At 66.1% G+C, this 56,100-nt stretch carries 54 protein-coding genes, 2 tRNA genes and 2 pseudogenes (1 of these 58 only partly in view); 37 read left to right on the forward strand and 21 right to left on the reverse strand.

Annotated elements, in window-relative coordinates; genetic code table 11:
* Window positions 1–243, forward strand: a 243-nt coding sequence (locus tag MKI84_RS19390) for a peptide-methionine (S)-S-oxide reductase (RefSeq protein WP_241621915.1), incomplete at its 5' end; no start/stop codon positions are given.
* 162 nt (window positions 244–405) lie between these two features.
* On the opposite strand, the gene MKI84_RS19395 is transcribed toward MKI84_RS19390, so the two are convergent.
* The 4 genes from MKI84_RS19395 to MKI84_RS19410 form a co-directional block, all read right to left on the reverse strand.
* A complete protein-coding gene (locus tag MKI84_RS19395; protein ID WP_241621916.1) occupies window positions 406–1,167 on the reverse strand; it encodes a ferredoxin reductase in 762 nt (253 codons plus the stop codon).
* Window positions 1,164–1,781, reverse strand: a complete 618-nt coding sequence (locus tag MKI84_RS19400; RefSeq protein WP_241621917.1) for a sulfite oxidase-like oxidoreductase — start codon at window positions 1,779–1,781, stop codon at window positions 1,164–1,166. The genes MKI84_RS19395 and MKI84_RS19400 overlap by 4 nt, the downstream gene beginning before the upstream one ends.
* Before the next feature lie 286 nt (window positions 1,782–2,067).
* A complete protein-coding gene (locus MKI84_RS19405; RefSeq protein ID WP_342593654.1) occupies window positions 2,068–2,580 on the reverse strand; it encodes a YkgB family protein in 513 nt (170 codons plus the stop codon).
* Between the two features lie 705 nt (window positions 2,581–3,285).
* Window positions 3,286–3,873: a cytochrome P460 family protein gene (locus MKI84_RS19410; RefSeq protein WP_241621918.1), complete on the reverse strand. Its 588-nt coding sequence runs from the start codon at window positions 3,871–3,873 to the stop codon at window positions 3,286–3,288.
* Between the two features lie 182 nt (window positions 3,874–4,055).
* Between MKI84_RS19410 and MKI84_RS19415 the strand changes: the two genes are divergently transcribed.
* Both MKI84_RS19415 and MKI84_RS19420 read left to right on the forward strand, forming a co-directional pair.
* Entirely contained in the window at window positions 4,056–4,262 is a 207-nt protein-coding gene (locus MKI84_RS19415) for a hypothetical protein (RefSeq protein ID WP_241621919.1), read from the forward strand.
* 212 nt (window positions 4,263–4,474) lie between these two features.
* Window positions 4,475–4,684: a hypothetical protein gene (locus MKI84_RS19420; RefSeq protein WP_241621920.1), complete on the forward strand. Its 210-nt coding sequence runs from the start codon at window positions 4,475–4,477 to the stop codon at window positions 4,682–4,684.
* Between the two features lie 184 nt (window positions 4,685–4,868).
* Here the strand turns inward: MKI84_RS19420 and MKI84_RS19425 are convergent, their stop codons facing one another.
* Complete coding sequence (locus tag MKI84_RS19425; RefSeq protein WP_241622000.1) at window positions 4,869–6,083, reverse strand: MFS transporter; 1,215 nt, start codon at window positions 6,081–6,083, stop codon at window positions 4,869–4,871.
* Window positions 6,084–6,165: 82 nt separating this feature from the next.
* On the opposite strand from MKI84_RS19425, the gene MKI84_RS19430 reads away from it, so the two are divergent.
* The 9 genes and pseudogenes from MKI84_RS19430 (at window position 6,166) to MKI84_RS19465 (ending at window position 16,379) form a co-directional block, all read left to right on the forward strand.
* A complete protein-coding gene (locus MKI84_RS19430; RefSeq protein WP_241621921.1) occupies window positions 6,166–7,182 on the forward strand; it encodes an AraC family transcriptional regulator in 1,017 nt (338 codons plus the stop codon).
* 415 nt (window positions 7,183–7,597) lie between these two features.
* Window positions 7,598–8,113: an RNA polymerase sigma factor gene (locus MKI84_RS19435; RefSeq protein WP_241621922.1), complete on the forward strand. Its 516-nt coding sequence runs from the start codon at window positions 7,598–7,600 to the stop codon at window positions 8,111–8,113.
* Window positions 8,114–8,301: 188 nt separating this feature from the next.
* Window positions 8,302–9,258 (forward strand): FecR family protein, encoded by a 957-nt coding sequence (locus tag MKI84_RS19440; protein ID WP_241621923.1) that lies wholly within the window; start codon window positions 8,302–8,304, stop codon window positions 9,256–9,258.
* 229 nt (window positions 9,259–9,487) lie between these two features.
* The gene (locus MKI84_RS19445; protein WP_241622001.1) at window positions 9,488–11,869 is read left to right on the forward strand and encodes a TonB-dependent siderophore receptor; all 2,382 of its coding nucleotides are present in this window, start codon (window positions 9,488–9,490) and stop codon (window positions 11,867–11,869) included.
* Window positions 11,870–11,871: 2 nt separating this feature from the next.
* Window positions 11,872–11,964 (forward strand): annotated as a pseudogene (locus MKI84_RS20835) (twin-arginine translocation signal domain-containing protein); the annotation flags it as partial.
* Window positions 11,965–12,783 (forward strand): ABC transporter substrate-binding protein, encoded by an 819-nt coding sequence (locus MKI84_RS19450; protein WP_241621924.1) that lies wholly within the window; start codon window positions 11,965–11,967, stop codon window positions 12,781–12,783. It begins immediately after the preceding pseudogene.
* A gap of 1 nt (window position 12,784) precedes the next feature.
* Window positions 12,785–14,770, forward strand: a complete 1,986-nt coding sequence (gene fhuB, locus MKI84_RS19455) for a Fe(3+)-hydroxamate ABC transporter permease FhuB (RefSeq protein ID WP_241622002.1) — start codon at window positions 12,785–12,787, stop codon at window positions 14,768–14,770.
* A complete protein-coding gene (fhuF, locus tag MKI84_RS19460; RefSeq protein ID WP_241621925.1) occupies window positions 14,767–15,540 on the forward strand; it encodes a siderophore-iron reductase FhuF in 774 nt (257 codons plus the stop codon). Before fhuB ends, fhuF begins: the two co-directional genes overlap by 4 nt.
* Window positions 15,537–16,379, forward strand: coding sequence for an ATP-binding cassette domain-containing protein (locus MKI84_RS19465; protein ID WP_241621926.1), 843 nt, complete (start codon window positions 15,537–15,539; stop codon window positions 16,377–16,379). The genes fhuF and MKI84_RS19465 overlap by 4 nt, the downstream gene beginning before the upstream one ends.
* Before the next feature lie 401 nt (window positions 16,380–16,780).
* Here the strand turns inward: MKI84_RS19465 and MKI84_RS19470 are convergent.
* Window positions 16,781–16,915, reverse strand: a pseudogene (locus tag MKI84_RS19470) (IS110 family transposase); the annotation flags it as partial.
* On the opposite strand from MKI84_RS19470, the gene MKI84_RS19475 reads away from it, so the two are divergent.
* The 3 genes from MKI84_RS19475 (at window position 16,912) to MKI84_RS19485 (ending at window position 18,948) form a co-directional block, all read left to right on the forward strand.
* On the forward strand, window positions 16,912–17,310 hold the full coding sequence (locus MKI84_RS19475) for a hypothetical protein (protein ID WP_241621927.1): 399 nt from the start codon (window positions 16,912–16,914) through the stop codon (window positions 17,308–17,310). The pseudogene MKI84_RS19470 and the gene MKI84_RS19475 overlap by 4 nt on opposite strands.
* 119 nt (window positions 17,311–17,429) lie before the next feature.
* A complete protein-coding gene (locus MKI84_RS19480; RefSeq protein WP_241621928.1) occupies window positions 17,430–17,651 on the forward strand; it encodes a hypothetical protein in 222 nt (73 codons plus the stop codon).
* 76 nt (window positions 17,652–17,727) lie between these two features.
* Window positions 17,728–18,948, forward strand: a complete 1,221-nt coding sequence (locus MKI84_RS19485) for an Arm DNA-binding domain-containing protein (RefSeq protein ID WP_241621929.1) — start codon at window positions 17,728–17,730, stop codon at window positions 18,946–18,948.
* A 783-nt stretch (window positions 18,949–19,731) separates the two neighbouring features.
* On the opposite strand, the gene MKI84_RS19490 is transcribed toward MKI84_RS19485, so the two are convergent.
* Window positions 19,732–19,905: a hypothetical protein gene (locus MKI84_RS19490; protein ID WP_241621930.1), complete on the reverse strand. Its 174-nt coding sequence runs from the start codon at window positions 19,903–19,905 to the stop codon at window positions 19,732–19,734.
* 217 nt (window positions 19,906–20,122) lie between these two features.
* Between MKI84_RS19490 and MKI84_RS19495 the strand changes: the two genes are divergently transcribed.
* Window positions 20,123–20,452: a helix-turn-helix domain-containing protein gene (locus MKI84_RS19495; protein ID WP_241621931.1), complete on the forward strand. Its 330-nt coding sequence runs from the start codon at window positions 20,123–20,125 to the stop codon at window positions 20,450–20,452.
* A gap of 13 nt (window positions 20,453–20,465) precedes the next feature.
* Here MKI84_RS19495 and MKI84_RS19500 read toward each other — a convergent pair whose 3' ends face one another.
* Complete coding sequence (locus MKI84_RS19500) at window positions 20,466–20,888, reverse strand: very short patch repair endonuclease (RefSeq protein WP_281063262.1); 423 nt, start codon at window positions 20,886–20,888, stop codon at window positions 20,466–20,468.
* Between the two features lie 121 nt (window positions 20,889–21,009).
* Here MKI84_RS19500 and MKI84_RS19505 point away from each other — a divergent pair, with 121 nt between their 5' ends.
* A complete protein-coding gene (locus MKI84_RS19505) occupies window positions 21,010–21,381 on the forward strand; it encodes an ATP-binding protein (protein WP_241621932.1) in 372 nt (123 codons plus the stop codon).
* Window positions 21,382–21,637: 256 nt separating this feature from the next.
* Here the strand turns inward: MKI84_RS19505 and MKI84_RS19510 are convergent.
* Window positions 21,638–21,712: transfer RNA gene (locus tag MKI84_RS19510), tRNA-Gly, on the reverse strand.
* A gap of 140 nt (window positions 21,713–21,852) precedes the next feature.
* Complete coding sequence (locus MKI84_RS19515; protein ID WP_241621933.1) at window positions 21,853–22,893, reverse strand: threonine aldolase family protein; 1,041 nt, start codon at window positions 22,891–22,893, stop codon at window positions 21,853–21,855.
* A gap of 196 nt (window positions 22,894–23,089) precedes the next feature.
* Here MKI84_RS19515 and MKI84_RS19520 point away from each other — a divergent pair, with 196 nt between their 5' ends.
* Entirely contained in the window at window positions 23,090–24,649 is a 1,560-nt protein-coding gene (locus MKI84_RS19520; protein WP_241621934.1) for a bifunctional aminoglycoside phosphotransferase/ATP-binding protein, read from the forward strand.
* Here the strand turns inward: MKI84_RS19520 and MKI84_RS19525 are convergent.
* Window positions 24,646–25,305: a DsbA family protein gene (locus MKI84_RS19525; RefSeq protein WP_241621935.1), complete on the reverse strand. Its 660-nt coding sequence runs from the start codon at window positions 25,303–25,305 to the stop codon at window positions 24,646–24,648. The genes MKI84_RS19520 and MKI84_RS19525 overlap by 4 nt on opposite strands.
* The gene (rutR, locus tag MKI84_RS19530) at window positions 25,302–26,021 is read right to left on the reverse strand and encodes an HTH-type transcriptional regulator RutR (RefSeq protein ID WP_425353868.1); all 720 of its coding nucleotides are present in this window, start codon (window positions 26,019–26,021) and stop codon (window positions 25,302–25,304) included. The genes MKI84_RS19525 and rutR overlap by 4 nt, the downstream gene beginning before the upstream one ends.
* A 205-nt stretch (window positions 26,022–26,226) precedes the next feature.
* Between rutR and MKI84_RS19535 the strand changes: the two genes are divergently transcribed.
* Complete coding sequence (locus MKI84_RS19535; protein ID WP_241621936.1) at window positions 26,227–26,712, forward strand: cytochrome b; 486 nt, start codon at window positions 26,227–26,229, stop codon at window positions 26,710–26,712.
* Complete coding sequence (locus MKI84_RS19540; protein WP_241621937.1) at window positions 26,712–27,746, forward strand: esterase-like activity of phytase family protein; 1,035 nt, start codon at window positions 26,712–26,714, stop codon at window positions 27,744–27,746. Before MKI84_RS19535 ends, MKI84_RS19540 begins: the two co-directional genes overlap by 1 nt.
* Window positions 27,747–27,750: 4 nt before the next feature.
* Here MKI84_RS19540 and MKI84_RS19545 read toward each other — a convergent pair whose 3' ends face one another.
* Both MKI84_RS19545 and rpmB read right to left on the reverse strand, forming a co-directional pair.
* Complete coding sequence (locus tag MKI84_RS19545) at window positions 27,751–28,377, reverse strand: queuosine precursor transporter (RefSeq protein WP_241621938.1); 627 nt, start codon at window positions 28,375–28,377, stop codon at window positions 27,751–27,753.
* 3 nt (window positions 28,378–28,380) lie between these two features.
* Entirely contained in the window at window positions 28,381–28,671 is a 291-nt protein-coding gene (gene rpmB, locus MKI84_RS19550; protein ID WP_241621939.1) for a 50S ribosomal protein L28, read from the reverse strand.
* Between the two features lie 300 nt (window positions 28,672–28,971).
* On the opposite strand from rpmB, the gene MKI84_RS19555 reads away from it, so the two are divergent.
* The 6 genes from MKI84_RS19555 to MKI84_RS19580 all read left to right on the forward strand — a co-directional run bounded on the left by MKI84_RS19555 (window position 28,972) and on the right by MKI84_RS19580 (window position 36,180).
* Window positions 28,972–29,817 carry a DUF3108 domain-containing protein gene (locus MKI84_RS19555; protein ID WP_241621940.1) on the forward strand — a complete coding sequence of 282 codons (846 nt, stop codon included), beginning with the start codon at window positions 28,972–28,974 and terminating at the stop codon, window positions 29,815–29,817.
* A gap of 215 nt (window positions 29,818–30,032) precedes the next feature.
* Window positions 30,033–33,308 (forward strand): helicase-related protein, encoded by a 3,276-nt coding sequence (locus MKI84_RS19560; RefSeq protein WP_241621941.1) that lies wholly within the window; start codon window positions 30,033–30,035, stop codon window positions 33,306–33,308.
* Window positions 33,309–33,314: 6 nt separating this feature from the next.
* A complete protein-coding gene (locus tag MKI84_RS19565) occupies window positions 33,315–33,617 on the forward strand; it encodes an RNA-binding S4 domain-containing protein (protein ID WP_241621942.1) in 303 nt (100 codons plus the stop codon).
* Window positions 33,618–33,715: 98 nt separating this feature from the next.
* Window positions 33,716–34,051, forward strand: a complete 336-nt coding sequence (gene fdxA / locus MKI84_RS19570) for a ferredoxin FdxA (protein ID WP_241621943.1) — start codon at window positions 33,716–33,718, stop codon at window positions 34,049–34,051.
* A 375-nt stretch (window positions 34,052–34,426) separates the two neighbouring features.
* Complete coding sequence (locus MKI84_RS19575) at window positions 34,427–35,038, forward strand: CarD family transcriptional regulator (protein ID WP_241621944.1); 612 nt, start codon at window positions 34,427–34,429, stop codon at window positions 35,036–35,038.
* A gap of 254 nt (window positions 35,039–35,292) precedes the next feature.
* Window positions 35,293–36,180 carry an RNA polymerase factor sigma-32 gene (locus MKI84_RS19580; protein ID WP_241621945.1) on the forward strand — a complete coding sequence of 296 codons (888 nt, stop codon included), beginning with the start codon at window positions 35,293–35,295 and terminating at the stop codon, window positions 36,178–36,180.
* A 9-nt stretch (window positions 36,181–36,189) separates the two neighbouring features.
* Here MKI84_RS19580 and MKI84_RS19585 read toward each other — a convergent pair whose 3' ends face one another.
* Both MKI84_RS19585 and MKI84_RS19590 read right to left on the reverse strand, forming a co-directional pair.
* Window positions 36,190–37,707, reverse strand: coding sequence for a M48 family metalloprotease (locus MKI84_RS19585; protein WP_241621946.1), 1,518 nt, complete (start codon window positions 37,705–37,707; stop codon window positions 36,190–36,192).
* Window positions 37,704–38,591 carry a thermonuclease family protein gene (locus MKI84_RS19590; RefSeq protein ID WP_241621947.1) on the reverse strand — a complete coding sequence of 296 codons (888 nt, stop codon included), beginning with the start codon at window positions 38,589–38,591 and terminating at the stop codon, window positions 37,704–37,706. Before MKI84_RS19590 ends, MKI84_RS19585 begins: the two co-directional genes overlap by 4 nt.
* A 184-nt stretch (window positions 38,592–38,775) precedes the next feature.
* On the opposite strand from MKI84_RS19590, the gene MKI84_RS19595 reads away from it, so the two are divergent.
* The 9 genes from MKI84_RS19595 to MKI84_RS19635 all read left to right on the forward strand — a co-directional run bounded on the left by MKI84_RS19595 (window position 38,776) and on the right by MKI84_RS19635 (window position 50,036).
* Window positions 38,776–38,852 (forward strand) — tRNA-Arg (locus tag MKI84_RS19595).
* Window positions 38,853–39,108: 256 nt separating this feature from the next.
* On the forward strand, window positions 39,109–40,266 hold the full coding sequence (locus MKI84_RS19600; RefSeq protein WP_241621948.1) for an ABC transporter substrate-binding protein: 1,158 nt from the start codon (window positions 39,109–39,111) through the stop codon (window positions 40,264–40,266).
* Window positions 40,267–40,325: 59 nt separating this feature from the next.
* Complete coding sequence (locus tag MKI84_RS19605; protein WP_241621949.1) at window positions 40,326–41,513, forward strand: YncE family protein; 1,188 nt, start codon at window positions 40,326–40,328, stop codon at window positions 41,511–41,513.
* A gap of 126 nt (window positions 41,514–41,639) precedes the next feature.
* Window positions 41,640–42,827 (forward strand): isochorismate synthase, encoded by a 1,188-nt coding sequence (locus tag MKI84_RS19610; protein ID WP_241621950.1) that lies wholly within the window; start codon window positions 41,640–41,642, stop codon window positions 42,825–42,827.
* A complete protein-coding gene (locus MKI84_RS19615) occupies window positions 42,824–44,446 on the forward strand; it encodes a (2,3-dihydroxybenzoyl)adenylate synthase (RefSeq protein ID WP_241621951.1) in 1,623 nt (540 codons plus the stop codon). The genes MKI84_RS19610 and MKI84_RS19615 overlap by 4 nt, the downstream gene beginning before the upstream one ends.
* A 2-nt stretch (window positions 44,447–44,448) precedes the next feature.
* The gene (locus MKI84_RS19620; RefSeq protein WP_241621952.1) at window positions 44,449–45,099 is read left to right on the forward strand and encodes an isochorismatase family protein; all 651 of its coding nucleotides are present in this window, start codon (window positions 44,449–44,451) and stop codon (window positions 45,097–45,099) included.
* Window positions 45,096–45,383: a phosphopantetheine-binding protein gene (locus MKI84_RS19625; RefSeq protein ID WP_241621953.1), complete on the forward strand. Its 288-nt coding sequence runs from the start codon at window positions 45,096–45,098 to the stop codon at window positions 45,381–45,383. The genes MKI84_RS19620 and MKI84_RS19625 overlap by 4 nt, the downstream gene beginning before the upstream one ends.
* Window positions 45,384–45,390: 7 nt before the next feature.
* Window positions 45,391–49,335: an amino acid adenylation domain-containing protein gene (locus MKI84_RS19630; protein ID WP_241621954.1), complete on the forward strand. Its 3,945-nt coding sequence runs from the start codon at window positions 45,391–45,393 to the stop codon at window positions 49,333–49,335.
* Window positions 49,275–50,036 carry a 2,3-dihydro-2,3-dihydroxybenzoate dehydrogenase gene (locus MKI84_RS19635; RefSeq protein ID WP_241621955.1) on the forward strand — a complete coding sequence of 254 codons (762 nt, stop codon included), beginning with the start codon at window positions 49,275–49,277 and terminating at the stop codon, window positions 50,034–50,036. Before MKI84_RS19630 ends, MKI84_RS19635 begins: the two co-directional genes overlap by 61 nt.
* A 6-nt stretch (window positions 50,037–50,042) precedes the next feature.
* Here the strand turns inward: MKI84_RS19635 and MKI84_RS19640 are convergent, their stop codons facing one another.
* Complete coding sequence (locus MKI84_RS19640) at window positions 50,043–50,828, reverse strand: ABC transporter ATP-binding protein (protein WP_241621956.1); 786 nt, start codon at window positions 50,826–50,828, stop codon at window positions 50,043–50,045.
* Window positions 50,828–51,883 (reverse strand): FecCD family ABC transporter permease, encoded by a 1,056-nt coding sequence (locus tag MKI84_RS19645; protein WP_241621957.1) that lies wholly within the window; start codon window positions 51,881–51,883, stop codon window positions 50,828–50,830. The genes MKI84_RS19640 and MKI84_RS19645 overlap by 1 nt, the downstream gene beginning before the upstream one ends.
* Before the next feature lie 232 nt (window positions 51,884–52,115).
* Between MKI84_RS19645 and MKI84_RS19650 the strand changes: the two genes are divergently transcribed.
* Both MKI84_RS19650 and MKI84_RS19655 read left to right on the forward strand, forming a co-directional pair.
* Window positions 52,116–52,952, forward strand: coding sequence for an alpha/beta hydrolase (locus MKI84_RS19650; protein ID WP_241621958.1), 837 nt, complete (start codon window positions 52,116–52,118; stop codon window positions 52,950–52,952).
* A gap of 127 nt (window positions 52,953–53,079) precedes the next feature.
* Complete coding sequence (locus MKI84_RS19655; protein ID WP_241621959.1) at window positions 53,080–53,613, forward strand: disulfide bond formation protein B; 534 nt, start codon at window positions 53,080–53,082, stop codon at window positions 53,611–53,613.
* A 7-nt stretch (window positions 53,614–53,620) separates the two neighbouring features.
* Here the strand turns inward: MKI84_RS19655 and MKI84_RS19660 are convergent, their stop codons facing one another.
* From MKI84_RS19660 to MKI84_RS19670, 3 genes are all read right to left on the reverse strand, one after another.
* Window positions 53,621–54,166, reverse strand: coding sequence for an HNH endonuclease (locus MKI84_RS19660; RefSeq protein ID WP_425353869.1), 546 nt, complete (start codon window positions 54,164–54,166; stop codon window positions 53,621–53,623).
* Window positions 54,167–54,332: 166 nt separating this feature from the next.
* Complete coding sequence (locus MKI84_RS19665; protein ID WP_241621960.1) at window positions 54,333–54,995, reverse strand: alpha/beta hydrolase; 663 nt, start codon at window positions 54,993–54,995, stop codon at window positions 54,333–54,335.
* A protein-coding gene (locus MKI84_RS19670; protein ID WP_241621961.1) for a M23 family metallopeptidase crosses the window boundary here: on the reverse strand, window positions 54,995–56,100 show its 3' portion. It continues 838 nt past the right edge of the window; the window shows 1,106 of its 1,944 coding nt (coding positions 839–1,944); its start codon lies beyond the right edge, outside the window — the gene reads right to left on this strand; the stop codon is at window positions 54,995–54,997. Before MKI84_RS19670 ends, MKI84_RS19665 begins: the two co-directional genes overlap by 1 nt.

Consider the following 56,100-nt stretch of genomic DNA (forward strand, 5'->3'; position numbering starts at 1 on the left):
AGCTATCGTTCGGCGATCTTCTACGCCGACGACGCGCAGAAGGCGGTGGCGGAAGAGACGATCGCCGATGTCGAGGCGTCGGGTCTCTGGCCGGGCAAGGTCGTCACCGAGGTCGCGCCCGTGGGGGATTTCTGGGAAGCCGAGCCCGAGCATCAGGATTATCTGGAGCGGATCCCCAACGGCTACACCTGCCACTTCATCCGGCCCGGCTGGAAGCTGCCGCGCCGCGTCGACGCCGCCTGAGGCACGAGACTGCGCCGGATTAGGAATAGGGCAGCGCCGGAGGTCCGCAACGGGGCTTCCGGCGTTTGGCTGCGTTTGTCGGGTACCGTCCGCAGGTCCCCGTCAGCAAATCGGGGCGCGCTGCAGTTCGCAAGCGACGGGGCGACCGACTGACTCCTCTTGTTACGTGCGGATCGCACCCGTGGGGCCGAACCGCTCCGTTCGAACGCGACCTGCCACATGGCCCATCTTGATGAGGTGTTCGACAATCGTTTCAACGAACCTCGTCGGCCCGCATACGTAGACGTCGGGGTTTCCCGCCGGGGTGAATTGCCGGCGGGTCAGCATCACACGGCCGATCCTCCCCCGCTCCCCGGTCCATCCCGAAGGAACATTGCGGGTCAGCGTGTGCGTGAGCGTGAATTGGGCGCCCCGTGCGGCCAGCCGATCGAGTTCGCTGCGATAGATGATCCGGTCGATGGTCCTCGATGAATAGAGCAGGCGGGCAGGCTGCGTCGCGCCGGCCGCGTCGCGCGAGCGCAGCATCGACATCAGCGGCACGATGCCCGAGCCGCCCGCGATCAGCAGCAAGCCGTAATCATACTCCGCGGACCAGGCGAAATAGCTCCCGATCGGTCCGCAGATCTCGATCCGGTCACCGATGCGCAACTCCTCATGGAGGAAGCCGGAGACCTCTCCGTCAGGCACAGCATCGATGGTCAGTTCGATCTGTGGACTCGTACCGGCGCCGGAGGCGATGGAATAGCTGCGCTGCGCGACATAGCCGTCCTCGGCGGTGAGGCGCAGGTCGACATGCTGCCCACCCAGGTGGCCGGGCCAGCCGGGAACATCGAAGCTGATCGTCTTGACTGTCGCCGTCTCGGCGCGGATCGCGGTCACCGTCGCAACGCGCCATTGGGCGGCCGCCGTGGCTGCGTTGATCATCGGTCGCCCTCGTAGCGCTGTTCCCGCCAGGGATCGCCGCGAAGGTGGTAGCCGTGCGATTCCCAGAAACCCGGGGCGTCGTTCTCACGAAAGGCGAGACGCCGCACCCATTTCGCACTCTTCCAGAAATAGAGGTGCGGCACGAGAAGGCGGGCTGGGCCCCCATGGGATGGCAGCAACGGCAGATCGTCAAAATGGGTCGCGATCATCGCACGCGCCTCGATCAGATCGGCGACGAGCAGGTTGGTCGTATATCCCCCATCACAATGCGCCATAAGGAAGCCAGTCGGCGCACTATCCAGTCCGACGGCACGCAAGAGGTCGTCGATGGTGACCCCGCGCCAGCGCGTGTCGAACTTCGACCATTTGGTGACGCAGTGGATGTCGCAGGTGATCTCGGTTTGCGGCAACGCCTCGAACTGATCCCAGCTCCATTTGCCCAGCAACGAGCCCCCATGTTGAAGCGCAAGGCTCCAGCGATCCAGCCGCGTGTGCTGGGTCGGGCCGGCGGTCAGCACGGGAAATTCCGGCGTCAGGAACTGGCCCGGCGGCAATCTCAGGCGATCGGCGTCGCCGTCGCGGCGCTTGCCTTTGAAGCCTCTCGTCACAAGCACGGCGATCCTCCTCCTCGGATGATGTGTAAGGCAGCCGATGGCCTTGCGAGCCGCGTGCCCCTGAATCGGCATCTTGCGTGACCGGTCGCCGACATGGTCAGGGCGTCGCGTCGGCCGGCTTCCCGGTAAAAGAGGCGGATCCCATCGACCGCCTCATAGTGATAGGTCGTGGGTGTTGTCTCCGGTGCTGCGGCAGCCGACGGCCCTGAGAAAAGAGTGGCGAACCCGATCGCCGCAAGCTTCAATTTCATCATGGTCGTTCCCCCGAGCGTCGTGTGTCGTAGCCTTACTTGGGCAATCTCGCCCTTGAGGCGAGCAGGAGAGTGACCGACGCCGCGAGCAGGACGAGGTCCTTCAGAAGAAATTGTCCGGTTCCAGCCGAAATGGCGGGGAAGCCGCCGAGGGATGGCTCGAACACACCCGGCGTGCTGATGAAGAAGGTCAGCGTGATGAGGTAGGTCGCGGTCGACATGGCGGCGCCGAGGGCAGAGAACTGCGGAACGAATGCACCGGCGGCCAGGGCGGCGGCGGTCGACAGTTCCAACACCCCGATTGCCCGGGATGCGCCTTCAATCCCGAACAACGTATGCATCCAGCTCATGACCGGGCTGTTCGCGATCAGCGGCGCGATCCCCTGCGCTTCGTAGCCGGTAAACTTCATGCAGCCAAACCAAACGAATATTACCACCAGCGACCACCGTAACGGGGCCAGGATGGACATGGAGCCGAAATTTCGTTCGGCCACGATGGTGCCCTGTGACCCCTCGGGGGAGGTATCGAGCGTGTGGGCCTGAGACATTTTCACTGTCATCTCCATTGCCTGTGGTGGGTTTGGCGGTTCCCGCCATGTGTTGGGTGATCTGGCGCCCGCTATCGCAGCGTGGTTGTGGGCGATGGAAGTGGCGTGAAGGGCGACGCCGCAGCTTGCCGCCGCCCTGTTCTATTGACCGTGGGTGCACTAGCGGCGATCGAACCGAGGGCGCGCGGCACCCTTGATACGGTTTATTCGCGGGGAGACTCCCCCGCGGGTTGTAGGATGCCTGCCGTTACCCCGGCCGTGTCGATACCTTAGACGCGCACGGCGCGACTCGGGCCGAACCTAATCCAGCCACCGCCGGGCCGGGTGTCGCCGCGTTGAGGCGCTGTCATCGCTCATCACGCGGACCCCGGCCATGGCGGTCGGCGTCTGCGAGATGAGGTGTCCACGGACTGGCGAGCGGGGGCGCAGTGAAGAAGGTTGGCCGGGAGTTCTGTGAGATCGGACAAGATGCGATGTGTTGCGGCTTCGTACACAGACTGTCATCCAGATGCTCCTGAGACCTCGCCGAAAATCTCTTCACTGCATCTGGATATCAACCGGATAACGTCGAAAATACTCCGACACGGCATTTTAACGCCGCGCAGATCTACCGCAGAGCCGTTTCCTGGCGTTCGTCTCTCTCATCGTGTGCCAAATCCATGGTTCTTCCATTGTCCCGGCCGGGTCTGCGCGATGGGCCGGTATCTAATGATCGAGACGCGGGTAGAACTGCGTCCAGACATCATCCTTCTTGGCGCTGGCCATATGGCAATAGGCGCACTCGCCGATGGGACGAGCTTTCGCGGTCGGCGCTTTGGGTTCATGGTGATTAAAATTGAAGTAGCCCCAGCCGCCAGTCTCGGCGAAACGCTTACTGTCTTTGACCGTGACATCCGCACCATTCAGGGCACCCGGAAAGTAGCCCCGACCCGAAGGCTCGGTTCGTGAGCCATCCGGATTCTCCGCCGGCAGCGCGAGCTGCAGCTCCTTGAAGAAGGTCGTGCCCTCGGGGAATACATTCGTCTTCTGATACGTTTCGTATGAAACAGGATCCATGTAGACATTGTGGTATTCGGGAAAATTTGCTTCGCCATCGTTAAGTGCATTTGGTGTGAGCGGCGAGCCAACGAATACCCATTTCTCGAAATTCTTTGGCAAAACCAACTCACCTGATGCGGTGTATTCGGGCTTGTACTGTGTCCTGACATCAGTGTTTGCCGTCTGGGCGATTACGCCGGTCGTTATTGCTGACACTGCCGCAACAATCGCTGCAATCGTCACTGAATATTTCATTTTGGTCCCCCAACGCTGGCAATCGCTGGGACCTTAGGCGAGAGGGCGGTTCAAGGAGTCCGAAAGAAAACGCCGATCGTCCAAATCGTGCTGCCCCCGTGATCGCTGGCGACCGCCTGTTTCCTTGGAAGTTTAGTCCCGGCATCTCGCGAAGCAGGTTGAGTGTCAGGCGGCAGGGCTCAATGGCCGTATCGCTCGCCGATCAACTCGTCAGGCGTGCTATCGTTTCGGTGCTGAAGGAGCACGAGGCGCGGATCAGGACCGCCGAGGTGAGCCGCAAGCGCGGGGTCGTGCGCCTCCCGGAACGGCGCGGGCCTCCCGGCGAAAAGCGGATTCCGCGTGCAGCACTGTTGGCGATGCTGAAGCGCGTGGCCGACGACCACGGCTGATCTGCCGCGCATGGTGAGACCATCCGGGACAGGGGCACCGGGGGCACGTGAGTGCGGGCAGGCGGATTTACACAATGAGCTGAGAGCGCGCGTTGGTAGCTGGCCGCCCCTGCGACTCGCCCGTTTGCGCCGGATGGCCGACGCCACGCGCCACCGTGGCAAAGCGGGTCCGAACTGCGCCGGTAGCTTGCCGGGGACGGCGGAGATCGCAGATGGCTGCCGAGGGCGAGCGCAGCGAGGTCAATGCCGAAAAAGTCGATACGGTCCATCAGTACGCCGATCTCGCCTTTGGCGCGGGCGTCATACTCGCAGCGCCCGAGTGCCGTCCAACGAGAACCGGATCGACCTGGATAGAGCCAGGATGGATCGCACCACCGGTGTTTTGCTCAATCTTGATGCTGGGTAGCCTGCTGGATCAATGATCGAAATATTGGCAGCGTCGAAGAAGGACGCCATCGACGATGGCGCGCTTCGGGAGGACGCTCTGGTCAATGATGACCGACAACGCAGCCCTGATCTCCGAGTTGGGATAAGGCTTGGAAACCAACACTAAAGCGATGCGATGGCTGAGCATCCCTTGCGCCGTTCAGCCATCGCATCGTCCATCTAGTGCAGCGCGGTTGCGCGACCGCTGCCCGGTAGAGTGCGCACGCCCAGCAGGACGATCAGCGCAGCGACCACCAGAAGCAGGCAGGCGGCGGCAAAGGTGCCGGTCACGCCATCGACCGCAAGTATCGCGCCCCCACCAGCCGCTCCTACCGAGATCGCCAACTGAACGGACGCAACGAGCAGGCCGCCGGCGGTCTCGGTCTGATCCGGCACGGCGCGGGTGAGCCAGGTTGACCATGCGACCGGAATGCCGCCAAAGGCAAAGCCCCAGAGGGCGAACAGCAGGGTGTGTACCATTGGATCCGCCGGAAGGGTGACGAGGGCGATCCCCAGCGTGGCCATCAGCAGCGGCATGCCGAGCAGGGCCGCTTTCAGGCTACGCTCGATCAGCGGGCCGGCCGCCAGCGTGCCGACAAAGTTCGCCAGTCCAAAGCCGAGCAGAATGCCGGAGAGCGCGTTGATGCCGATGCCGGTAACCGTCTCGAGGAACGGCCGGATATAGGTGAAGACCGCGAAATGACCAGCGAAAGCCAGCATGGCCGCCGACATGCCTAATGCGACGCCCGGCCGGCGCAGAACGTCGACCAGCGTGCGCAGCCGCGCCGTGCCGATAGGCGCCATACGGGGCAAGGTCACGATCTGGACGATGATCGTTACGACGCCCATGGCCGCAGCCAGCAGGAACACGGCGCGCCAACCAACGAGATGGCCGAGATAGCTTCCGACCGGAGCGGCGAAGATCGTCGCCGCCGAAACGCCGCTGAACAGGATCGACAGCGCACGCGGTATCATCGCCTCAGGTACGAGCCGCATGGTCAGCGCCGCCGACATCGCCCAGAACCCGCCGAGCGCCAGCCCCAGCAGCACGCGGCCGAGGATGAGCAGAGGCAGGTTCGGCGCGAACGCCACGATAAGGTTCGAGATCACCAGCATGATTGAGAAGGCAACCATGAGGTTGCGCCGATCGATGCGCTGGGTCACCGCCGAGACCAGCAGGCTGGCAGCCATCGCCACCAGAGCCGTTGCCGTCACGGCCTGACCTGCAGCGCTTTCGGTAATGCCGAGATCAGCTGCCATCGGGGTTAGCAGGCTGGCGGGAAGAAACTCCGCCGTTACCAGGCCGAAAACCCCCAGCGTCATCGAGCCGACGGCCGCCCATGCCGGGGAAATGGCGGGCGCTTGTGTCGCGTCCACCGCAAGCGTGTCACTCATACGTCTGCCTTTCCAGAGAAGGATGTTGCATTGCAACAGGCTAAGCTGGTTTGGTAAGACGAACTATGCCAGAATATCCGCCATGTTTGATCATTCGTCCGAAGCTGCGGTCTCCGCGGAGCTATCCACCTACCCCGACGTCGTGAGCGAACTGCTCGGTGGGATGCGGTTTGTCGGGCTGAAATATCGCCGCATTCAGATATCCCCGCCCTTCGGCGTGCATTTCGGTAATGAGGCGGGACGTGCGCAGTTTCATTTCATTGCGCGCGGCACGGTTTATCTACGGAGAGCCGAGGGCGACGTCGAAAAGCTGGAGGCCGGATCAGCGGTGTTGCTGCCGCATGGTGGGGCGCACGACCTGCTCTCAGCGCCGGACCTGCCATGCCGCACGGTATCCGCCTTTGCTGAGGCTCCGCTCTGCGGCACCGTCGCCGCGATCAATGCCTGCGATGCCGATCTCTGCCGCAGCACCGATGTCGTGATCTTCAGCGGCTGCATGGAACTGGAACTCGGTGGCATGAAACCATTGGTCGCCTTGATGCCATCGGTGATGTCGGTCGGCACGTTGCTGGATCGCTATCCCGAATTGCTGCCGATGCTGGAGGCTATGGAGCGGGAAACCCGCGGCGACCGTGCAGGCTTCGCCGGCATCCTCGCCCGCCTTGCCGAGGTGGTGTCGGTCTTCATCGTCAGGGCATGGGTCGAATGCGGCTGTGGCACCGCCGCCGGATGGGTGGCCGCGCTGCGCGATCCCCGGCTTGCGCGCGTGATTGTCGCCGTGCACCGCGATCCCGGCCGCGAATGGACGGTGGCTGAACTTGCCTCGGTCATGGGTAGTTCCCGCTCCGTGTTCGCCGCACGTTTTCTCGACGTGACGGGGATGACGCCGCTGCGCTATCTCACCGAACTGCGGATGCGTCTTGCGGCACAATGGATCACACGGGACAAGATTCCCATCGAAACGGCCGCCGACCGGCTCGGCTATGGCTCGCACGCTGCGTTCAGCCGCGCCTTCAAGCGGACGATGGGGTATGCGCCGGGGGCTCTGCGGTCGATGCAGCTTGCTCCTAGAATGGTCGAGCAGCGCGAGGGGAAATAGCATCATGTTCTTGCGAAAAGAGCCGCTCGGAGAACAAAAATACAATCAATTCAAATAGGCTGTCGCCCCCGCCGCCGAAGCTAATCACGCGCCAGAGGCGAACGTTCGCCAGGACGACGACGAATGGCTGGTCTAGGGCCGGAGCGGACCGGCCGCTGTTGGGGACTTCAAAGGAGAAGCGGACATATCGCCGATGAATGTCCGAGGCGGAGACTGACCCAAAGCGAACGTCAGACTTTGTGAGGAGGCGTCTTAGAATCAACTTTTCGCAAGGAGAGCGCCGGAGTCTCACGATCGCAGGACAGGCGGGATTTTTTGACCCTAGAGTAGTTCTAATTCTTTGTAGTTGCGCATGAATTCGCTTCTGCTAGTGAACGTCGAGAGCGTTCAGCGGAAGGCCCGGAGGGGTAGCGAATTGAGTGCGACCGTCGCCGCCATCTTCCTGAACAATCGCAGATCGCTGATCTGGAGCGTGATGCGTATCGTGCGCGATGCGCAGACGGCGGAAGATGTCGCGCAGGAGACCTATGTCCGTGCGGTCCGCGCGGCGGAAACCGCCCCGATCGAGCACGTCGAAGCATTTCTACACCAGACCGCCCGCAATCTCGCGATCAACCACAAGCGGCGCCATGACATGCGCGGCAGGATCGAGCGCAGCGATCTCCCGGATACCGACGTCGAGAACATTGCGTCGTCCGCTCCCTCTCAGGAAGCCGCTCTCATCCAGCGCCAGCGGCTCCGCTGCCTCCACGCCGCAATCGCCAAGCTTCCGGAGCGGGCCCGGACCGTCTGGCTTCTGAGCCGAATCGAGAAATGGCCGTACCCCAGGATTGCCGAACATCTCGGCGTCTCGCCCAATACGGTCTTCAACGATCTCAAGCTCGCCCATGCCCATTGCGTTGAGGCACTGGCGAAGGTCGACCGCTGCTGAGTTTCCCTCGCCGCTCGTGATATCTCGGGAGTGCCCCTCCAAGCAGAGATCTTTGTGAGATTCCAGCTTTCCGATCGTCTTAGGTATAAGGCCGTTCAAGCCACGGCTTGTTAGAGGATTCAGCCCGAGTGCAACGCGACGGGGAACTCAGCGGTCAAGAACCGGGATTCGTGCATCCGGATCCGGCGATGGATGCTGCGCTGAATTGGCTGTTCACGCTCCAGGCCGCGCCGGAAGACCAGCAGATCAGGGCCGAGTTCGAGACGTGGCGACGGGCAGAAGCGGCGCATGCGGAAGCATTCGCCGTGGTAGCCGATGCCTGGGTGCTTCCGGATATGGACACGGTTGCCGGCGAGGTCGCCCAGCGCACGCAATATCCCGCGCGAGCGGCGGGCAACGTCGCCCCGCTTCCGCGCTCGAAGCGCCGCAACTGGGCGAAAGCCGCGATGGCGGCCGCGGCGGCTGTGCTCATCGCGGTGGGTGTGCAGCAATACCCCACGCTCAAACTTCGCTGGCAGGCTGATTACCTGACCGTCGCCGGTGCGCGGCAGGAGGTCATGCTCCCCGACGGGTCGCGGATGATCTTGAACACGGCATCCGCCGTCTCGCTCGATTTCGAGGGAACAAAGCGATCGGTCACGCTGCTTCAGGGCGAAGCCTATTTCGATGTTGTGCCGGACGCTTTGCGGCCCTTCACCGTCGCGGCGGCTTTCTCCGAGGTGACAGTCAAGGGAACGGCCTTCTCGGTTCGATCCGATAGCGAGCAAGACAGCGTCATATTGGAGCGCGGCCTTGTCGACGTAAGTCGGCTTCCAGATCGGGAGCAGACGGCTTCGTTGAAGCCGGGTGAGAGCATCGTCGCCACTGAGATGTCGCTTTCCCCCGTCCAGCAGGCGGACCCGGCTACGTCGCTCGCCTGGCTCCAAGGCCAGCTCATATTCGAGGATAGGCCTTTCGATCAGGTGCTGAACGAGGTCGCACGTTATTACGGCCACTCGATCATCGTCGCCAATGACCGGTTAAAGCAGATCAAAATCAACGGCAATTACCGCCTCAGTGATCCGGAACGGGCCGTGCGCTCCCTTGCGACGGCTGCGGGTGCTTCAGTCACTCGGCTTCCCGGCGGGATTCTGATCCTGCAGTAAGCACGTAAGTTTTTTTGTGAGATTTCCCTCGCCCGATTGTCAGGTCTTTATGGGCCGAGACGCGTGAGTGTGCATCGGCCCCGACTTCAGGCAAAAGGGGCTATCGATGGGGCGGCATGCGCGGGCTGACGCAAGACGGACGACGGGCGGGAAGGACGCGCACCGCAGCAGAAAGCGCTTTGCCTCTCTGCTGATTTGCTCGACCGCTCTGTGCAGCGCGGGCTTGTTCGTGCCCACGGCTGCGCATGCGCAGGCCCGGATTGCCGAGGCTGTGAGCTTCAATATCCCTGCTCAGCCGCTGCGCTCGGCGATTAACGCCTTCACCCGCGCCACCGGCTGGGAAGTCGGCTTCACCTCGCAAGCGGTGGAAGGCAAACGATCGAGCGCCATTGGCGGCATGCTGCCGCCCGGTCAGGCTCTGCAGGCCCTGCTCGCCGATACAGGCCTGCATGCCGCCATCTCAGGACCGTCGACCGCCGCCATCGTAGACCCATCCGCCCAAAGCGATGCCGACGTAGAAACAAATGGCGTGGTGATGCTCGACACGATTTCCGTTGAGGGCGAAGCGATCAACAATTGGGACGCGCCACCCCCCTATGCGGGTGGCCAGGTCGCGACCGGTGCCAAGCTCGGCATGCTCGGCAATATCAGCGTCATGGACGCGCCGTTCAACGTGACGAGCTACACGGCCAAGCTCATCCAGGAGCAGCAGGCGGTCACCGTCGCCGACGTGGTGGCGAATGATCCGTCTGTCCGCGTTTATACAAACGGTCTCGCCTCATCTGCCGGCGTTGGAGACTCGTTCTTCATTCGCGGCTTCTCCGTCGGGAATTACAGCATCCTGCTGGACGGGTATGGCGGCATCGCTTCTAACCGCATCATTCCCGTCGAAACCATGGAAAGCGTCGAGGTGCTCAAAGGCCCCAATGCGCTTCTGAATGGGTATACCCAGTACGGCTCTATCGGAGGATCGATCAACGTCGTCCCGAAGCGGGCAACTGATGACCCCATCACACAGTTCACCGCAAGCTATATATCCGACAGCAACTTCGGCGCGCATATCGACTACGGACGACGCTTTGGGGCAAACAAGGAATGGGGCGTACGGGTCAACGGCGTATTCCGCGACGGTGACACCGCGATAGACGGCCAGTCCGCCCGGCTCGGGGTCGGCACCATCGCGCTGGACTATCGCGGCGAAGATCTCCGCGCCAGCCTGGACGCTGGGTATATCGATCAGAAGACCATCGCGCCGACCGGTTCGGCCGGTTTTGGCTTCGCTTCCGGGATGCCCATTCCGCCGGCTCCCGACCTCAGCAAGCAGATATATCAGGATTGGGAATATGCCGAGGCGAAGAGCGTCTATGCTCTCGGCAAATTTGAATATGACTTGAACTCATCCTGGACCGTCTATGGCGGCGCAGGATTCAACCACTACAATCAGGACATTTTGTCGACGGACATCTATGTCACCGACGTCGCCGGCAACGCTATCGCGACCGCCTATTACAGCCCAATTCAGGGTGATTCCGCATCGGCTCAAGCCGGCATAAGGGGTGAGTTCGAGACTGGTGTCATCGGCCACAAGGTGAACCTCAATACGTCCTATCTCTTCCAGACGATGAACCAGCAGAGCAACTACTACGGATTCTATTCTTTCGATACAAATATCTATGACGCTCCGACAATCCTGCGGCCGTCAACAGCCGGGTTCAGCGACAATCCACCGAAATACTGGGACATCAACGCTCCGGCCGTGACGATCGCGGACACGATGTCGTTCTTCGACGATCGTATCCTGTTTACCGCCGGTGCGCGCTATCAACAGATCAAGGTTGATGTTTTCAATCCAGATGGAAGCATTTCGCAGGGCTATGATGAACAGGCGGTGACGCCAGCCTTCGGCATCGTCGTGAAGCCGATCGAGAACATCTCTGTCTATGCCAATTATATCGAAGGGCTGCAGCAAGGGCCCGTCGCATGGCCCGGCACGGCAAACGCGGGCGAGGTCTTCCCGCCGATGCTTACAGAGCAGATGGAAGTCGGCATCAAATATGATTTCGGCACCTTCACCGTGACCGCCAGCGTCTTCGAGATAACCAAGCCCAACAGCATCATCACAACGAACGCGGCCGGCGAGTCGATCTTCAGTGTCAATGGCGAGCAGCGAAACCGCGGTGTCGAATTCAATATGTTCGGCGAGGTGAGGAAGGGCCTGCGTCTGCTGGGCGGCGTCGCCTATACCCAGGGCACGCTGACGCAGACCGACAATGGTCTCTATGACGGTAACACGGCCGTCGGCGTCCCGGCCTGGCAGGGCAATATCGGCATCGAGTGGGATCCCGCCTTTGTCGAGGGGCTCACATTGTCGGGTCGTGTGATCGCGACCAGTTCGCAATATGTCGACCAGGCCAATACGCAGAAGCTGCCCAGCTGGACGCGGTTCGATCTCGGCGCACAGTACAAAACCCAGGCCCTCGGCAATCCGCTCGTCCTGCGCGCCGCGGTCGAGAACGTCGCCGATACGAATTATTGGGCGGCCGTCAGCGACGGCTGGGTCACCATGGGCACCCCGCGCACCTTCAAGCTCTCGGCCACTATGGACTTCTGAGCATGGAGTTCCTACCGGGAGCCTTGCGGCCGACACGCCGGCAATTCTTGCGATTTGCCGGCGTAGCCGGACTGGTCGCCGCACCCGGATCTCGCATGGGCGCAGCATTCGCGATCACGTCCAACCCACTGATCGCGCTGGACTTCGCTCATGCGCAATCGCTTCTTGCCGTGGGCGTCAAGGATTTCGGCCTGGCCGAACGGTGGCGGTATCAACGCTTGGTGCAGGAACCCCAGCTTCCGGAGTCGGTCTTCGATATCGGCACCTTCACGGAGCCCAACCTTGAACTGCTGGCCGAGATCAAACCTCTAGCCATTCTTCATTCAAAGGAATGGCCGACCGATACGGCTCAGCTAAGGCGGATTGCCCCACTGGTGGAGATGTCGATCTACACCGGCGCCCCCGCGCCACTCGACCGGGCGCGACAGGCGCTTTTGCGTATCGCGGAGATTGCCGGCGAGGGGCGACGCGCATCGGATTATCTTGCGGGCTTCGATGAACGAATGCGGACATTCCGCGACCGCTTGAGGCTCTTCGAGGGCAAGCGGGTCATGGTTCTGTGGGCAGCGACTCCGCGAGATTTCTGGACACTCGGAAGCGCCAGCCTCGTCCATGACGTTCTCGACCGTGTCGGACTGGGCAATGCCATCACCGAGCCCGGCGACATCTGGGGTTGGCTCCCGGTGACGATGCACGAACTGGCCAGACTCGACGATGTGATTGCCTTTCATTTCGGTCCAATCCCCAACGCTTTGGACAGCAATCCTTTCTGGCAAAATCTCGGGCTGGTGCGATGGCGTCGCTTGGTCGTTCTGCCCTCTAGTTGGTTGTTCGGCGGGGTGCCCGAAGCCGAGCGAATGGCCCGTCTGCTGACTCATGCTCTGGAGGGATCGGATCATCTCTCCATCAATTGAAATGCGGCGCGGACGGCCTGCGTCCCTCTGGTCTCTTCTCCTATGCATCCCCGCCGGGATCGCCGCTCTTCTGAGTCTCCATCAGCTTTGGCAGGACATACCGCCGGTCGAATGGTGGCCGGCACTGCTTGCGCCCGCATTCGACAATCCCGGCCAGATGGTGGTGCACTACGTCACCCTGCCGCGCATTGCCGCGAGCATGCTCGCCGGCGCCGCACTCGCTTTGTCGGGCGTGATCTTCCAACAGGTTCTTCGTAACCCTCTGGTTGAGGCCTCCACCTTGGGTGTCTCCGGCGGCGCCGGCCTTGCCCTTAAGGCAGCGGCTCTGCTCTTTCCCTCATTGACGTGGCCACCCGCGATGGTTGCGTCGCTTGGCGCCGCTGTCGCGATGCTGCTGACTCTTGGCCTCGCTTCCCGGGACGTCGCTTCGCCGGTGCGGCTCATTCTGGCAGGCCTCGTCGTCGGCCTGTTTTGCGGCGTCGTGAGTTCCGTCCTGGCGCTCTTCTTCCACGAGCAACTGCGCAGCGTCTTTCTTTGGAACGCAGGCTCGCTGGTCAATCTCGGCTGGGATGCGTCTGCCAACATTGCCCCAACACTCACGGTGTGCGCGCTGTTGTCGGTATGTATGATCCGACCGCTCGAACTGCTCGACCTGGACGATCACGGCGCCCGCAGCCTCGGCGTGTCGGTCGTCCACGTCCGGCTGGCTGGATTGCTGCTTGCCGTCGTGCTGGCTTCCGTGACCATCGCGTCCGTCGGGGTGATCGGCTTTATCGGCATCGCCGCGCCAGCGATCGTTCGACTGGGCGGCATCCGCAGGTTCAGGAGCCGCCTGATTGCCGCGCCTCTGCTTGGTGCGAGCCTGCTCTGGTTTGCGGACCAGATAACGCAGGCAAATCCATTGTTCCCAAACAAGCTACCGACCGGCGTCATTACGGCCATTCTCGGCGGGCCGCTCATGCTGTGGATGCTGCAAGGACTTCGCGGCGCGCGCATGGGCGGCGCTGGCCAACACATCGGGGCGTCAGCCCGATTTGAGCCACCACGTCTTTCCATCGCCGTTTCTGCTTGCGCACTGACCCTCCTGATCTGGACATCTCTGTCCCTGGGAAGAAACCTCGATGGCTGGATCTGGCATGGGGTTTTGGACGTCAATGCCGTGCTCGAATGGCGCTGGCCCCGCGTCATTGCCGCCGGGCTGGCCGGAGCGATGCTGGCCACGGCCGGCGTGATGATCCAGAGGGTCACCGGCAACGCGATAGCTAGTCCAGAAATCCTCGGCATCAGTTCCGGCGCCGCGATGGGCGTTGCCATTCTCTTCCTGTTCGACCCGGCGGCGGCCCATGTGGTTAAGGTCGCTGCCGCGAGCGGCGGGGCGTTCGTCGTCCTGGCCTTCACCTTCGCCCTGATGCGACATGCGTCGGGCTCTCCCGAACGCATGGTGCTGACGGGCGTGGCGCTCGCAACGGTGTTCGGCGCTTTTCTGTCTGCGATCACCGCGCGTTTCGATCCCCGCATCGTTGGCCTGCTGTCCTGGCTTGCCGGCTCGACCTATTCCGTCACTGCAAACGATGTTGTCGTCCTGGCTTTGGTCGCGCTCGGTCTTGCAGCAATCGTTCCGTTCACCATGCGCTGGCTGGAAATCCTGCCGCTCGGCGAGGTGACGGCGCGCGAGCTAGGGGTCGATCTCAGGCGCAGTCGCCTGATGCTTCTGCTGATCTCCGCGCTGCTCACGGGGGCGGCCGTTCTCACCATCGGGCCATTAAGCTTCGTGGGCCTGATGGCACCGCATCTTGCCCGCATGGCTGGGTTCCGATCCCCCTTCGTCCAGCTCACCATGTCGGCCATTCTCGGCGCGTTCATCATGGTGGCGGCCGACTGGCTTGGACGTAATCTGCTGTTTCCGCACCAGATACCGGCGGGCATGCTGGCGGCGCTGGTCGGCACGCCTTACTTCATGTACCTGATGTCGAGGCGGCCGGGATGATCCCTGAGTTGTCGTCCGCCTTTCCAGCCGGCCTCGAACATCACGCGCAGTCGGTCTCACTGATCGACAACGGGCGGCCATCCGTTCCTGGCCGATGCTTTCTCGAACGTGATACGCTATCCACCGCACTTCTGCGGCTTCGGCCCAGATACCCGAGAGCGAGCGTTCCGGTGCTCGCCGTGCTCTGGGCCAAGATGTATGGCTTCCGGATTATCGCTGCGAGCTTGCCGCCAGCGCTTCTGCTGGATTGGCAGCTCCCCGTCGCCCTTGATGAGGCGAGTATGGCGCTCGATCCAGAGGACGGATGCGCGGCTTGCCTGCACATTCCGCACGTTGGGTCTAGGGCAAGCTCCGCGGACCCGTTCGAGCGGCTGCAGGGTTCGATCCGCCACCATCTCGATCCGGTGCTGGAAGCTGTCTCGCTCCATATGAAGGCGCCGATTACAGCGCTACGCGGCGATGCCGCCGTCAACTTCCATCACATCGCGTCTGAGGTCACGCAGGCAGCCGCCCGCGCGGGCCGCCCGTTGGGCTGCGATGTCGGACGACTCTCGACGGCAAAGACCTGGCCAGATGGTAAGGCCAACACTCTGCACGCGCCGTTCCTCCCAAGGGAAAGCTGCAGCGGACACAAAACTCGACGGACCTGCTGTCTCCATTACCGTGCGAGTGAAGACGGAAGCTTTTGTGCCACGTGCCCTGTTGCGGAAAAGCACCTGCGGATGAGCCATCGCATGTCGCATCTCTGCCCTGAAGGTCTAAAGCGATGAACGTCCCTCCCAGGCTTCCTGCCGCATGCCGGTCATATGCCGAATTTGCGTCCGGGGCGGATAGCCATGCAGCACTGTTTCGCCTTGAGGATCTGTCGTTCCGAATAGCGGGGCGAACACTGCTGGAGCCTCTGACGCTCGACCTGCCGGCGGGGCGGATCATTGGCCTCATCGGGCACAATGGCTCGGGTAAGTCGACACTGCTGAAAATCCTGGCACGTCAACAGTCGCCGACGAGCGGCGCGGCGTATTTCGAGGAAAAGCCTCTCGAAAAGTGGGGCCATCTCGAGCTTGCGCGCCGGCTCGCCTATCTGCCGCAGCACGTGCCGCTCGCGTCGGGCCTGCTTGTCAGGGAACTCGTCGCGCTCGGGCGTTATCCATGGCACGGCCCACTGCGGCGCTTTGGCAAAGTCGACCGTGAGAAGGTCGAAGAAGCGATTGAGTTGACAGGCATCGGACCGTTTACCGAACGCTTGGTGGATACGCTTTCCGGCGGTGAGCGCCAGCGCGTCTGGCTGGCCATGCTGGTGGCACAAGACACAAAGTGCCTGCTGCTCGACGAGCCAACCTCGGCCCTCGACATCTCCCATCAGATCGAGGTGCTATCCCTCATCGGCACACTCTCACGCGAAAAAGGCCTCGGGGTCGTGCTGGTTCTGCACGACGTCAACATGGCCGCTCGCTTCTGCGAGGAGATCATCGCGCTGCATACCGGCCGAATGATCGCGCGAGGCTCTCCCGACGCCATCATGACGACATCTACGCTACGGCGCATATACGACATCGACATGCAAATCGTCGTCCATCCAATCAAGGAAACTCCCATCGCATTGCCCTAATGCGCAATGGTCGAACGCCGAATGTTCCCGCAAGCGCATTGAAACCCGGCGTTACACAGCCAATTTCCTACCGCTTTGAGGCTACACCCCAAGGTCCGCTCTGGCGCAAGATGCCGAAGTGCCCAGCTCCGCTAATGACCGTGTGTGGACGCCCCGTTGGATGCGAGAGGTTTTTGAGGGCATGTTGCGCGGGTTCAGGTGCTTCCGTGTGTCCGGCCTGTTGATGCAGCCATCATCACGGCTGCTGGCCTGTATGGAGATCGGGGATCGAGACCAGATCGCTTTTGCGCGCTCGAGGCGCCCGGACATTTCACTGGTTTTCCCGACCCCGTCTGCTGACCGTTGCGCCATACCTCTCTGCTGACCTTACCTTGCGTCCCTGACGCCTCGAGCCGTGGCGATTATGCCGCCGCGGCCGGAGCTCTGTAGGATCCGCCGTGCGCCATCAGCGCCCAGACGATCCTTGCCATCTTGTTGGCCAGTGCGACCGTGACCAGCATACGCGGCTTGCGCGCCAACATGCCGGCCAGCCATGCAGATGGACATCTTCACACGCACGCAGGCCGCCCGCTTCCTCCAGAGCCATGGCCTTCGCACCACGGCCGCGAGTCTTGCCACCATGGCGACACGCGGAGGTGGCCCGAGATTCCTGAAGTTCGGGCGCTATGCGCAGTACCGCAGGTGCGACCTTCTGGAGTGGATGAACCTTCGGTGCTCCGGCCTTCTCGATTCCACCTCGACACCGTCGAATGGCAATACCGGTGGCCTCTTCGCCTACGAACCGGACAATGGCGACTTGGAGGACGAGCGGGATTATCGCAACACCGGGGATCGGTACTTCGACGAGGTCACGCGGCTGGAGGAGGCCGGCGAACTCGACGCTATGATTCAAGCCGCCGGCGAAAGGCATCACCAATTCGAGCTGCGGTGATGCACAAGCTAAATAGTCTATACATAACAAATGCTTAGTTGACACCCGTAATAGGTCTGGTTTGTAATAGAGGGGCGGAGTTTCCGCCCTTTCATCGCAAGCTGAAAGGACTTGAGACCATGCGTGAAGACATCGACTTCAACGACAATTTCATCCTGATCCCGGCAGCCTCCGGCGGCGGCGCGCTGGTGCGTCGTAGCCAGATCGCCGGGGGCCGCGCCAACGGGGCGGACGGCGCGATCGTCTACCTGGCGGCGGGACCGAGCGTCTACACCACCGCCACCATTCCGCAGATCGCCCGCTATCTCGGCGCGGAGGTGGCCGACATCCGCCGCGAGTGATGGCGCTCCCATACTCATTGATGCCGCCGGTGACCCCGGCGGCATTTTCATATCCGCTCACCGATGAGGATCGCGCATGGCCGCCGTCGCCGGACTTCCCTATGAAAATATCGATCCGCCTGCCCTCGTCGCGCACCTGGACGAGGAACACCGCGAGAGACAGCCGAAACGCCGGCGCGGCCAGCGGGACTATGTGCACGTGCGCCTTACTGACGATCTTGTTCGTGCGGTGCAGCCGCCCGCCCGCGAGGAATGGGTTCGCGACGGCGGCTGTCCCTATCTCGCTTTGCGCATCCAGCCCGGCGGCAGCAAGAGCTGGTATTATCTCTACTCCGACCGCGACGAACAGCACTCCGAACGCGAGCATCTGGGCAGCGCATCTGATTATACCGTCGAAGAGGCGCGTCGGAAGGCGGAATGGCGTCATGCCGGTCACCACGGCTTTGACCGGCGAGCGCCGAGGCTTCGCCGCGACCTGCCATTGAAGGAGGTCGTGACGCTCTATTTCTTCGAGCGCAGTCCGACCGATTCCGATTGGTTCAAGGTGATGGAGCGCCTGTTCGCCCGCTATCTCACGCGGAGATTCGGCAGCCAGCCGCTTTCGGCGCTCGACCGCGAACGCTGGCTGTTGCTGGCGGAGAAAGTTGCCGCCGACCGTCCGACACGCGGCGTCAATTTTCTTAAAGGGGCGAAGGCTTTCCTTTCATGGGCGGTGGAGCGCGGCTTGCTGCAAGCGAACCCGTTGGCGAAAGCCAAGCTCGACCTGCCACCGGCTCGCCAAGCCACTTTCCTGTCGGTGGACGACATCCGCGCCATCTTCGAGGCCGCGACGCAGCTCGGCCATCCATGGGCCGCGATGGTGGGCCTCATGATCCTCACCGGCGAGCACATGGAGGATGTGCGCGAGATACGGGGTGAAGCCGTCTTCTGGGACGAGGGCGCCTGGGCGGTGGAATATGACCGCTGGCGCGGCCCGCATATGGATACGTCGCGCCGGATCGACCTTGCGCCGGAGGCGATGACCTTACTCGCCTCTTACCGTAGCACACGGGGCTATCTGTTCGCCTCGCCGCGTGCGCTTCTCACGCCGAAGCCCATCAATTTCTATGCCGAGATCAACGAGAGGTTGCGGCAGGAAAGCGGCGTGCCGACGCCGTGGACTGTACGCGACCTCTGGCTGTCCGTTCAGCGCGAAGCAGAACGCTTAAAGAAGGGGGCGGAGACTTGGACGGCTTGGGCCACGTGGATCGCATCCGGGCGGCATCCGAACGCCGTGGATTTCGAGGTAGAGCTTTGAGCCGGACGCCATCGGCAGGCCAGAACCAAGGGAGAATGCCCATCACGAAACGTGAAACAAGCCTTCCGTGCGAGTGGAAGCCGCGTGGATGGGAAGGGACAACGAGCGGCCCCGCGCACGAGTCCGCGACGTGAGACATGAAATATGCCGCTCGGCCTATCTATTCGGGTATGGCCGGCGCGATCCCCATCGGGAGATGCGACAGGCGAAACGCTTATGCAACATGGCGCGATACGCACTTGAAAGGGCCGAAACGTCTAGCCAAGTCGCATGAAACACGTCGCGTAAAAGGTCACCTACCGGAAAACCGGGCCGAAAATTTCGAAGCGAACACGTAGCTCAGAGAGCTCCTGTGAAGCCCCGCAGGAACAACCCGCACGGCGCGTGGGGCGAGATTGCCGGATGAATGTCACAGCCGCCGTGGAATCGCCTTTCGCATTCCTGCTATCGAGTCTGTCAGCGCGTATCTCGAAAGCCGAAAGCTCTTCGGATCGATCAGCCTTCCTCTTCTCCGGAGTTGTCGCCGGGCTCAGTCATCGGAAAGAGTATAAGTGGATGGCACCGGCACCACCCCCCAATCCCTCCCAGCATCGTTCTCGTAACAATGCTCCAAGGCCAAATGCTAATCAGGACGAGTGAGAAATTCCGGATGCCAAATTTCGAGATCATGTGAAAAGAGAAGTCAGGATATCGAACGGTTTCGGATATCCGCTCCGCAGGATAATGGGACAGCCTTCCGGTGCTCGATGTAACGTTGGAGTATCGGAAGGCCCCTTCCTGCTTTCAGCCTCGCGGCCCCTCCCAGTCCCCCGCCTCATAGCGTCGCCAAAGCTCCCGCCGCACCCGATGCCATTTCCCTCGCTGGAAGGTCTCGGAGTAGCGCCACGCCCGATCCTCCTCGATGAAGGCGATTTCCTCGGCACGGGGGCCATACTTGGCGACCAGATCGTCAGCCACGGCTTTGATATCACCTACTGGGATTAGCCGAGGCCGGATGTTCAGCTCCCATGTGTGCCAGAGCAGCGCCCCCCAAATAGGTGAGAGAACGGCAGCGATACCGGTCCATTTCACTCCACCTGTGAATGCGTCCCAATCCATAACCACATATCGTCGTCGAAAGTAACGCCATATCGTACATCGACATGTGGTGTCTGCCAGGAACATTTTGTTCCTCATGGATATCTTTGCGTCGAACCTGAAAAAGCGCGCTGAGGAACTCGGCATATCGAATGCCGAAGTCGCTCGCCGGGCAGGGCTAAGTGAAAGGCGGTACGGGAATTATGTCAGTGGTCGTCGCGAGCCCGATCTAGCAACGCTGGTAGCGATTGCGAGGGTTCTCGAAACGTCGCCAGACAACTTATTGTCCTACGATTCCCAGACCTCGCCGATAGGTCTCAGTATCCCGAAACAACGGATTCGTTCGGCCTCCAACGCATTGTCCGATGAGGAAGCGGAACTTATCGCTGTGATGGTAGAAGCGGTCTCTGCGAAGCGACGCAATTAAGGCGAGATGGCGCTTATGAATCCAATGGCAGTCGAAGGTCCTCAGCCAACCTCAAAAGGAGGAGTTCACTATCAGCGGTTTCGCATTCCCAGACGACGATTACCCGCCACCCCATATTCTCCAGAGCGGCCTCATTCGCGGCGTCTCGTTCAACATTGCGTCGAAATTTCTGCGCCCAATATTCTGAACGAGATTTCGGGATGTGTGCGACCTTGCATCCCTGGTGTTGGTGCCAAAAACACCCGTGTACAAAAATCGCTATTTTGCGGGAAGGAAACACCAGATCGGGCTTGCCAGGAAGGGAATGCCGATGCAGCCGATACCTATATCCAGCATTGTGGAGCATGCGACGCACCAACCACTCGGGCTTTGTGTTCTTTCCCCGTATCCTCCGCATCCGCTCGCTGCGCTCCTGCGGTGTGAGCGTGTCCGCCATTTCTTATCCCAAATGTGTCGTCCAGAGGTCGTTCGGAAATCAGGCTATCCCCATTTTCGTGGAATGAGTTGGGCCGAATTAAGCAAAATGGTAAGCGGTAGAAACACCGGAAAGAAATTCGATGGCCGCAACTGAACCCGAGCGATTACATTTTGATGTGAGCACCGGTCTGAAGAGCGTGCTCGGCAGCGAACTAATCACCGATGATGAAGTTGCAATATTTGAACTTGTAAAGAACTCGTTCGACGCGGAAGCCACATTGGTTCAGTTATATTTCGGAGATTCAACGATCACCGTCGCCGACGATGGAATAGGTATGTCCTATGACGACATCAAAACCAAGTGGCTCTTCGTTGCCTATTCCGCAAAACGTGAATCCAATCGTGAGGCCGACTTTCGAGACGATATCGCCGAGCGGCGGAACTATGCAGGCAGTATTAGTGATTTCCATATTTCCCTTAGGCGAGCCAGCGTAAAATGTTGGAAATTGTAAGACACTCCTGCCCGCCAAGGAAAGCGCCCGTTCCCTTCCCACCGCCCGCTCTCTACAGCGCTATGTGAGAGCGCGAGAGCGGGCCGTGGAAAGCGAACTACCCTCAGCGCTCTATCTCTCTATCCCTATATCGACAGGGCGACGCATGAGCCCGAGAGCCGTTTGATCCGCGTGGCGACCCGGTGGCGACCCGGAATTCAAACGACAAGGCCGCCTTGCGGCGGCCTGACGTACACACTGATATTAAAAGAAAAAATGGAGCGGGCGATGGGATTCGAACCCACGACCCCAACCTTGGCAAGGTTGTGCTCTACCCCTGAGCTACACCCGCACCGCTCCGTGTCCGGTCAGTGGCGGCCAGCGCCGCGCCCCGAACGAGGCGCTCTATGCCCCAGCCCGACGCGGATTGCAACGCCCTTTCGCATTCTTTCTCACGAGGCTGGGGACAAGTCCGTGCGGAACGCCTCGTCGTCACGCCAGCTTCGCCATCGCCGCCAGCAGGCGGTCGACATCGGCCTCGGTGGTGGCAAAGGAGGTCACCAGCCGCGCGATGCCCTGGCCCCAGCGGTCGGTGTAGAAGCGGAATCCTTCAGCCAGCAGGCCGGCGACCATCGGCGCGGGGAGCTGCACGAACAGGATGTTGGCTTCGACCCGCCCCTGCACCGTCGCGCCGGCCACGCCGTCGAGGCCGCGCGCCAGCCGCTGCGCCATCGCGTTGGCGCGGCGCGCATTGGCGAGCCAGAGGTCGCCGTCGAGATAGGCCTCCATCTGGGCGGAGAGGTAGCGCATCTTGGAAGTGAGATGCCCGCCGCGCTTGCGGCGGAAGGCGAGTTCGGCCGCGCGGGCGGGGTCGAACAGCACCACGGCCTCGACCCCCAGCGCGCCGTTCTTGGTGGCGCCGAAGGACAGGATCTCGACGCCCGCCTTCCAGGTCAGCTCCGCCGGGCTGGCCTCGAGCGCGGCGACGGCATTGGCGAAGCGCGAGCCATCCATGTGCAGCGCCAGCCCCGCCTCGCGGCAGGCATCGCCGATGGCGCGGGTTTCCTCCAGCGAATAGAGCGCGCCGGATTCGGTGGCCTGGGTCATGCTCACGCAGGCCGGCTGCACGCTGTGCACGTCGCCCTTGCCCAGCGTCGCGGCGCGGCGCAGCTGCGTGATGTCGAGCTTGCCGCCCGCGCCCTCGACATGCACCAGCTTGGCGCCGCCGGTGTAGAATTCCGGCGCGCCGCATTCGTCATTCTCGATATGGCTGTCGGGGTGGCACAGCACCGCGCCCCAGGGCGGGGTCAGCACGGAAAGCGCCAGCACATTCGCCGCCGTGCCGGTCGAGACCAGGAACACCGAGACCTCGCGCTCGAACACCTCCGCGAGGCGCTGCGTGACCCGCCCGGAAATCGCGTCGGCGCCATAGGAGGGCAGGGGGCCGTCATTGCAGGCGACCAGCGCGGCGATGATCTCGGGCGAGGCGCCGGCGGCGTTGTCGCTGGCGAAGCTGGGAAGGTGGTCGGTCAAGGCGGGCTCCTCGGTCCGGGCATGGCGGTCGGGGTTGCTTAGACCATTTTCCGCGGCAGGTGAGCGCCGTCGTCACTGGAAAATGGTTCCGGTTCCACCGGGGCCGGACGGGGCATAGGCAAAACCTGTCCTGATCCTTCCCGATGCCGGGTCCGCGCGGTCGCGCTAGTCTCTCCTGGCGAACCAGGGAGCCCGCATGACTGAAGCCACCCATGTCGTCGCCGACCAGTCGGCGGTGTTCGCGCTGCTGGCGGCGCCACAGACCCACGGCATCGCCGGCGAGGTGCGCCGGATCGATACCCATGGCGCCGTGGTGTTCCTCGCCGGGGAGCACGCCTACAAGGTCAAGCGCGCCGTGCGCTTCGACTTCATGGACCTGTCGACGCTGGAGAAGCGCCGCGCCGCCTGCGCCCGCGAGCTTGAGATCAACGCCCCGGGGGCGCCGGAGATCTATCTCGGTCTCGTCGCCATCACGCGCGAGGGCGCGGGCCTCGCGCTTGGCGGGGAGGGCGAGCCGGTGGAGTGGGCGGTGCATATGCGCCGCTTCGATGAGGAGATGACCTTCGACCGCCTCGCCGCGCGGGGTGAACTCAGCCGGGAGCGGCTGACCCGCCTTGCCGCCGCCGTCGCCGCCTCCCACGCCCGCGCCCCGCGCCACCGGGAGATGGCGTCCGCGTCCGAGCTGGCGCGGGTGGCGGCCGATAATCAGGCGGGGCTCGCCGAACGGCCGGAACTGTTCGCGCCGGACGCGGTGGCGGAGCTGGGCGCGGCGTGCCGGCGGGCGCTGGAGCGGCTCGGGCCGCTGCTTGAGGCCCGCGCACGGGCCGGGGAGGTGCGGCGCTGCCATGGCGACCTCCATCTGCGCAACATCGTGGAGGTCGGCGAGCGCGTGGTGTTGTTCGATGCGCTGGAGTTCTCCGAGCGGCTGGCGACCACCGACCGGGTTTACGATCTCGCCTTCCTGCTGATGGATCTCGCCGAACGGGGCCTCATTACCGAGGCCAATCTCGTGTTCAACCGCTATGTCGCCGAATGCCGCGAGGGCGAGCCGCTGGGCGGCCTGCCGGCGCTGCCGCTGTTCCTCGCGCTGCGGGCGGCGATCCGTGCGCAGGTGACGGCGGCGGGCGCCGACCATCTCGATGGCGCCCGCCGCGCGGCCGCGCACAAGGAGGCGCGCGACTATCTTGCCTTCGCGCATGTCGCGCTCCAGCCGGAGCCGGCGGAACTGGTGGCGGTGGGCGGCCTGTCGGGCACCGGCAAGAGCACGCTGGCCGCTGCGCTGGCGCCGGGAATCGGGCCGCTGCCGGGCGCGGTGCATCTGCGCTCGGATGTCGAGCGCAAGCGCCTGTTGGGCGCGCCGGAATTCGAGACGCTGCCGGAGGCCGGCTATGCGCGCGAGGTCACCGCACAGGTCTATGCGCGGCTGCGCGAACAGGCGCGGGCGGTGCTCGCCGCCGGGCATGGCGTGATCGTCGACGCGGTCCACCAGCGCCCGGAGGAGCGCGCGGCGCTGGAGCAGGTCGCGCGGGACTGCGGCGCGTGCTTCCGCGGCCTGTGGCTGGAGGCGCCGCTGGACGCGCTGGCGGCGCGGGTGAGCGCGCGGCGCGGTGATGCCTCGGATGCCGGCGCGGAGGTGGTGCGCCAGCAGGCGGCGCGCGATATCGGCCCGCTCGACTGGGCGCGGGTTGATGCGGGCGGCCGGCCGGACGAGGTTCTGGCGCGGGCGCGCGCGGCGCTCGCTGCCTCGGGAGCTTAATTCTCGCTGGCGCGCTTGCGGGCGTCGGCCACCACGTCCTTGAAGCCCTGATAGTCCAGCGAGGCCGCCACCTTGTAGGGGCCGACCAGATAGACCGGCGTGCCGGGAAGCTGGAGCGCCTCGGCCTGCTGGTTGTTGCGCACCAGTATGGCGCCGATCTCCGCGGCGTTCTTGTCGAGGTCGGCGGAGAGGCGGGCGAGGTCGATGCCGGCCGCCTTCAGCGCGGCGCTCATCTTGGCGTCGGTCATGGAGCGGTTGGGCAGGGCGATCAGCGCCTTGTGGGCGGCCTGATACTTGTTCTGGTAATTGGCCGCCAGCGCCAGATGCGCCGCCGAGACCGAGCTTTTGGCAAGGATCGGCCAGTCCTTGTAGACGAGGCGGATCTTGCCGTCCTCCTTCACCAGCTTCTCCAGCGCCGGCGAGGACTGCTTGCAGTAGCCGCAATTGTAATCGAAGAACGCGACGATGGTGACGTCGCCCTCGGGGTTGCCGCCGGTCGGGGTCTTGGGGTCGAACAGCAGGGCCTCGACGTCGAGCGGGGTCTGGGAGGGCTGGGCGCCGGGCATCTCGCCCTGCGCCGCCCATGTCTGCGGCGCGGCCAGCATGGCGAGCAGCGCGGTCATGACCACGGAGCGCATGAGGGTGCGACGGTTCATGGCGTGCTCCTCGGCCCGTCGTCGGGCAGAATGGGTGTGTCGGGACGGGTACGGATGCCGTCGAGAATGATGCGCTGGACATTGAGCGCGGCCCGGTTCGCGAATTCCTCGTCATCGAGGCCGGTGCCGAGCAGGGCGTCGATCTGCACGGCGAAATCCGCGTAATGCTGGGTGGTCGCCCAGATGGAAAAGATCAGGTGGTGCGGGTCGACCGGGGCCAGCCTGCCCTGCGCGGTCCAGTTGCGGATCATGGCGGTCTTGGTGTCGACCAGTTGCTTGAGCGAGGTGCGCAGTTCAGGCCCGAGCAGCGGCGCGCCCTGGATGATCTCAAGGCAGAACAGCCGCGAGGCTTCCGGATGTGTGCGCGAGAACAGGATCTTGCGCCGGATATATTCGCCGATGCCCAGCACCGGGTCGCTGTCGGGCTCCAGCCCGCGCAGCGGGTCCAGCCACTCGTCCAATAGCCGGCTCAGCACGCCGACATAGATGTCTTCCTTGGACGCGAAATAATAGAACAGGTTGGTCTTGGACACCTTGGCGTCCTCGGCGATCTGCTCGACCGTGGTGCCGTGCAGGCCGAAGCGCGAGAACAGGCCGAGGGCGGCATCGAGGATCGCCGTGCGCTTGGCTTCGATCTGCTTGAGCCGGCGGGGCGTCTTGGTGCCGGAGGCGGGGGGCTTGCTCCTGTCCCGTATCCCGGCTGGCCGGGCGATCAGCCGTGAGCGTTGACCCGTTTTGCCATCCGTCGATGCGGCTCGTGTCAAATGCGGTGCTCCGGACCCCTGTCCATATGGTGACATGCCATGGAAGTGCTTCGCATCGCAATATGCGGTGGCGCATGCGGTCGCATCTTGCCGACGCGGAACCGCCATTTCCGTTACGATGAACGCAGATTCGCAACCAGCCTCGGGCAGGCACGGCATGACGGAACATTACGATCGGGTGGCGCGTACCCTTCACTGGCTGGTGGCCGCGCTGGTGCTGACGCAATTCGCCACCGGTTGGGGCTGGGGTTTCTTCGAGCGCGGCTCGGACCCGCGCTTCTACCTGTTTCGCACGCATCTCTACTCGGGCTATGCGGTGCTTGCCCTTGCGGTGCTTCGGGTCGGGTGGCGGCTCACCCATCGCGCGCCGCCCTTGCCGGCGGGCATGTCCCGCCTTCTGGTGATCGCCTCGCACGCCACCCACGGGCTGCTTTATCTCGCGATCCTGATCCAGCCCGTGCTGGGGCTCGTGACGATTTCCGCCCTGGGCAAGCAACTGGGCTGGCCGGGGCCGACCCATGTCGCTCTCGCCTATGTGATTGCGGGTATCGTCGTCCTTCATGTCAGCGCGGCGCTCTGGCATCACTTCGTGCGTCGCGACGGGCTGATCCGTCGCATGCTGCCGATGCGGGTGGGCGGGTGATGGGTAACGCCAGAGGGATACTCACACGCCTGCGCCGCCGGCTGCTGGCCGCCGGGGCCGGGGCCTGCCTCATGGCTGGCCTTTCGGCCATGAGCCTGCCGGCGATGGCCCAGGTCGGGCCGATCGTGGTCGAGTCGCAGGCGATCGGGCGCTTCGATGCGTCCGGCAATAACCGCCTCGGCGTGCTGGAATTCAAGGGCGGCCTGGTGCTGAGCTCGTCCAGCCAGGATTTCGGCGGCATCTCCGGCCTCAGCATCGCCCCGGACGGCGCTGGCTTCCTCGCCATCACCGATCGCGGCAACTGGCTCTCCGGCACCATCCGGCAATCCGGGGACGCGCCGATCGGCATGACCGGCGTCACGCTCACCCCCATGCTCGGGCCGAACGGGCGCACGCTGGCCTCGCAGGGCAGCGGCGATGCCGAATCGCTGACCCGCAGCCCGGAAGGCTATGTGGTCGGCGTCGAGCGCCGGCACGGCATCTGGCTGTTTCCCGGCGACCAGCCGCTGACCGCGCGCGGCGAGCTGATCGTGCCGGGCGGGGTGTTCAAGGCGCTGGGCGCCAATGAGGGCGTCGAGGCCCTTCTGGTGCCGCCGCCCGGAAGTCCCTATGCGCTGATCGCGGTGGGGGAGGTCGATGCGGGCGATCCGACGAGCCTGCCGGGCTTCCTGTTTTCCCCGCTGCGCGGGGGCGGGCTGGCCGGCACCTTCACCATCCAGCGCACCGACGAGTTCGCAGCCACGGACATGGCGCTGGCCGATGACGGGCGGGTCTATCTGCTGGAGCGGCGCTACGACATGCTGCGCGGGGTGGCGATGCGCATCCGGCGCTTCGCGCTGGCGGACATCGTGCCCGGCGCGCGGCTGGCCGGCGAGGTGCTGATCGAGGCCAACCGGCTGGCGTCGATCGACAATATGGAGGCGATCGCCGTGCATCGCGGCATTGCGGGTGAGGTGATCCTCACCCTGATCTCCGACAATAATTTTTCGCTGCTGCAACGCACCGTGCTGCTGCGCTTCGCCGTCCTGCGATAGGCGCTCAGGCGGCCGGGCGCTGCGGCAGCGCGCTGCCCCAGGGCTTGAGCCAGCCCATCAGCGCGCCATAGGGGATGAGCGCGACCAGCGCGCAGGCCAGCTTCACCAGGAAGTCGAAGAAGGCGAGGCCCATCCACAGCGGCACGGTGATGCCGGTGAGCGCGTAGGTGACCGGGAACGACATGTCCGGGTCGCCGGCAAAGGCGAGGGAGAAGAACAGGATGGTGTCGAGCGCCGAGCCGAACACGCTGCCGGCGAGCGGCGCATGCCACCAGCTCAGGCGGCGCAGGCGGTTGAACACGCCGATGTCGAGCAACTGGCCGAACAGGAAGGCGGTGCCTGAGGCGAGCGCGATGCGCGGCGTCGCCAGTCCGATCGACAGCGCCACGGCGAGCGCGAAGCCGACATAGACCACCTGCCGCGCCACGGCCGGGCCGAAGCGGCGGTTGGTCAGGTCATTGACCAGGAAGGCGAGCGGGTAGGTGAAGGCACCCCAGGTGAGAATTTCGTTGAGGCCGAAATGCTCGACAGGGTACTGCACAAGCACGTTGGAGGCCGCGACCACCACCATCATGCCGATGACGGGTATCGCGAGCCTCGACAACGAGACAGGAGTTCCGGCGATCTTCATCGCTCAGGCGGCGACGACGCTGGCCTTCTCGACCGCGCGCTTCAGCTCGACGGCCTTCTGGGACAGCTCTTCCGAGCGTGCCTTGAGCAGGAACGCATCGAGGCCGCCGCGATGATCGACGGTCCGCAGGGCATTGGCGCTCACGCGCAGCTTCACCGACCGCTTCAGGACATCGCTGGTGAGCGTGACGTTCACCAGGTTCGGCAGGTAGCGCCGACGGGTCTTGCGGTTGGAGTGGCTCACGAGATTGCCGGTAAGAACCGCCTTCCCGGTAAGTTCGCACCGACGCGACATCGTGGAATTCCTTAAGGTTCGTGGGCCGGCCGCGCCGCAGGACTGGGTTCAGTCCGACGATCCGCATCCGGCATCGGTCAAAATTGAGTGCGCTCCTATAAGGAAGGCGCCATACGCCGTCAAGGCCGTTGCCGGCGCCCGGCTGTGCCCGTCCACACGCGCCACAGCCGCCGCACACGCCCTTGTGCGCGGGCGGCCACAGTTGTGCCGCCTTCCAACGTCACCCGATCGATATTACACATTTCAATCGCGGCGTGGCGAATCGGCACGCGGCCGCATGTTGAGGGAATCGGCTCCGCCATGCAGCGTTTCGGCCTCGGAGCAGTTCTGGCGCTGATCGGCGCCGGTGTCGGACTGGGCGCCACGGGCGCCGCGGCCGACGGTCGGCTGGAAGCGCGCTATCGCCTGTCGCTGGGCGGGCTGGAACTCGGCCGCGCCGCCTATCTCCTCGAGGTGGACGACAAGGCTTATGTCGCCTCCGGCAGCGCCCGGCTGACCGGCGTGGTGCAGGCGGTCTCGTCCGGCAAGGGCGCGGCCGGCGCGCGCGGCGCCATCGACCGCGGCACGTTGCAGCCCCGCTCCTTCGCCATGGAGGCCGAATCGGACCGCAAGAACGAGGCGATCCGGCTGGTGATGAGCGGTGCCGCCGTCACCGACATGTCGGTCGAGCCTCCGGTCCTGCCGGCTCTGGACCGCGTGCCGGTGACCGAGAAGGACAAGAGAAACATCTTCGATCCCATGACCGCGACGCTGATCATGGTGCCGGGCACGGACAATCCGCTATCGGCCAAGGCGTGCGGGCGCACGCTCTCGATCTTCGACGGCCGCCAGCGCTACGATATCGAGCTGATCTTCGACCGCATGGACAATGTGAAGGCCGAGAAAGGCTATGCCGGCCCGGCCGTGGTGTGCCGCATCGCCTACCGGCCGGTCGCCGGCCACAAGCCGGATCGCAAGTCGGTCAAGTACATGATGAACAACAAGGATATGTTCGTGTGGCTCGCCCCGGTCGCGGGCACGCGGATGCTGGTGCCGTTCCGCGCCCAGGTCGCCACCCTGCTGGGCGTCGCCGAACTGGAAGCGCAGAGCTTCATCACCGAGCCGACGGTGGGACGCAAGGCGGCGGCCTCGACCACGGGCCAGTGACGGCCGGCTTCCGGCCGCCGGCGCGGCGACAGATCGCCTCTCCCGATTGCACCCGGCGCATGAGGCGCCACATGAGAAGGGCGCCGCCACGTCCGCTCCCGCCGCGCCCCGCCACGATCCGGGACCGCGGTCCGAACCGCCGCATCTCGAGTCGCCGATCGTGAAAACCTTGTGCTAGACAGGTCGGGTCACCGGCCCGACGGACAGATCATCGCATGAATATCGCCGCGCCGCCGGCCAATGTCCTTGCCCCGACCGGAAAGCCTCTGCCGCCGCACATGCGGGCGCGCGGCGTCACCGCCGTGCTCGGGCCGACCAATACCGGCAAGACCAGCCTCGCCATCGAGCGCATGCTCGGCCATTCCTCGGGCCTGATCGGCCTGCCGCTGCGCCTGCTGGCGCGCGAGGTTTATGGCAAGCTGGTCGAGCGCGCCGGCGAGCACAATGTCGCGCTGATCACCGGCGAGGAGCGCATCAAGCCGGACAATCCCCGCTACTGGGTCGCCACCGTCGAGGCGATGCCGCGCGATCTCGACGTCGCCTTCGTGGCGCTCGACGAAATCCAGATCGCCTCCGACCTTGATCGTGGCCATGTCTTCACCGACCGCATGCTGAACCGGCGCGGGCGGGAGGAGACGCTGCTGCTGGGCGCCGCCACCATGCGCCCGTTGGTGGAAAAGCTCCTGCCCGGAGTCAGCATTCTGGTGCGCCCGCGCCTGTCCAATCTCACCTTCGCCGGCGAGAAGAAGATCACCCGCCTGCCGCGCCGCTCGGCCATCGTCGCCTTCTCGGCCGATGAGGTCTATGCCATAGCCGAGCTGATCCGCCGCCAGAGCGGGGGCGCGGCCGTGGTGCTCGGCGCGCTGTCGCCTCGCACCCGCAACGCGCAGGTCGAACTCTACCAGAACGGCGATGTCGATTACCTCGTCGCCACCGACGCCATCGGCATGGGGCTCAATCTCGATGTCGACCATGTGGCGTTCGCGGGGAATGTGAAGTTCGACGGCTGGCAGTACCGCCGGCTCAATCCGGGCGAACTCGCGCAGATCGCCGGCCGCGCCGGGCGGGCGCAGCGCGACGGCACCTTCGGCACCACCGGACGCTGCCCGGCCTTCGATGCCGAACTGGTGGAGCAGCTGGAAGCCCACCATTTCGAGCCGCACCGCGTGCTGCAATGGCGCAACACGGCTCTCGACTACGCCTCCATCGACACGCTGCACCGCTCCTTGAGCATCCCGCCGCGCGAGGAGGGCCTGACCCGCGCGCCCACCGCCGACGATGTTCTGGTGCTGGAAGCCATGGCGCGCGACCCCGAGGTACGCCGCCATGCGAGCACGCCGGCGGGGGTCGAGCGGCTGTGGGAAGCCTGCCAGTTGCCCGACTACCGGAAGGTGTCGCCAGCCTCGCACAGCGACCTCGTGGCGAGGGTCTATGACGACCTTATGCGGTTCGGGAAGCTCTCTACCGACTGGTTCGCTAAACAAGTGGCCTTGGCGGACCGAGCGGAAGGTGACATAGACACGCTGTCGGGGCGCATTGCGCAGGTCCGTACCTGGACCTTCGCGGCGAACCGGCCGGACTGGCTCGAAGACCCGGAACACTGGCAAGGTGTCACGCGGCGTGTGGAAGATAGACTTTCCGACGCGCTTCACGAACGGCTGACCCACCGTTTCGTGGACCGTCGGACCAGCGTCCTGATGAGGCGCCTGCGAGAGAACGCAATGCTGGATACAGAAATTACCAAGACCGGCGATGTCGTCGTCGAAGGCCATGTGATCGGCCATCTGCTCGGCTTCCAGTTCGCGGCCGACGCTTCGGCGGGCGGACCGGAGGCGAAAGCCCTGCGGGCGACCGCGCAGAAGGCGCTGGCCGGCGAGATCGAGTCGCGGGCGGCCAAGCTTGCGGAAGCGGCCGACGATGCCTTCGTGCTCTCGGCCGACGGCACGCTGCGCTGGGTCGGCGACCCGGTCGCCAAGCTCATTCCCGGCGACGATGTGCTGACGCCGCGCCTCAAGATCATCGCCGACGAGCACCTCACCGGCGCCGCCCGCGACGGCGTGCAGGCGCGCATCGATCTCTGGCTCAAGTCCCATATCGAGAAGCTGCTCGGCCCGATCATGGCGCTCGGCCGCGCCGAGGACATTGCCGGCATCGGGCGCGGCATCGCGTTCCAGCTGGTGGAATCGCTCGGCGTGCTGGAACGCCACAAGGTCTCCGAGGAAATGAAGAGCCTCGCCCAGGAGGCGCGCGCGGTGCTGCGCGGCCACGGCGTGCGCTTCGGTGCCCACCATATTTACATTCCCGCGCTCCTGAAGCCGGCGCCGCGCGCGCTGGCCGCCCAGCTCTGGGCGCTCAAGCATGGCGGGCTGCAGCAGAAGGGGCTGGACGAGCTGCCCCATCTGGCGTCCTCCGGCCGCACCTCGATTCCGGTCGACCCGGAAATCCAGAAGGGGCTCTATCGCGCGGTCGGTTTCCGCGTGGCGGGCGAGCGTGCGGTGCGCGTCGACATCCTGGAGCGCCTTGCCGACCTGATCCGTCCGGCCCTGGCCTGGCGTTCCGGCGCTCCCGGCGAGAAGCCGGCGGGTGCCGTGGAGGGCGGCGGCTTCACCGCCACCGTCGCCATGACCTCGCTGGCGGGCTGCGCGGGCGAGGACTTCGCCTCCATCCTGCGCTCGCTCGGCTACCGCATGGAGCGCCGGCCTGCCCCGGTCGAGGCCCCGGTGGTCGCTGCCGAGGCGCCCGCCGAGGTTGCGGCCGAGACCGCCGCGGTCGAAGGCTCGCCCGATGAGACGCCTGCCGTGCTCATCGCGGTCGAGCCCGTTGGCAGTGACCCGGTGTTCGACCAGACCGTCGAGCCGGCTGTCGAGGTGGTCGAGCCGATCGAGGCGCCGGCCGACGCCGAGGTGGTGCTGATCGAGGTGACGCCGGCCCCGACCTCCGATGTCGCGTTCGACCAGACGGTCGAGCCGGCGCTGGAGACCGCCGGTGCCGAAGTGGCCGAGGCTGCCGCCGATTCCGCCGTCGGCGCCGCCGTTTTGGCCGAACCGGCGATGATCGAGGTCTGGCGCCCCGGCCGTCCCACCGGCCAGCAGCGTTCCGGCCATCAGCGCCAACGTGGCCCGCAGAACCGCCCCACCGGCGATGCCGCCCAGCCCCCGCGCGAGGCACGCGCGCCGCGGCCCGAGCGCACGGGCGCGGAAGCTCCCCGGCCGGAAGGCGAGGGCGCGGAGCGTGGCCGCCGGCCGTTCCGCGACGAGCGCCGCGACCGCAAGGGCGGCCCGCAGGGCGAGCGCACCGAGCGCGAGCCGCGCAAGGACCAGAACCGCAATGCCGGCCGGCCTCCGCGCCCGGCGCAGGACCGTTTCAACGCGCCGCGCCAGGACACGCGCCGCGACGAGCCCCGCCGCGACAAGCCGGTCGATCCCGATTCGCCGTTCGCCGCCCTGCTCGCGCTGAAGGCGCGCATGGAGGCGGACAAGAACGGCGGCTGAGCCCGCTTGGGTCCCGCCGGCACCGGTGAGGGGCGCCACCGGCTCGACCTGTGGCTCTGGCACGCGCGGGTGGCCAGTACCCGCACCGCCTGCGCGGGCCTGGTGAAGGCGGGCCGGGTGCGGCTCAACGGCGCGCGCATGCTCGCCCCCGGCCATTCCGTGCGCCTCGGCGATGTGGTGACGATCGCGCTGGACGGCCGGGTGCGCATCCTTGAGGTGGCCGGCTTCAGCGCGCGCCGCGGCGATGCCAAGGCGGCGGCCGAGACCTATATCGACCTGACCGACGCGCCGGGCAGCCATGCCGACTGAGCGGGAATGGTGCCGGGGATGTGCCTTGCGCCGCAACGGGCGGTGCGCTACGGGAGAGCCGCAGGCTAAATTACATGCCCTGCACGGAGACTGGATGAATGACCTACGTCGTCACGGATAATTGCATCAAGTGCAAGTACACTGACTGCGTGTCCGTTTGCCCCGTGGATTGCTTCTACGAGGGCGAGAACTTCCTCGTCATCCATCCGGACGAGTGCATCGATTGCGGCGTCTGTGAGCCGGAATGCCCCGCCGAGGCGATCAAGCCCGACACCGAACCGGGGCTGGACAAGTGGCTGACGCTGAACGCCGACTACGCCAAGGTGTGGCCCAACATCACCGATCGCAAGGACCCGCTGCCGGACGCGAAGGAATGGGATGGTGTAGCCGATAAGCTACAGTATCTTTCTCCCGAACCGGGTAAGCAGGACTGACCGCACGGCACCTTCTGCGTCGTGCTGGCAAGCTCACCGGGCGTCGCGGCTGCAAGGCCTGCGGCGCGCTGCGGTGCGGCAGTGTTTTGATTTCCCCACATTTTGTGTTATAAGCTCTTTCGTGCAGTCGATTGGGTTTGTCATGGTGCGACGCTCCTCTGCCGGAGCGGCTTCCCCGGAATTTTCATCGGGTTTTCGTCTGACACGTGGCTTTGGCCATGTGGCGGTGTCGCTCACGTTTTCCATTGTCGGCTGAAGTACGGCTTCCTCATCCGTGGAGGCCGGGGTGTTTCTTGTACCTTCGGCATGAGCCGGGGGCGGCCCCCCCGAGGTAGCGGGGCGCCGGAAGAACCGAGACCCAGGAGCAGGCACAGCATGTCGTCGACGAAGAAGCCGTCCAATATCCGCCAGGGTTTCAAGACGGGCGAACATATCGTGTATCCGTCCCACGGCGTTGGACGTATCATGGCGATCGAGGAACAGGAAGTCGCGGGCTTCAAGCTCGAACTGTTCGTCATCAACTTTGAAAAAGACAAGATGACGCTGCGTGTGCCGGTTCCCAAGATCGCCTCCGTTGGCATGCGCAAGCTCTCCGAGCCGACCGTCCTTAAGAAGGCGCTGGAGACCCTCAAGGGCCGCGCCCGCGTGAAGCGCACCATGTGGAGCCGCCGCGCTCAGGAATATGAAGCCAAGATCAATTCCGGCGATCTGGTCGCGATTTCCGAGGTCGTGCGCGACCTCTATCGCTCCGACGCCCAGCCCGAGCAGTCTTACAGCGAGCGCCAGCTCTACGAGGCCGCGCTCGACCGCATGGCGCGCGAGCTCGGCGCGGTGGAGAACCTCACCGAGACGGAAGCGGTCAAGATGATCGAGACCAATCTGCTCAAGGGTCCGCGTCGTCTGGGCAAGGGCGAGACGGATGCCGATCTCGCCGATGGCACCGATGCCGCCGATGCGGAGACCGAGACCGAGGAAGCCGCCGCCTGATTGCGGCTGGTGTGCGCCGTATCCCGGCTTGTGCCCGATCCTGATGAAAGCCCGGCCTCGCGCCGGGCTTTTGCTTTTCCTACGCCCGGTCGTCCGGGCCCGCTTTCCGCGCCCGTTACGGCATTGGCTGCATTGCTGCCCTAACGGAAACATTCGTGTGGAACCTTGCCTAGCCTCGCGCGTTGTTCCGGCTGGTTGCGCAGCGTGAGCCAGGCAGCTCGCTCATGCGCGAAGCGGTGTGAGGAGGGGCGCACATGGATGTTCGGCCTGGCCGCGAGGGCAGCCTTCTCGACGCGGCGCTGCGTGCGCCGCTTCTGGCCCGCGAGGAAGAGTACGACCTCGCCCGCCGCTGGCGCCTCGACGGTGACCAGCAGGCGCTGCATGCGCTGGTGCGCTCGCATATGCGGCTCGCCATGGCGATCGCCCGCCGTTTCCGGCACTACGGTCTGCCGATGCCCGATCTTGTTCAGGAAGGCCATGTCGGCCTGCTTGAGGCCGCTGCCCGCTTCGATACCGCTCATGAGGTGCGTTTCTCCACCTATGCGACCTGGTGGATCCGTGCCTCGATCCAGGATTACGTGCTGCGCAACTGGTCCATCGTGCGCGGCGGCACCTCTTCCGGTCAGAAATCGCTGTTCTTCAATCTGCGCCGCGTACGGGCCGCGCTGGAGCGTGCCCATGGCGGCTCCGGCGAAAAGCTGCCGCGTGAGGAGATGCAGCGCTCGATCGCTACCGCGCTCGGCGTCGAGCCCGTCGAGGTGGCGCGCATGGATGCCCGGCTTTATGCGCCCGACCTCTCGCTTAATGCCACGCTCGGGGCCGGCGACGAGGAAGGCTCCGAGCGCATGGACCATCTGGTGGCCGCCGACCCGCTGCCGGACGAGGAGGTCTCCAGCCATATCGACGGCGAGCGGCGTGGCCGCTGGCTGCGTTACGCGCTGAAGGCGCTGAACGAACGCGAAATGCGCATCATCAAGGCGCGCCGGCTGAGCGAGGAGGGCGAGACGCTGGATTCGCTCGGCGCGCGGCTGGGTATTTCCAAGGAGCGGGTACGACAGATCGAAAGCCGCGCCATCGAGAAACTGCGCATCGCGCTCACCCAAGGCCCCGGCGTGCCGCGCGGTGCTTTCGGGCCGGCGTGAGTCGCCCGCCTATTCGGAGATGATCTTCACCTGTTCGCCGTAGGGCAGCTTGGCGCCGCGCGCCAGCCCGTTGATGATCAGGAAGCGGTCCAGCGCACGGTCCGGCACGTCCATCCGCGCGGCAAGCTTCTCCGGCGTGTCGGTCAGCCCCACCGTGACGATGCGCAGCCGTAGCGGCTTCACGTTTTCCGCCTCCTCGATGGAGACGCGCCGGAAGGTTTCGGCCGCCGCGCGGAACTGGCGGTCGAGTTCCGGGGTGAGGTCGCGCGCGGCGAAGATCAGCCGGTACACATCGCTGCCGAAGCGGATGGCAAACATGCGGAACGACCATTGCTCGCCGCGCGCCACGGCGGTGGCGGCGGGAAAGCCGTTGAGCACGAGACTTTCCACCGAGGAGATTTCCACCCCGTCGATCCAGCCCGAGGACAGATACTGGCCCAGGCTCTGATCGCCGGTCACGCGCACGGCGTCGAGCCGCAGCGCCTCGCGACCGGAGGACGACGCGCCGAGCACAGCCTGCGAGGTGTTCTCCAGCGTAAAGCCCTGCGGCGCCGTAAAGGTGAAGCCGAGCTTGGGGTGAAAGAAGCGGCTGCCGCGGATGAAGCCTTCCTTGGGGTCGTCGCCATAGACCAGCCCGTCCAGCGCGGCCAGATACTGTTTGCGGTCGCGCTCTCCGGGCTTGTCGGGCGAGGCATATTCGCGGGCATTGGCCATGACGATGGAGATGCGCTCGGGCGTCGCCGGATGACTCGCGAGAAAGTCGGCATTGTCCGGTGTCGAGGTCTGGCCGATCGAGGTCGATTTCAGGGAGGACTGTTCGCCCATCACCGTGAGGAAGCGCTCGGCGCCGTAAGGGTCGAAGCCGGCGCGCGCGCTGATGCCGACGCCGATGGCGTCCGCCTCCAGTTCCTGCCCGCGCGAGAAGCTCGCCAGCGAGATTCGGCTGCGGGCCAGCGCGAGGGCGCCGAGATCGGAGTCATTGACCACGTCCGAGATCACGCGGCTGACCAGCACCGCCTGCTTCATCTGGTCTTCGCGGGTGGCGGCATGGTTGGCGATTACATGGGCCATCTCATGAGCCAGCACCGAGGCGATCTCGGAATTGTCGGAGGCCAGCGCCAGCAGGCCGCGCGTGATGTAGAGCGAGCCATTGGGAAGGGCGAAGGCATTGATCGCCGGAGAATTGAGGATGGTGACCCGGTAGCGCTGGTCCGGCCGCTCCGACGCCGCCACCAGCCGGGTGACGATGCTCTGGATCAGAGCCTGCAGCTTCGGGTCGCCGTAAATGCCGCCATAGGAGGCGACGAGGCGCTCATGCTCCTTGCGCTGGGCCGGGGTGAGCATTTCCTCCAGCGCCAGCTCGGCGGAGGCGGAAGCCTTCGGCTCACCGGGCTCGTTGAGGCTGGCGCAGGCGGCGGCAAACAGCGAGATGCCAGCGATGAAGGCGAGCGAGATCGAACGGCGCAGGCGATAACCTGACCCGCGCGCCGCTTCCGGCCGAGTCTCCTGCCGTCCTGCCGTTCTCACCGGTCCCCCGCCTTCTGTCCTTCCCAAACGTCGTCTACCGCCGCGATCTGCTCGATCCAGCGTATGTCGATCGCCGGCCCGCCATCCTCGACGACCGGGCCGCGAACCGCGACCCGCCGTCCGGCGACATCCGCCAGCGCAATGCCGCGCTGCGTTAAAGCGCGGCTGACATCCTTTTCCAGCCGAACCGTGGCGTCTTTGCGCCAGACCACGCCGAAATTGAGATAATCGACCACGCGCCCGGTTCCAACCGTCAGTACGCGACCTGCCAGGATCGTGAAGCGCCCGCGTCGCTCGTTTAGCGCCGCGATATTACCGGCCGCGAGCGGCAGATGCGCCCACAGCCCCTGACGGCCCTGCCGCGCCGGGCGCTCGGCCTCGGCAAAGCTGTCCATGCAGCCGAGAAAACCGGGCTCCGGCCGTGCCACGGCAAGGCCGTCCGCCAGAAGTGCGGCTTGCAACGCAATGGATGCCTGCCCGTTTTCAGCATCAAGGCGCACCAGGCCGGCGTGCCGGCCATGGCGGTCGGTGCCGGCCCCGGCCTGCGCGAGGCTCGCCATCCGGCCGGGCGTCGTGCGGCCGAGGAAAGCGGCCATCGCCGCCTCTCCCCCGGCGGCGTCTATGGCGGCGAGCCGCACGAGGCGGGAATCCTCCAGCACCAGTTCCCCGGCGTCGGTGACCCCCGTGACGCGGCCAAGCGGGCGGTAATCATCCGGGCATGGCGTGGCGGCAAGAGCGGGCAGGGCGGTCATCAGCAGGGCGACGAGGCCGGTGATCGTCGCGGTGCAGGCACGCAGCGAAGCGGCGGCCCGATGCGGCGCGCCGGGAAAAAGCGGGCATCCTGTCAGCCGGCTTGCGGCGACGGTCGATGACGGCAGTCCCATCGCGCCTCGATCGCTCTGCTATTTCAACGACATCCATCATACAAGAATGCGCCGCGCGCGCCATCCGCCCATGGAAGGGAGCGCCGGTGCGTGCCGGGATGCTTGCCCGTGACGACGATTCGCTTCATACGCTAGGAAGCTGTCCTGCCCCTGCGCCGGATAGCGGGGAAGTCGAGGCTTCCACCTCCCGGTAGCTCAGCAGGATAGAGCACAGGTTTCCTAAACCTGGGGTCAGGGGTTCGAATCCCTTCCGGGAGGCCATTTCCGCCCCCTCAATGCGCCCGGTCCAAGTGCCGCACCGGCATGACACCATCTCCTGTCCGAGTCGCCGTCATCAGCGGCGGCCTTGCCTTGGGTAAGGTTTGTGATCATTACTTTAAGTAATTCCAAACAGGCTTATGGCTATAATCAGATTAGACTAATTAAAAACAAACGATTACAGATTGTTTAGTTGACGGTCTGGGTGCAGAAGGCGGATAGCCATCTTCACTGTCGATCACCGTCCACGAAGTTCTCCATGATGCGAAGCCGAGCGGATCGTTCATCCAGCCGTCTGTCCTATGTCTGGACGGCTTTCGCCCACCGTTTCGCCGGAATCGTTGTCGCCGCGTTGGTGCTGTGCCTGCTGTCGGCCGGCGCGCGCGCGCAGGTGACGCTGACCGACGTTACCGGGCGCGAGGTGACGCTTGAGAAGCCGGCGAGCCGGCTACTGATCGATGACGGGCGTTTCCTCGTCGCGCTGTCGCTGGTGCATCCTGACCCGGTGAGTGTTCTCGCCGCCTGGCCGCGGGACATCAACCGCATCGGCAAGCGGACCTATGAGGACTACCGCGCGAAGTTCCCGGCGATCGATTCGCTGGCCAAGGTGGCGAGTTCAGCCGGGGCGCTTTCCGTGGAGCAGGTGGTGGCGGCGCGGCCGGACCTCGCCGTGTTCTCGCTCGGCTCGCAGCCCTCTGACGAGGAGCGCGCACGCATCGAGGCGGCGGGCATCCCGGTCGTGGTCATCGATTTCTTCACCCATCCGCTGACCAATGTTGAGCCGAGCCTCACCCTGCTCGGCAAAGCCACGGGACGCGAGGCGCAGGCGGCCGACTTTCTGGCCTTCCGCCGCGCGCAACTGGATGCGATCACCGCCAAGGTGGCGGCGCTGCCCGCGGACAAGCGCCCGCGCGTCTTTCTGGAGCCGCACGCGGCCATGACGGCCGATTGCTGCAACTCGCCGGGCCGCGGCAATGTCGGCGACATCATCGAGATGGTGGGCGGCACCAATATCGGTGCGGCGGTGATCCCGCGCGCCTTCGGCAAGCTCAATCTCGAATACGTCATCGCGCAGGACCCGCAGGTCTACATCGCGACCGGCGGCAGCCACATGGAAGGCACGGCCGGGCTGCTGGTCGGGCCGGAATACAGCGCCGAGCGCGCGCGAGAGACGCTGGAGGGCGTGGTGTCTCGCCCCGGCTTCTCGGGCTTCGACGCGGTGCGCGAGGGGAGGGTGCATGGGCTGTCCCACCAGCTCCTCAACTCGCCGCTCGACGTGCTCACCGTCGGGCTGCTCGCCAAATGGGTCCATCCCGAACTCTTCGCCGATCTCGATGTCGAGGCCACGCAGCGCGCGCTGAACGAGCGGTTTCTCGCCGTGCCGGTGACGGGCGCCAACTGGATCGACCTCGACTGATGCACCGACCGACGCGCGCCCCCGCGCCGCGTCCCCCGCTTTTCCAACGGAGAAACGCCATGCCGACCACTGCCCGTCCTGTACGCCCCAGCTTGCGCGGCCTGCGCAGCCTCGTCCTCGCCGCCACCGCGCTGGCGGCCTTCAGCGGCGCCGCGCTGGCGGATCCCGAATTCGTGAAATCCGTCAAGCCGGGCTCGGGGCTCTACGAGCTGGTGTTCAGCGCGCCGATGAACCGGGTCTATGTCGCCGCTGCCGGCACGCGCGGGTCCACCGATACCAGTGTCGTCGCGCTCGATCCGGCGACGCTCGAGGTCAAGGAGACCATCTCCCTCGGCGACGATCCGGTCTTCGGCCTCGGCATCAACAACAAGACCAACACGCTCTACGGCACCCAGACCCGCAACGGCACGATCGCCGTGGTCGACCTCAAGGCGGGCAAGGTCGTCGCCACCATCGCCAAGGAGGACAAGGCCCATGTCCGCCAGATTGCGGTCGACGAGGCGGCGAACCGCGTCTACGTCTCCGTCACCGGCCGCCGCGACACGCCGAGCTCGGTGTGGATCATCGACGGCGCGACCAACAAGGTCGTCGACAGCGTTGACGGGCTGACCGGCTCCGTCACCGGCCTTGCGCTTGATGCCAAGGGCAACCGGCTTTTCCTCTCGGGGCTGGACGGCAACGAGGTGCAGGTGGTCGATCTCGCCACCAAGCAGGTCACCAAGCGCTTCCCGTCGGGCGGCGAGGGGGCGATCAACGTCGCTTATGACGCGAGCGGCGATCAGGTCTTCGTCGCGAATCAGGGCTCGGGCGAGGTCGTGGCGCTCGACGCCAAGGACGGCAAGATTCTCAAGCAGATCCCGACCGGAGAGGGCGCCCTGTCGCTGGCGATCGATCCCGAGCGCAGTCTCGTCTATGTCACCAACCGCCGCGCCGGCTATGTGACGCTGATCGATACCAAGACGCTGGATCCGGTCGCCAACGTCAATCTCGGCTCAATGCCGCAGACCGTGACCATCGATGTCGCCACCGGCAACGCCTATGTCTCGTCCAAGATGAAGTCCGCCATGCGTCCGCGTCCGCCCGCGCCCCCGGCTGGCGCGGCTGGCGCGGCCGGTACGCCGCCTGTCCAGCCGGCTTCCGCGCCGGCGGCGGGTGCGCCTCCTGCCGGCGCTCCCGGCGGCGAGCGCGCGCGTCCGGTGCCGATGGTCGACCCCTTCGGCGATACCGTGACCCTGATCAAGCCCTGATCCGGCCCGTGCTTCGCCCCTCACGGGGGCGAGCCTGACGCTCTCCCGCGTCCCGTCTCCGACGGGGCGCGTTCGTCCCGAACAGGAACCCTGCCGATGACCGCACCTTCCAAAGGAGCGATGCGCATGCGCGATGCCGGAACGCAGGCGCGCTTTGCGCCTGCCCTGCCTTTCGCGCTGGTATCGGATCGCGAGACGGTGGTCGGCCGGGGCTGCCTCGGCGTGCTTCCCGCCGGCGAGCGCCCGCTTGGCGAGCGGGTGGGGGACTGGTTCGCCGCTCATCCGAGCGCGCGGCTGCTGGTCGGCGCGCTGCCTTATGACCATCGCAGGCCTGCCCATCTGTTCCAGCCGGCCGAGGTCTCGCGCAGCGCGAGCCGCGCCTGCTTCGCCGCCGCCTTTCCCCCGCCAGCGCTCGTGCCGGCCGCGCCGGCTGCCGCGCCGCGTTGGACTGCGCAACCCGAACCATCGCTCGCCCGCTACCGCACGGCTGTGGCCGAGGCGCTCGCGATGATGGCGCGTGGAGAGGACGGGTTGCGCAAGATCGTGCTGTCGCGCAGCCTGCGCCTGAATTCGGACCGGCCGGTGGACGCCAGCGCCCTGCTGCGCCGGCTCGCCGAGGACCATCATGCCGTGGCGTTCTGCGTGCCGCTGCCGGGCGAGCGCCCCCGCGCGCTGGTTGGCGCGACGCCGGAACTGCTGATCGACAAGAAGGGCGCGGCCATCGTCTCCCATCCGCTGGCCGGCTCCGCTCGGCGCTCGCGCGAGAAGGTGGCTGACGAGGCGGCGGCGCGCGCGCTGCTGGCTTCCGAGAAGGACAATCGCGAGCATCAAGAGGTGGTGAGCGCCATTCTTGACCAGCTCGCGCCCTATTGCACCGAACTCGGTGCGCCGGAGGGCACCCAGCTCACCGCGACCAACAGCATGTGGCATCTCGGCACCCGCATCACCGGGCGGGTGCGCGATGCCGCGATGCCGTCGGTCGACATCGCCGCGCTGCTGCACCCGACGCCCGCGGTCTGCGGCACCCCGCGCGCGGCGGCGGACCGGGCGATCGCGGCGCTTGAAGGCTATGATCGCGGCTTCTACGCCGGCGCGGTCGGCTGGTGCGACGCATCGGGCGATGGCACCTGGCATGTCGCCATACGCTGCGCCGAAATTGCCGACGCCGAGGCGCGGCTCTATGCCGGCGCCGGAATCGTGCCCGGTTCCGACCCGCAGGCCGAGGGCGACGAGACCTCCGCCAAGTTCGCCGCGCTGCTGCGCGCGCTCGGCATCGACGAAGACGGGCACCCTCTGCCGGAGGATGCGGCGTGATCCCGCTGACGCAGACATGGCCGGCCGAGTTGGCCGCGCGCTATCGCGAAAAAGGCTATTGGCGCGGCGAGACCTTCTCCGCCCTGCTGCGCGAGCGGGCGACGCGCTTTGCCGGGCATACCGCCGTGGTCGCGGGCGAGACGCGTTGGAGCTATGCCGAATTGCTGGCCCGCGCCGAACATCTGGCGGGCGGTTTCCTGTCGCTGGGGCTGAAGCCCGGTGACCGCGTGGTGGTGCAGCTTCCCAATATCGCGGAGTTCCTCTCCGTGGTGTTCGCCCTGTTCCGGGCGCGGCTGGTGCCGGTCTATGCGCTGCCCGCCCATCGCGTGGTGGAAATCGCACATTTCGCCCGCACGGCGGAAGCGCGCGGCTATGTGATCGCCTCCAGCCATGACGGTTTCGACTACCGGGCGCTTGCAGCGCAGGTGCAAAACGAGGTGCCGGCGCTGGAGCATATCGTGGTGGTGGGCGAGCCGGGCCCATTCGTCGCGCTCGACGCGCTGCCCGCCTTCACCGGCGCGCTGCCGGAGGACGCCGACCCGTCCGATGTCGCGTTCCTGCAGATTTCCGGCGGCTCGACGGGGCTGTCCAAGCTCATTCCCCGCACACATGACGATTACATCTACTCGTTCCGCGCCAGCGCCGAGATCTGCGGGCTGACGCCGGAGAGTGTCTATCTGGTCGCCCTGCCGGCCGCGCATAATTTCCCGATGAGCTCGCCCGGTTTCATGGGTGCGCTCCATGCCGGCTCGACCGTGGTGATGAGCCCGTCGCCGAGCCCGGAGATCGCCTTTACGCTGATCGAGCGCGAGCGGGTGACCATCACCGGCCTCGTGCCGCCGCTGGCCCTGCTGTGGCTCCAGGCCGCGCCGGGCTCGAAGCATGACCTGTCCTCGCTCCAGGTCCTTCAGGTCGGCGGCGCCAAATTCATGCCGGAAGCTGCGCGCCGGGTGCGCCCCGTGCTGGGCTGTACGCTGCAGCAGGTGTTCGGCATGGCCGAGGGGCTGGTGAACTATACCCGCCTCGACGACCCGGAAGAGACCATCGTCACCACGCAAGGGCGGCCCATCAGCCCCGACGACGAGGTGCTGATCCTCGACGACGCCGGCCATCCCGTGCCCGAGGGCGAGCCCGGCAACCTGCTCACGCGCGGGCCCTACACCATCCGCGCCTATCACAATAATGATGGCGCCAATGCCCGCGCCTTCACCCCCGACGGCTATTACCGCACCGGCGACATGGTGAAGCGCACGCCGGAGGGTTATCTCGTGGTGCAGGGCCGGGCCACCGACCATATCAACCGCGCGGGCGAGAAGATTTCGGCGGAAGAGATCGAGGATCATCTCCTCGCCCATCCGAACGTGTTCGATGCCGCCGTGGTGTCGCTGCCCGACGAGTTTCTCGGCGAGCGCTCCTGCGCCTTCGTGATCGCGCAGGGCGAGAAGCCGAAGGCGGCGGCACTCAAGGCGTGGATGCGCACGCGCGGCCTCGCCGACTTCAAGGTGCCCGATCAGGTGGTGTTCGTGGATGCGTTCGAGACCACCGCCGTCGGCAAGGTCTCGCGCAAGGAGCTGCGGGCCTCGCTGCGCCGCCGCTTCCTCGAACAGGCGGAGGCGTGAGAATGGCTGACGCCAAACCGGGCCTTCCCGTCATCGGCACCTATGAGCTGCCGCGCCCGGACGAACTGCCCGCTCCCCGCGCGCCCTGGGTTCTGGAGAAGCACCGCGCGGCGCTGCTGGTCCACGACATGCAGAACTATTTCCTGCGCATCTACCAGCACGATGCCGAGCCGATGCGCACGGTTCTCGTCCAGGTCGCGGCGCTGATCGCGGCGGCGAGGGCGGCCGGCGTGCCGGTGTTCTACACCGCGCAGCATGGCAACCAGGACCGGCGGGACCGCGGGCTTCAGGCCGACCTCTGGGGGCCGGGCATGAGCGATGCGCCCGAGCACCAGCCGATCCACGAGGCATTGACGCCGGCGGACGGCGACTTCGTGCTGGTGAAGCACCGCTACAGCGCGTTCCAGCGTTCGAATCTCGAAACGCTGATGCGCGCGCGCGGCCGCGACCAGCTCGTCATCTGCGGCGTCTATGCCCATATCGGCTGCACGTTGACCGCCGCCGACGCCTTCATGCACGACATCGAGCCGTTCATGGCTGCCGACGCGCTGGCCGATTTTTCCCGCGAGAAGCACGACCTCGCTTTGAAATATGTGGCGGATGTCTGCGGCGTGCCGCTCGCCACCGAGCAGATTGTGGAGCTGCTGCGATGAGCATCGAACCCGGCGATATCCAGCGCATCGTCACCCCGGCCGTCCCGGTGACCAGGGAGAAAATGCGCGCCGACATCGCCCGCATGCTGCACGAGGACCCGTCCGAGATCGGCGACGAGGACAGCCTAATGGATCTCGGCCTCGATTCCATGCGCGCCATGAACCTCGTGCTGGCGTGGAGCGAGGGCGGGCTGGAACTGGAATTCGCCGAATTCGCCGAGAACCCGACGCTGGCCGGTTGGTGGGCGCTGGTCGAGGCCCGGCAGAACACGCGCAACGGCTGAGGTGCTCGTGTCCGGTCCCGTGCATCCACTCACCGAGGCGCAGTCAGGCCTGTGGTATGCGCAGCGGCTCGCCCCCGGCAATCCGCTGTTCAACACCGGACAGTACATCGAACTGACCGGCCCTCTGGATCTTCCCGCCTTCGAGGCGGCGCTGGCGCAGGGTGTGGCGGAGGCGGCGTCACTGTCGCTGCGCATGGAGGAAACGCCTGCCGGTCCGGTTCAGCGCGTGCTGCACGAGGCGCGTCCGCATCTCCACATCATCGACGTGTCGGCGGCGCCCGACCCGCTGGCGGCGGCGCAAGCCGACATCGCCCGCGACATGGCAATCCCGGTCGACCCGACCCGCGATCCGCTCGCCGGCGAGCGCCTGTTCATTCTCGGCCCGCGACGTTTCGTCTGGCAGCAGCGCATCCACCACCTCGCCATAGACGGCTACGGCATGATCCTGCTCACCCAGCGCGTCGCCGAGCTTTACAATGCGCGGCTGCGCGGCACACCGCAGGGCAATCCGCTGCCGGGGCTCGGCGTGGTGCTGGCGGAAGATGCAGCCTATCGCGGCTCGCCGAAGCGGGAGCAGGACGCCGCTTTCTGGGGCGCGCTTTTCGCCGACAGGCCGGACGTGGCCTCGCTGGCACCCGGCGCGCCGGTCAGCGCCGCGCAGTTCCACCGCCGCGCGGTGGAAATCGACGCCGCCACCTTCGCCCGCCTGCGCGCGCTCGCCGAGCGCATCGCGATCCCGTGGCCGGATGTTCTCACCGCGCTCGCCGGCGCCTATGTCCGCCGGCATACCGGCACGCCGGAAGTCATTCTCGGCGTGCCGTTCATGGCGCGGCTCGGTAGTGCGGCGGCGCGGGTACCGGCCATGCTGATGAACGTGCTGCCGCTGCGGCTCGCCCCTGACGAAGACGCCCCGCTCGATGAGATGCTGGCCCAGGCGGCGAAAGCGTTCACCCGGGCGCGGCGTCATGGACGCTATCGAAGCGAGCAGCTTCGCCGTGACCTCAAGCTGATCGGCGGCCAGCGCCGGCTGCACGGGCCGCTGGTCAACATCCTGCCCTTCGACGAAACGCCGCGCTTTTCTGGCCTTGAGACGCGGCTGGAGGTGCTGTCCACCGGGCCGGTGGAGGACATCACCTTCACCTTCCGCCTGCACGGTACGGAGGGGCTGCGGCTGGAGGTCGACGCCAATCCGGACCTGTACACGATCGGAGAGGTGGAGGCGCATACCGCGCGACTTTCCACCTTCGTCGCCACCTGCCTCACGGCGCGGCGCCTCGCCGACGTGCCGACCGCGACCATGGCGGAGGCACGGCGCTATCTGTTCGAGGTGAACGACACCACACGTCCTGTGCCCGATGTCACGCTCAGCGCGCTGATCGAGGCCGGGCTCGCCCGCACGCCGGATGCAACGGCTGTGCGCTTTAACGGCGGGACCATCGATTGCGCGACGCTGGAGGCGCGCAGCCGGGCGCTGGCCGGGCAGATGGTGCGGGCTGGCGTCGGGCGCGGCTCGATCGTCGCCATCGCTTTGCCGCGTTCACTGGAGCTGATCGTCGCGCTGCTTGCGGTGCTGCGCGCCGGCGCGGCCTATCTGCCGCTCGATCTGAGCCATCCCGACGAGCGGCTCGCGCGCATTCTTTCCTCCGCCGAGCCGGTTCTGGCGCTGGCTTTACCGCAGGAGCGGCCGCGCTTCGGCCGCGTGCCGGTGCTGGCGCCGGACGACTGGGAGAGCCGGCCCGGCGAGGCGACGCTGCCCATCGCCCAGCCGGACGATGCGGCCTATGTGATCTACACCTCCGGCTCCACGGGGGAGCCCAAGGGCGTGGTTGTGGAGCACCGAGCCATCGTCAACCGGCTGGAATGGATGCGCGTCCATTACGGATTCGACGCCAGCGACCGTATCCTGCAGAAGACGCCGATGACCTTCGACGTCTCGGTGTGGGAGTTCTTCCTGCCCTTCATCAGCGGCGCCAGCCTCGTCGTCGCCCCGCCGGAGGCCCATCGCGACCCGCGCGCCATCGCGACGCTGATCCGCGAGGAGGGCGTCACCACCGCGCATTTCGTGCCCTCGATGCTCGCCGCCTTCCTCGCCGAGCCGGCGGCGAAGGGGGTAAGGCTCGCCCGCGTGTTCTGCTCGGGCGAGGAATTGCCGGCGGAGCTGCGCGATCGGTTCCACCGAACGGTCGTCGCCGAGCTGCACAATCTCTACGGGCCGACCGAGGCGGCGGTTGATGTGAGTTATTGGCCGGCGTCGGCGGAGGACGCCTCCCATCCGGTGCCGATCGGCTTTCCGGTGTGGAACACGCGGCTCTATGTGCTGGACGACGCCAACCGCCCGCAGCCGCCGGGCGTCGCCGGCCATCTTTATCTCGCCGGTGTGCAACTCGCGCGCGGCTATCTCGGACGGCCGGACCTTACCGCCGAACGATTCGTCCCCGATCCTTTCGTGCCGGGCGAACGCATGTACAAGACCGGCGACCTCGCGAGCTGGCGGTCGGAGGGGGCGGTGGTCTATCTCGGCCGCTCCGACCACCAGATCAAGATCCGGGGCCTCAGGGTCGAGCTGGGCGAGATCGAGGCGGCGGTCATGAGTGCGGGCCTGGTGCGGCAGGCGGCGATCATCGCCCGCGAGGACCAGCCGGGAGCGCAGCGCATCGTCGCTTATGTCGTGGCCGACGGCGCGCCCGATATCGAAAGGCTGCGCGCCCATGTCGCCGCGCGCGTGCCCGACTATATGGTGCCCTCCGCCTTTGTCGCGCTCGAGGCACTGCCGGTGACGTCCAACGGCAAGCTCGACCGTTCAGCGCTTCCGGCGCCGGACTTTGCGGGAACCGGCGGGCGACATCCGGCGACGGCGACCGAACGGCGTCTCGCGGAACTGTTCGCTGAACAGCTTGGCGTGTCTGACGAGATGTCGGCGGAGGATGACTTCTTTTCGCTGGGCGGGGATTCGCTTCAGGCCGTGGCGCTGCTGCTCCGCGTGCGCGAGTTGTTCGGTCATGACCCCGGCCTCGGCGCGCTGTTCTCCCATCCGAGCATCGCCGCGCTGGCCGCGCTCATCGATGCCGGCGAAGGCGTGGTCGAGGCCGGGCTCGATCCGCTGATCACGCTGATCGAGGGTGCTCCGGACCTGCCGCCGCTCTTCGCCATCCACCCGGCCGGCGGCATTTCCTGGTGCTATGGCCGGCTGGCACGGGCGCTCCAGCCGCGGCGCACCGTCCACGGCCTTCAGGCCCCGGCGCTCGCGCCCGATGTGCCGCTGGCTTCGAGCCTCGACGCGCTTGCCGCCGACTATGCCGCGCGTATCCGGCAGGTGTTTCCGCAAGGTCCCTATCACCTCGTCGGCTGGTCGGTCGGCGGCATTCTGGCTCAGGCGGTGGCGGTGAAGCTGGCCGAGGGAGGCGCAAGGCTCGGCGTAGTGGCGATGCTCGACGCCTATCCCACCGATTGCTGGCGCGACGAGCCGGAGCCGCAGGAGGGCGACGCGCTGAAAGCGCTGCTCGCCATTGCCGGCCATGATCCGGACCGGTTGCCGGCTCTCGCCCTGAACCGGCAATCGGTCATCGCCTTCCTGCGCGCCACGGATAGCCCGCTCGGCACGCTGCCGGACGCGGCTCTGGACGGCGTGGTGCGCGTGGTTGCCGGCAACAGCGCGCTGGTGCGCGGGCATTTCCACACGCGCTACGCGGGAACGATCACCTATTTCCGCGCGGCGCTGGACCATGAAGGCACCGGCCTGACGCCGCAGCTCTGGGCGCCCTATGTCGGGGCGCTCGACATCACCGACGTGCCGAGCCTCCACGCCTTCCTCACCGGCCCGGAAGCGACCGCCGTTATCGCGCCGGTTCTCGCGCGGGCGATGGAGCGGACGGACAACAAGGACGAAACACCATGCGCGACAATGGCATCACCGGCCGCCTCGCTGTCGTCACCGGCGCCGGCGGAGGCATAGGCCGCGCGGTCGTCCGGCTGCTGGCGGAGGAAGGCGCGCGGGTGGTCGCGACCGACCGTCCGGAGGCGCTGGACGGCATCGAGGGAGCGGCGCGGGTCGAACCCCTCGATGTCCGCGACAGCGGCGCGGTCGACGCGCTGGTGGCGCGGATCGAGGCCGAGGAAGGTCCCATCGACCTCGCCGCCTATGTCGCGGGGGTGTTGTCCTATGTCGCGGTCACCGCGCTTTCCGACGAAGAATGGGACCGGGTGTTCGACATCAACGCCAAGGGCGTGTTCCGCGTCTCCCGCGCGCTGGCGCGGGTGATGCAGCCGCGCGGGCGGGGGGCCATGGTCACGGTGTCATCCAACGCCGCCGGCATTCCGCGCCACGCCATGGCCGCCTATGCCGCCTCCAAGGCGGCGGCGACCATGTTCACGCGGTGCCTCGGGCTGGAACTGGCGCCCCACGGCATCCGCTGCAACATTGTGGCGCCCGGCTCGACGCTGACCGCGATGCAGACCGGCATGTGGGCGGATGAGAACGGCGCGGCGCGGGTGATCGCCGGCTCGCTGCCGGACTTCAAATCCGGCATTCCGCTTGGCAAGCTGGCGAGCCCGGAGGATGTGGCGGAGGCGGCGGTGTTCCTGCTCTCCGCCCGCGCCGGCCACATCACCATGACCGACCTCTATGTCGACGGAGGCGCGACACTGCGGGCGTGACGGCGATCAACTCTCAAGTGGCCGGTCGACCATGATCTGCAGCATGCCGCGCGAGCAGCGCTCCACGCGCGCCTCCACCTTGTAGACCTGCGCCAGCATCGGCGGCGTCACGGCCACTTCCGGCGCGCCGTCGGCGGCTATGCGGCCATTCTGAAGCACCACGATGCGCCGGGCGAAGCGCGCGGCCTGGGCGATGTCGTGCAGCACGATGATGACGATGATGCCGCGCTCGCGCGCCAGTTCCTCGACGAACTGCATCACCCGGATCTGGTGGTGAATGTCGAGTGCGCTGGTCGGCTCGTCCAGCAGCAGCACGGCCGGCTCGCGCACGATGGACTGGGCGAGGCTGGCGAGCTGGCGCTGGCCGCCGGAAAGTTCATCCAGCCCGCGCATGGCGAGATCGGCGATGCCAAGCCGTTCCAACGTCGCGAGCGCCTTCGCCCGCGCCTCGGCGGCCGGCAGGATGTCCTCGCGCGCGGACATCAGCGCCGAGAGCGTCGCCTCGAAAACGGTGAGCGCCACGCGCTGCGGCAGGGCCTGCGGCATGTAGGTGACATGGCGGGCATGGCCGGCAATAGAGAGCGCGGTCAGCTCGATATCATCGAGCCGAACCGAGCCGCGCGCCGGGTTGAGGCCGGCGAGCGCGCGCAGCAGCGTGGTCTTGCCGGCGGCATTGGGGCCGACCAGCGCCGTCACCTCGCCGCCCGCGATCGCGGGCAGGTCCAGGCTCTCGATGACCGTCCGGCGGCCATAGCCGACATGGAGCTTTTCAACATGCAGCGTGCGCGCCATCACAGCCGCTCGCGCCGGGAGAAGATCAGGGCGATGAAGAACGGCACGCCGATCAGCGCTGTGACGATGCCGACCGGCAGCAGGGTGCCGGGCACGAGGATCTTGGAGGCGACCGACGCCAGCGACATGATCGCCGCCCCGCAGAGCAGGCTCGCCGGCAGGAAGAAGCGGTGGTCCTCGCCCACCAGCAGGCGCGCAATATGCGGCGCCACCAGCCCGATGAACCCGATGGTGCCGACGAAGGCCACCGAGGTCGCTGCCAGGAGGCTGACCCGCAGCAGCGACAGGAAGCGCAGCCGGGCGACCGCGATGCCGAAACTGCGTGCCCGATCCTCGCCGAGCCGCAGCGCCGTCATCTTCCACGATGCCGCCAGCGAGAATGGCGCGGTGAGGGCCAGCACGAAGGCGAGGCCGGCGAGCTTCTCCCAGGTCGCCCGCGCGAGGCTCCCCATGCTCCAGAACACGAGCTGCTGGAGGGCCTCCTGGCTGGCGACGAACTGCACCAGCGCGACCAGCGCGTTGAAGGTGAACACCATGGCGATGCCGAACAGCACCAGTGTTTCCACGCCCGTGCCGCGCAGACTGGCCAGCGCCTGCAGCATCAGCACCGAGCCGAAGGCGAAGACGAAGGCCAGCGCCGGCAGGTTCCAGCCCGCCGGCAGGCCGGGGATGGCCAGTCCCAGAACCAGCGCCAATGCGGCGCCGAAGGAGGCGGCCGAAGAGACGCCGAGCGTGAACGGGCTGGCCAGCGGGTTGTTGAGGATGGTCTGCATCTCCGCCCCGGCCAGCGCCAGTGCGGCCCCGACAAGCACCGCCATCAGCGCGTAGGGCAGGCGCACCTCCCAGATGATCACCCGCGCCGGGGCGCTGAGGGTGGAGGGGTGCAGCAGGCCGGCGATCACCTCGCCCACCGGCAGGTTCGAGGGGCCGGTGGCGATGTCGAACAGCAGCGCGACCACCATCACCACGCCGAGCCCCGCGACAATGGCGACGCGCCGGCGGATCAGCCGGGCATAGGCGGCGAGCGGCGCGGGGGTGGCGGCGGCGTCGGTCATGGCGGTCCTGCGCTCCGCCGGTCGTGGGCGGATGCGAATGGCGGAGCGGCGGGCGCGTGCCGCCGCCCGAGCGTTCAAGCATGCGGGGCGAGCATGGGTCAAGCCAATGACGAATAAGGAAAATCTTTAGAATCGTTCGATTCTGGAGCCGCGCTGCTTGCGCGCCGGTGCTCATGGGCTAGTTCTTGGCCGGCGCCCGGCACCGGGTCGGCGCGCGAGGCCGAGCCCAGCGATGCACCAGCCCGTCACCCTTCCCCATGCCCACAGCTTCGACCTCGCGGCTGGCGAGGGGCCGGCCTGGCGCATCTTCATCGCCGTGCCGCGCGAGACCCCGCCGCCGGGCGGCTTTCCGGTGCTCTATCTGCTCGACGCCAATGCCGGCTTCGCCACCCTCGTCGAGGCGCTGCGGCGTGGGGCGGAGCGTCCGCAGGGCACCGGCGTTACGCCGGCGGTGATCGTCGGCATCGGCTATCCCGCCGAGGGGGTCTATGACCGCGCCCGCCGCACCTTCGATTATACGGCGGGGCCGAGCGCCGAGGCGTCGCCGCCCGGGGGCGACGCGCGCGCGACTGGCGGGCGCGACGCCTTCCTCGCCTTTATCGAAGAGGTGTTGAAGCCGCGCATCGCTCGCGAATGCCCGGTCGATCCCGGCCGTCAGGCGCTCATCGGCCACTCGCTGGCCGGCTGGTTCGTGCTGGATGTGCTGTGCCGGAACACGGCGTGCTTCCAGTCCTATGTCGCGATCAGCCCCTCGATCTGGTGGGACGAGCCCCGTCTTCTCGACGGGCTGGCGCATCTGGCGCGCGGGCCGCGCCGGCTCGCCGTCATGGTCGGTGAATGGGAGCAGCAGCTGGCGCCGTGGCAGCGGGGGCTGCCGCAATCCGCCGAGATGCTGGAGCGCCGGGCGCGCCGCGCCATGGCCGACCGCGCGCGGGCGCTCTCCCAGGCGGCGGCGGAGGCGCTCGGGCCGCAGGCGCGGGTGGCGTTCACCCTGATGGCGGACGAGGACCACGCCTCGATCGTGCCGGCGGCAATGACGCGGGCGCTGCGCTTCGTCCTGCGGCCGTGAGGCGCGTTGCAGGACGGCGGCAGACGCGGCATGAGTGAGCGTCGCGTCTTGTCGTGGAGACGTGATTTGCCTTCCGGCCGGCGCGCAGTAGGTGTTGGCCTTCCCGAGCCGACAGGACTGCCGACCGATGACCGACACCGTTTCCCCCATGGCTTCCGCGACCCGTGCCGATGTGCGCAATCGTCAGGTCGCTGCGGCCTTGATCGTCGCCGCCGGTGCCGCCGGGGCGCTGGCGGGGGCGTGGTACTTCCAGCTCGTGGTTGGCCTCGCGCCGTGCCCGCTCTGCCTGGAGCAGCGCATTCCCTATTACATCGGCGTGCCGGTGGCGCTCGGCGCGATCGGGTTCGCGATGATCGGCCGGCAGGGACCGGCGCGGATGATGCTGGGGCTTGCTGCGATGCTGATGGCGCTTTCCGGCGCGCTCGCCGTCTATCACGCCGGCATTGAATGGCAGTTATGGACCGGCCCGGTGGCGTGCTCGGGCTCCGGCCCGGTGACCGGGGGCGGCAATCTTCTGGATGCGTTGCAGACCGCCCATGTGGCGCGCTGCGACGAGGCGGCGTGGCGGCTCGCCGGCCTGTCGCTGGCCGGCTACAATGCGCTGATCGCGGCGTTCCTGACCGGCATCGCCATGTGGGGCGCGGCGGCGAAAAGCCGGTGAGCGCGGCTCACGGGTCGAGCTCGGTGTCCCAGTACAGATAGTCGACCCAGCTATCGTGCAGATAGTTGGGCGGGAAATGCCGCCCGTTCTGGTGCAGGTCGAACACGGTGGGGTGGTAGGGCCGCTGGCGCGGGATCATCCGCGCTTCCGCGGGCATCATCCCGCCCTTCCTGAGGTTGCAGGGCGAACAGGCGGCGACCACGTTCTCCCAGGTGGTCTGGCCGCCGCGCGAGCGCGGAATCACGTGATCGAAGGTCAATTCCTCGCGCGATTCGCAATACTGGCAGGTGAAGCGGTCGCGCAGGAACACGTTGAAGCGGGTGAAGGCGGGCTGGCGTGCCGGGCGGATGAAGGTCTTGAGCGAGACCACGCTCGGCAGCCGCATCTGGAAATTGGCGCTGGAGACCTGGCGCTCGTAATATTCGACGATGTTCACGCGATCGAGAAACACCGCCTTGATCGCGTCCTGCCAGGACCAGACCGAGAGCGGGTAATAGCTCAGAGGCCGGAAATCGGCATTGAGCACGAGGGCAGGCCAGGCACCTTGCGAGATGCCGTGCGAAACGCTTTGGGACACAGTCGCCGTCAAGCACTTGCTCCCCATTTCTGGAGCGCCAGCCCGGCACATGGCGCCGCGCGACGCACGGCCATACTCTATATGTAGCGTGTCAGTCTTGTGAAGCGCCTGTATGAGCGGCGCGTGGTTCTGCGTGGCGCGGTCAGCCGCGCAGCACCTCGGACAGGAAGCGGCCAGCCAGCGTCACACCGGTCTGGTCGATGCCGTGGCCGAGGCCGTTCGACAGGTGCGCACGCACGTCGATGCCGCGCGCATCCAGCGTTTCCACGGCACGGGGCAGGGCGACCGGCGGGATCACCTCGTCGAGATCGCCATGGATCAGCAGTACCGGCGGGCGGCTGGTGATCTGCGCGTCCGCCGCCTCCAGCGCCGCGCCCTCGGGAACGACATGAATACCGGAAAAGCCGACAATACCGGCCGGCGGGCGTTTGCGGCGCAGGCCGGTGTGCAGCGCCATCATCGTGCCCTGGCTGAAACCGACCAGAGCGAGCCGCGAATCATCGAGCCCCAGCCGCGCCAGCTCCGCATCGAGGAAGCCGTCGAGGGCGGCATGGGCGGACTGGACGCCGATCCATCGCTCGCGGTCGTTGCGCTCGACATAGGCGAACCATTGCCGCCCGACCGGCGCTATTCCCAGCGGCTCGGGGGCGTGCGGGGAGACGAAGGCGGTGTCCGGCAGGCCGGTGGCCCAATAGTCGCCGAGGTCGATGAGGTCGCGCCCGTCGGCGCCATAGCCGTGCAGCAGCACCACCAGCGAGGTTGCCGGGCGGCCGGAGCGGGGGGCGAGGCGAGGTCCGTCCAGCATCAGTTGCTCGCGGTGCGCGCCGTGCCGGCGACCTTAGGCGCCGAGCCGCGGTTCAGCAGCGTGTCGATGCGCTCGCGCTCGTCCTCGAAGGCCGCGTAGATCTTACCGTCCAGCGCGCGCCCGCGCGGCAGGCGGATGCGCATCGGATCGACGAAGCGTCCGTTCACCAGCACCTCGTAATGCAGGTGCGCGCCGGTGGAGAGGCCGGTCGAGCCGATATAGCCGATGAGCTGGCCCTGCCGCACCCGGACGCCCTCGCGGATACCCTTGGCGAAGCCGGACTGGTGCGAATAGGTGGTGACATAGCCGTTGGCGTGCTGGATCTCGATGCGGCGGCCATAGCCCGAGGTCCAGGCCGCCTTCTTGATCGTGCCATTGCCGGCGGCATAGATCGGGGTGCCGGTGCGGTCCGACCAGTCGACGCCGGAATGCAGGCGGCTATAGCCGAGGATCGGATGGCGGCGCATGCCGAAGCCGGAACGCAGCGTGCCGCCGGAGAGCGGCTTGCGGACCAGGAACTTCTTCGCGCTCTTGCCGCTGTCGTCATAGAAATCGACCAGCCCGTCATCCGGCGTCTGGTAGCGGTAATAACGCCGCTCCTCGCCGCCGACGGTCAGCCCGGCATAGATCACGCCGCCGGCGCCGCCGCTCTCGTCGGGTTCGAACAGCACCTCGAAGGAATCCCCGGTGCGCACGCGGCGCTGGAAGTCGACGTCGAAGGAATAGACGCGGATCAGGTTCTCGACCACCGGACGCGGCACGTCGTTGCGCAGCGCGGTCTCCCACAGGCTCTCATAGAGCGTGATGCCGCTGCGGCCGCTGCCGTCCTCGTCGCTGTCATCCGGCGCGACGTCGGCGACCTGCATATCCGCCGGCTCCTGTACCGGCAGGAAGCGGCCGGTGTCGGAGAGCGCGACCGTGCCCTGATGCCCGCTGTCGCCGAATACCGCGACGCGCAGCGGGACCACGGTGCCGGCAGCCCCGGCATCCAGCAGCACATTGAGGCGCAGCCCCGCGGTGAGCGGGCCCTTGAGATCGCGCATGCTGAAGGCGTCGGAGGCCGCGCGGGCGGAGATTTCGGCGACGCCGAGATCCATCAGGATCG

Origin of the sequence: Ancylobacter gelatini, from assembly GCF_022601675.1 — a bacterium.
GTDB lineage: Bacteria > Pseudomonadota > Alphaproteobacteria > Rhizobiales > Xanthobacteraceae > Ancylobacter > Ancylobacter gelatini.

Bases quoted from the DNA above. Each gene is read 5' to 3' on its own strand.
- MKI84_RS19555 (WP_241621940.1), top strand. From the start codon at position 28,972: ATGCAGCGTTTCGGCCTCGGAGCAGTTCTGGCGCTGATCGGCGCCGGT.
- MKI84_RS19405 (WP_342593654.1), bottom strand. From the start codon at position 2,580: ATGTCTCAGGCCCACACGCTCGATACCTCCCCCGAGGGGTCACAGGGC.
- MKI84_RS19410 (WP_241621918.1), bottom strand. From the start codon at position 3,873: ATGAAATATTCAGTGACGATTGCAGCGATTGTTGCGGCAGTGTCAGCA.
- MKI84_RS19610 (WP_241621950.1), top strand. From the start codon at position 41,640: ATGCGCGATGCCGGAACGCAGGCGCGCTTTGCGCCTGCCCTGCCTTTC.
- MKI84_RS19650 (WP_241621958.1), top strand. From the start codon at position 52,116: ATGCACCAGCCCGTCACCCTTCCCCATGCCCACAGCTTCGACCTCGCG.
- MKI84_RS19425 (WP_241622000.1), bottom strand. From the start codon at position 6,083: ATGAGTGACACGCTTGCGGTGGACGCGACACAAGCGCCCGCCATTTCC.
- MKI84_RS19450 (WP_241621924.1), top strand. From the start codon at position 11,965: ATGGGCGCAGCATTCGCGATCACGTCCAACCCACTGATCGCGCTGGAC.
- MKI84_RS19440 (WP_241621923.1), top strand. From the start codon at position 8,302: ATGGATGCTGCGCTGAATTGGCTGTTCACGCTCCAGGCCGCGCCGGAA.
- MKI84_RS19655 (WP_241621959.1), top strand. From the start codon at position 53,080: ATGACCGACACCGTTTCCCCCATGGCTTCCGCGACCCGTGCCGATGTG.
- MKI84_RS19500 (WP_281063262.1), bottom strand. From the start codon at position 20,888: ATGGCGGACACGCTCACACCGCAGGAGCGCAGCGAGCGGATGCGGAGG.
- MKI84_RS19535 (WP_241621936.1), top strand. From the start codon at position 26,227: ATGACGGAACATTACGATCGGGTGGCGCGTACCCTTCACTGGCTGGTG.
- MKI84_RS19505 (WP_241621932.1), top strand. From the start codon at position 21,010: ATGGCCGCAACTGAACCCGAGCGATTACATTTTGATGTGAGCACCGGT.
- MKI84_RS19420 (WP_241621920.1), top strand. From the start codon at position 4,475: ATGGCTGCCGAGGGCGAGCGCAGCGAGGTCAATGCCGAAAAAGTCGAT.
- MKI84_RS19620 (WP_241621952.1), top strand. From the start codon at position 44,449: ATGGCTGACGCCAAACCGGGCCTTCCCGTCATCGGCACCTATGAGCTG.
- fdxA (WP_241621943.1), top strand. From the start codon at position 33,716: ATGACCTACGTCGTCACGGATAATTGCATCAAGTGCAAGTACACTGAC.
- MKI84_RS19605 (WP_241621949.1), top strand. From the start codon at position 40,326: ATGCCGACCACTGCCCGTCCTGTACGCCCCAGCTTGCGCGGCCTGCGC.
- MKI84_RS19640 (WP_241621956.1), bottom strand. From the start codon at position 50,828: ATGGCGCGCACGCTGCATGTTGAAAAGCTCCATGTCGGCTATGGCCGC.
- MKI84_RS19665 (WP_241621960.1), bottom strand. From the start codon at position 54,995: ATGCTGGACGGACCTCGCCTCGCCCCCCGCTCCGGCCGCCCGGCAACC.
- MKI84_RS19540 (WP_241621937.1), top strand. From the start codon at position 26,712: ATGGGTAACGCCAGAGGGATACTCACACGCCTGCGCCGCCGGCTGCTG.
- MKI84_RS19545 (WP_241621938.1), bottom strand. From the start codon at position 28,377: ATGAAGATCGCCGGAACTCCTGTCTCGTTGTCGAGGCTCGCGATACCC.
- MKI84_RS19415 (WP_241621919.1), top strand. From the start codon at position 4,056: ATGGCCGTATCGCTCGCCGATCAACTCGTCAGGCGTGCTATCGTTTCG.
- fhuF (WP_241621925.1), top strand. From the start codon at position 14,767: ATGATCCCTGAGTTGTCGTCCGCCTTTCCAGCCGGCCTCGAACATCAC.
- MKI84_RS19580 (WP_241621945.1), top strand. From the start codon at position 35,293: ATGGATGTTCGGCCTGGCCGCGAGGGCAGCCTTCTCGACGCGGCGCTG.
- fhuB (WP_241622002.1), top strand. From the start codon at position 12,785: ATGCGGCGCGGACGGCCTGCGTCCCTCTGGTCTCTTCTCCTATGCATC.
- MKI84_RS19575 (WP_241621944.1), top strand. From the start codon at position 34,427: ATGTCGTCGACGAAGAAGCCGTCCAATATCCGCCAGGGTTTCAAGACG.
- rpmB (WP_241621939.1), bottom strand. From the start codon at position 28,671: ATGTCGCGTCGGTGCGAACTTACCGGGAAGGCGGTTCTTACCGGCAAT.
- MKI84_RS19635 (WP_241621955.1), top strand. From the start codon at position 49,275: ATGCGCGACAATGGCATCACCGGCCGCCTCGCTGTCGTCACCGGCGCC.
- MKI84_RS19485 (WP_241621929.1), top strand. From the start codon at position 17,728: ATGGCCGCCGTCGCCGGACTTCCCTATGAAAATATCGATCCGCCTGCC.
- MKI84_RS19590 (WP_241621947.1), bottom strand. From the start codon at position 38,591: ATGGGACTGCCGTCATCGACCGTCGCCGCAAGCCGGCTGACAGGATGC.
- MKI84_RS19475 (WP_241621927.1), top strand. From the start codon at position 16,912: ATGCAGATGGACATCTTCACACGCACGCAGGCCGCCCGCTTCCTCCAG.
- MKI84_RS19495 (WP_241621931.1), top strand. From the start codon at position 20,123: ATGGATATCTTTGCGTCGAACCTGAAAAAGCGCGCTGAGGAACTCGGC.
- MKI84_RS19600 (WP_241621948.1), top strand. From the start codon at position 39,109: ATGATGCGAAGCCGAGCGGATCGTTCATCCAGCCGTCTGTCCTATGTC.
- MKI84_RS19395 (WP_241621916.1), bottom strand. From the start codon at position 1,167: ATGATCAACGCAGCCACGGCGGCCGCCCAATGGCGCGTTGCGACGGTG.
- MKI84_RS19645 (WP_241621957.1), bottom strand. From the start codon at position 51,883: ATGACCGACGCCGCCGCCACCCCCGCGCCGCTCGCCGCCTATGCCCGG.
- MKI84_RS19480 (WP_241621928.1), top strand. From the start codon at position 17,430: ATGCGTGAAGACATCGACTTCAACGACAATTTCATCCTGATCCCGGCA.
- MKI84_RS19625 (WP_241621953.1), top strand. From the start codon at position 45,096: ATGAGCATCGAACCCGGCGATATCCAGCGCATCGTCACCCCGGCCGTC.
- MKI84_RS19525 (WP_241621935.1), bottom strand. From the start codon at position 25,305: ATGAACCGTCGCACCCTCATGCGCTCCGTGGTCATGACCGCGCTGCTC.
- MKI84_RS19465 (WP_241621926.1), top strand. From the start codon at position 15,537: ATGAACGTCCCTCCCAGGCTTCCTGCCGCATGCCGGTCATATGCCGAA.
- MKI84_RS19560 (WP_241621941.1), top strand. From the start codon at position 30,033: ATGAATATCGCCGCGCCGCCGGCCAATGTCCTTGCCCCGACCGGAAAG.
- MKI84_RS19430 (WP_241621921.1), top strand. From the start codon at position 6,166: ATGTTTGATCATTCGTCCGAAGCTGCGGTCTCCGCGGAGCTATCCACC.
- MKI84_RS19520 (WP_241621934.1), top strand. From the start codon at position 23,090: ATGACTGAAGCCACCCATGTCGTCGCCGACCAGTCGGCGGTGTTCGCG.